Raw genomic sequence first — 57,671 nt, forward strand, 5'->3', positions numbered from 1 at the left:
GCTGCTTGGTATTTTAAGTTTTCGGAACGATGTATCCTTAATTCGGATCATCATTGGAATTTCTTCTTCAGGAAGATTAATAGAAAGACTACCTGCTCCAACACGTACCCAGATTTCACTGGCCAATTCTGGACTTTGATCAAAGTTCATGGTCAATGTTCCAAAGCCCACTTCGGCAATTACAGTTCTTGCTCTTGCCATATTTAGCCGATCAATTTCCACATCACCCAAATCTACGTTCACCATAAAGGTGTCCATTTCAATCAAGTTCTCCATTTTAGAATGGTAGCCAACTTTTACGTGTGCATTACCAGAGGTAATTTTCATTTTCTCGACAGCTATATTTGAAAGGTCTATGTAGGCCTTTCCAACTCCATAATTTAAATCGAGATTATAGGGTTTGAAATGAGTTAAATAAACATTCCAGTAGTTCTTAGGGTCTGTGGATTTTCGCCCAAAAATCTTAGAGAGTTTGCTGGTAAAGCCTTCTTTACCGCTATCATTTAAATTCAGCCAAGCGTTAAGCACATTCCCTTCCATTTGCTGACCAAATTCAGGAGTTACATACTCCTCTTCACACAAGCCCATTATATTAATTGGAGTGTCACCATTTCTGGTCCGGATTTCACAAGTGCCTGAACTGGCTTTAAGATAGAAATTGATTTTTTCGCAAGAAGCATCGTCCTGCACTGTAAAATGAGTTTTTGTTTGACCCCACACATTCATTTCTGCAATTCCAATACTTACAATTGCCAGCAATATTACCCTATACATGGACTTGAATACGAGTTGTGAAGGATAGGGTTGCAAAACGAAAAAATTCTTGATTTTTAATACAAACAAAAAAAGAGTCGATTTCCATCGACTCCTCAAATATAAACGGGTATTTTAAATCTCTCTAGAAAAACTCTTTTACCTTTTCAAAAAAGCCTTTTTCTCCTTTTTCTGGATTTGGTCTCATGTTGTCCGACTTACTTAGCTTCTCCAGCATTTCGCGTTCTTCTGAGGTTAGTTTTTTAGGTGTCCAAACATTCAAATGTATAAGCTGATCACCCTTTCCATAACCGTTAAGGTCTTTAATTCCTTTACCTCTTAAGCGAAGAATCTTCCCACTTTGAGTTCCAGCGTCTACTTTAATCCGCACTTTACCATCAATGGTTGGCACTTCTATACTGGTACCCAAGGCTGCCTCTGTAAAGCTGATGTAAAGATCGTACAACACATTGTTGCCGTCTCTTTTTAGTTCTTCGTGCTCTTTTTCTTCAATAACAATCAATAGGTCACCAGCAACTCCGCCACCGGGTGCCATATTACCTTTGCCCGACATTGAAAGTTGCATTCCTTCGGCTACGCCTGCTGGTATTTTGATTGGAATGATTTCTTCTTTCATTTCCAAACCAGTGCTATCAACTCCTGGAGGGCGTTGATCAATGATTTTTCCGCTACCATGACAAGTTGAACAAGTGCTGGCCGAAACCATTTGTCCCAACATGGTATTTACTACTTTCTTTTGTTGGCCAGAGCCACCACAAGTAGGGCAGGTTTTGAAAGTAACCCCGCTGGCATTTACCAACCGGTTTACTTTAATTTTCTTTTCAACACCTTCAGCAATTTCGTCAAGCGTGAGCTTTAGTTTTATGCGTAGGTTAGAACCTTTACGCTGACGGCTTCTGCCGCCACCTCCACCAAAGAAGCTTTCGAACGGACTACCGCCTCCACCTCCAAAGATATCTCCGAACTGTGAGAAGATGTCGTCCATGTTCATGCCGCCACCCTGACCGCCTGCACCTGCGCGCATGCCATCATGTCCGAAACGATCATATTGCGCACGCTTGTCTGCGTTGCTCAATACTTCATACGCCTCGGCAGCTTCCTTAAACTTGTCTTCTGCTTCAGGGTTATCTGGATTTTTATCGGGGTGATATTTAATGGCCATTTTACGATATGCCTTTTTCAGCTCATCGTCAGTTGCGCCTTTACTAACCCCTAATATGTCGTAGTAGTCTCTTTTTGCCATCTTATGCTCCTATCACCACCTTTGCGAAACGAACCACTTTTTCTCCTAAGAAATAGCCCTTTTCAACGGTATCTATAATCTTACCTTTTAATTCTTCTTCTTCAACAGGGAACTGCGTCACAGCTTCATGCAAATCGGCATCAAAAGCGGTTCCTTTTTCTGTATTCATGAGCTTTAGCCCTTTAGATTCTAGGGTTTTCAAAAGCTTTTTATGAATTAGTTCGAAGCCCTCTTTTACTGCTTCAATATCTTCTTGCTTTTGATTAGCCTGCTGAGCTCTTTCAAAATCGTCTATGGTTGGAATCAAATCAGCCATTAAATCTTGAGAGGCCGTTTTAATCAACTCTATTCTTTCTTTAGCATTTCTTCTTCTGAAGTTCTCGAACTCTGAATAAAGCCTTAAGTATTTATCTTTTGCCTCGGCAACTTCAATGGTTAATTTTTCTTCGGCAGTTAACTCAATTGGCTCTTCTATTTCTTCATTCTGCGCTTCAGCAGTCTCATCCTTCTCTGCCTCTTCAGTAGCAACATTTTCATTTACTACCTCTTCGTTCTCTTGCGCTTTGTTTTTCTTCTTCATCGATTCTTTATCAGTTTTTAAAAATGCCGAAAACATTTTTCTTATTCTCGCCATTTTACCTCCTTAAAAACAGACGCTCGGCTGCAATTATATTGCCAAGCGTAGTTTTGTGTCATTCTGACATAAGCCAGAAAGAATGAGGTAAATTAAATGGCAGTTTTACATCTAGGATTTAGATGGATTCAACTTGCTCCAAAGCAGGTCTTTCAGTTCTTGCAAACCTATTTGGGCTACGGAAGAAATGAAAAGTGTTGGAAGAGTTTTAGGCAGCATTGCCTTCATTTCTTCAATCATTTGTTCATCCAACATGTCGGTTTTAGAAATGGCCAAAACACGTTCCTTGTCTAAGAGTTCAGGGTTATATTTGGTAAGCTCACCTAATAGAATTTCATACTCCTTCGCTACGTCATCGGCATCGGCTGGCACCAAAAACAACAATAGGGAATTCCTTTCAATATGCCTCAAAAACCTTAAACCCAAGCCCTTTCCTTCAGCAGCGCCTTCGATAATACCGGGTATATCTGCCATCACAAACGAACGATGATCACGGTAAGGCACAACTCCTAAATTCGGAACAAGTGTGGTAAACGGGTAATCTGCAATCTCTGGTTTTGCTGCTGAAAGCACCGAGAGCAAAGTAGATTTACCAGCATTTGGAAAGCCTACCAAACCTACATCGGCCAAAAGCTTAAGCTCAAGTACAAAAATAGTATCAATACCTGCCTCGCCCGGTTGTGCATAGCGAGGTGTTTGGTTGGTTGAGGTATTAAAATGTTGATTACCTAAACCTCCACGACCACCTTTGGCAAGTATAATTTCTTCGTTATGCTCGGTAATTTCACAGACAATCTCATTGGTTTCGGCATCACGTGCTACAGTGCCCAATGGTACCTCTAGAATGATATCTTTCCCGTCAGCTCCAGTACTTCCGTGCCCAGAACCTCCTTCACCATTTTGAGCAAAAACATGTTTTTGGTAACGTAAATGGAGTAAGGTCCAAAGGTTTGAGCTTCCTCTGAGAATAATATGACCACCACGACCACCATCACCGCCATCTGGACCACCTTTTGGTACGTGTTTTTCTCTACGCATGTGTACAGCGCCTGCGCCTCCATTGCCCGATCGGCAATAAAGTCTGACGTGATCAATAAAATTGGAACTGGCCATAATGCGTATTTAATATGTGTTCAACTTAAAGAGTCTTAACAAATAGAACTCACTGTATTTATGAAAACAAAAAAGATGATCAACCCGAAAGTGACCATCTTCAAATTACTAATTTTCCTGTAAGTATTAAGCGTATTGCTTATCAATTGCCTTTTCGATCTGTCCAAAAATTGAATCAATGGAGCCTACTCCGTTTACTTTACAGATTTTATTTTGTTTAGCGTAGAACTCAGCAACAGGTACCGTTTTATTGTTGTACTCCTGAATTCTTACATTAATTTTTTCTTCGTTTTGATCGTCTGCGCGTTCTGAAGTTTTACCTCTTTCTAATAAACGCTTTTTCAACTCTTCAACTGGCACTTCAAGCATTATCATACAAGAAATGGTGGTGTTGTACTTCATCAAAAGCTCATCTAAAGCCTCGGCTTGTGCTACAGTTCTAGGAAAACCATCGAAAATAAAACCCGGAGCAGTTTTATATTCTTTTATAGTTTCGCCCACCATACCTATCACCACTTCGTCTGGAACGAGTTTACCGTTGTCCATAAAGCCTTGAGCTTTTTTGCCCAGCTCAGTACCTTCTCCTAAATGCTTTCTGAATAAATCTCCTGTGGAAATGTGCTTCAGCCCGTACTTTTTAATGATGTTTTCGCTTTGTGTACCTTTCCCCGCTCCTGGAGGGCCGAATAAAACTATATTAACCATTTACCAAATTAGATTTTGAGGCTTCAAATATAGTGAAGGAAATTTTTAGGCTCCCTTCAATTGATAAATATCTTTAAGATTTCGGCCATGGCCGTTATAATCAAGGCCATACCCTACAACGAATTTCTCGGGAATTTCAAAGCCTACGTAGTCCAGTTTGAGGTCTTTTTCAAGCTTTTCTGGCTTAAGCAAAAGTGTAGCTACTCGTATGGATTTGGGGCCTCTTTCCTGAAAAAACTTAATTACTTGATCCATTGTAAGGCCAGAATCTACAATATCCTCTATAAGAACAAGGTGCCTCCCAAATACGTTTTCTTGCAGCCCCAACACTTGCTTTACAGCCCCAGTACTTTCCATGCCTTTGTATGAAGCCATTCTAATAAAGGCAATTTCGGAAGGCACATTTACGGCCTTCATCAGATCACTAGCGAACATAAATGAGCCATTCAAAATGCCAATGAACAATGGATTTTTATTGGCATACTCCTCATTCATTTCATCGCCTATTTCTGCAATGCGTTTTTGGATTTCAGATTCGTTTAAATAAACCTCAAATTCCTTATCGCGAACTTTGATTGTATTCACAGGTAGTAAATTTTGGCGCAAGTTAATAATTACAATCGCTCCATCAGCACTTTGTACAAAGCAATCATGCAATCGATGTCGTGCTTGTGCACTTTTTCGTCTGGGCTGTGCACATGATCTTCGGGCGCACCAACAAAACACCAGTCGAAAGGGTATGGAGAAAGCTGAAGTTCACGGCCATCGCTAGAGCCAGCGCCTTCTACCTCAAGTTGAAAGTCAATACCTGATTCTACAGCAATTTTGATGATTTTCTGTATATAACTTCTGCGCGGAATATTTCTGTCGCGCATTGAAATGGCTACGCCTTGACCATGCGGAACGCCTTCGGTTACCCAAGTAATATCTGAAATTAAGGCCTGTTTTACTCCCCATTGCTCATACATGTGTTTGGCCAAATATGGTACAGCTCCTCCTCCGTGTTCTTCCCAACAGCCAAAAGCAATTACTCCATCTTCTAAAGTCTCCGCTACTTTTAATGCATTGAATACCCCCAAGCGGTTGTCCATATAACAAGACTGAATGTATTCATCATCTTCACGAAAATCACACTTAAAGACGAGCTCTGTTCCTCGTTCAATACCTCTTGGGAATTTGTAATAAAGGTGCCCATCATCTTCAAACAATTCGCATTCAATGGGCCCCATTGCATCATGCCCTACCAACTTATATCCTGTCTCTGCTTTCGGTCCGCCAATGGCCACTAACTGATCGTTGTAGCGCACTGTAAAACCAATACTGTCCATATGAGCAAAAATGGCAGTTCGAGGTGTACCAAACTTAAGCATTACGCAGTCTTGAAATTCATCCCCAAAAATCACTTCTGGTTTAGTTTTCCATTTAGAAGCATTCACCTCTACATAATTTAGGATGAACTCTTTCATTGCTACTTCGTTTCCAGAAGGTGCATGAATTTGACAAAGTGTTTTAAGCAGTTTGAAGTCCATAATTGAGAGTTTGGCCAAAATTAAGTTGGTCTTTTGTCATAGCCTAGGATTGTCATGCAAATTCACCTTTCAACCCATATTGTCGAAACGAGCAAATGTTTCCATTAAATTTGCAGCGAATTTCAAATTGAATGAGAATACTCAATACATCGAATAGCATTGCCAATAACTATTTGGCTGAACTCAGAAACATTGAGGTGCAAACCGACCGCTTACGTTTTAGAACCAACCTTCAGCGACTTGGTACTTTAATGGCTTATGAAATCTCTAAAAGTTTGGCCTACAAAACGACTGAAATTCAAACGCCACTGGCCAAGACTTCGGAACAAACCATTAGTGATTCAATTGCCTTAGTTTCTATTTTAAGAGCAGCCATACCATTTATGAATGGTTTCTTAGAAGTATTCGACAATGCCGAAGTAGGTTTTATTGGTGCTTGGCGAAAAGAGGAAACGGACAATATAGAGGTAGCACTAGAGTACACAGCAGCGCCTAACATAAATGACAAGACCTTAATTTTGATCGACCCAATGTTGGCTACAGGTAAGTCACTTGTTTCTAGTTTAAATCAAATCCTGAAACATGGCACTCCATCCACAATTCATTTAGCTTCGGTAATTGCTGCGCCAGAGGGTATTGAATACTTAAAAAATAACATCAAGGTAAAACATGAGTTATGGACATGGGCGGTTGACGAAAAACTAAACGATAAATCATATATAGTGCCCGGTTTGGGCGATGCAGGTGATCTTTCATTCGGGTCAAAACTTTAATTCATGCTTCTGAATACTATACTAATTCTTGTTTTGGGTTTAGCTACCCTTATTGTAGGAGGTGAAATTCTTGTAAAGGGATCATCTAAATTGGCCTTGCGATTTAACGTAAGTAGCTTGGTGGTTGGCCTTACTGTAGTGGCTTTTGGTACATCGGCACCAGAGCTCTTGGTTAGCTTAAACTCAGCACTAAAAGGCGCTCCGGATTTTGCTTTAGGTAACGTAATTGGCTCCAACATTTCCAACTTGGCATTAGTACTGGGTACTGCGGCTCTTTTCGGTTTTATTCCCATAAAAAAAGACAGTGCCCGAAGAGACTGGCCTGTTACTTTAGGGGCATCTATTCTCTTATATATTTTTGCCTACAACGGCATGATCACCAGTATGGAGGGCACAATTCTAGTCATCCTTTTGGTTATTTATTTGGGGTCTTTGCTTTATACTACACGTAAAGAGCAGATTAAGCTAGATGTTGAAGAACCGAAAGACAAGCTAGAAAAATGGGGTATTACTAAAGACCTTTTTCAAGTTGGTTTAGGTATTCTTTGTCTATACTTTGGGGCGGATTGGTTTATTGGTGGTGCCGAAGAAATTGCCGTGGATTTAGGTGTGTCGCAGCGGGTTATAGGGCTTACTGTATTGGCTTTGGGCACTAGCTTACCTGAGCTTTTCACCTCTGTTATTGCCGCCAGAAAAGGAGAAACGGATCTTGCTTTAGGAAATTTATTGGGCTCCAATATTTTCAATATACTTTCTATAATAGGCATTACAAGTATCATCAAGCCGCTTTCGGTAAACATGGATATTTTACACACCGACTTCCCTTGGATGATCGGCATTACAGTACTTATCCTTCCTTTAATGATTATCCGTAAAAGACTGGGAATGCCCTCAGGAATTATTCTGATTGCATCGTATCTCTTGTATGTATTTTTCTTACTGAAGTAATGCTAGAAAAAGTCTTTACCTATTTTGGTATTTATTTGTTGGCTTGTCTCAAGTCAATTCTTCCCCCTTTATTAGGGCCGAACGTAGGCATGAGTCCGTTAGAAATCATCATTATTACCATGGCCGGACTAATGACCAGTGTTGTCTTATTCTCTTTTTTAGGAGAGAAAATAAAAAAGAATGTGCTACCTATTTTCATTAGAAAGAAAGGCAAATTTTCACCCCAAAGCCGCAGAATGGTAAAAATTTGGACGAAGTATGGCATTATTGGCACCTGCTTTCTTACCCCTCTAATCCTATCTCCAGTGGGTGGTTCTCTTTTAGTTTCAACTGTAGGTGCTCCTCGCAAGCAAGTCTTTTTCTATATGTTTATTTTTGGGCTGTTTTGGTCTATTGTCTGGACATTTTCAGTGGATTGGCTAATTGATTTGGGCTTGATTAATTCGAGGTAGTATTGAATACTAGGAAGCATTCTTGAGATAACTATTCCCCTCGCTGGCGAGGTGAGGCATAAGATTGATATACAGGTCTGACCTTCGGTGCCGACCTAAAAGTAGTCCATCGAGTAATCGGTCGGTACCGAAGGTCAGACCGCCTTAAAAGAAGAAATTCCTTACTCCTCTCCCTCATCAGGTAACATTTCAATGTCCTGAATCAATACCTTTTTTGAAATGGCTTGACCAGTAATGGTTGCAGCCAAGCCTCCCAAGGCAGTTTCTTTGTAGCGTGTTTCCATACTTTGGCCTACTTCGCCCATGGCCTCCACACATTCATCTACCGGAATCACGGCATTTACGTTGGCCAATGCTATTTGTGCCGAACTATTGGCAATGGCAGCTGCACTCGCATTTCGCACCACACAAGGCACTTCCACCAAACCAGCAACAGGGTCGCATATTAAACCTAGCATACACTGAATGGTGATGGCCACTGCATTAAAAACTTGGTCGATTGAGCCGCCTAAGCAATACACAATGGCACCAGAAGCCATTGCTGCTGCGCTACCTGTTTCGGCTTGGCAACCGCCCACTGCACCAGCAATGGAAGCACGTTTTTCCATAATCAAAGCGATACCTGCACTTACCAAAAGACCTTCGTGAATCTTACGGTCTGATACATCATGTAACTCTTGGAAGGTAACTAGAACACCAGGGATAATTCCCGAAGCACCTGCGGTGGGAGCTGCTACAACGCGCCCCATGCATGAGTTCACTTCCTTAGCAGCCAGTGCACGAGAAATCAACACTTGAAATTCTTTACTCAAAACGGTAACAGGGTGGTTGTATACTTTCTTTGCTCCGTTATTGATCATGCCTGACCGAGAAGTCATATCCTCTGTGAGGCCTGTTTGTACGGCCTCTTTCATCACCGTATAGGCGTTCTCCAAACTCGCCCAAATGAATTCTTCATCACGTTGCTTTTGCTGCACCTCGTATTCAATTACGGGTTCAAAAAGCTTCATGTCGTTGGCTTCACAATAGGACTTCCAACCTTTAAAATCATCGAAAAGAAAGCTCATAACTGTATACCTTTTTTACAAAGCTAAGGGAATTTAAGCAAAGGATGGAATAAGTATTTACTAAGCTAAAACTGAACTCACTTGTGTTTGCCTAAATACTCTCTAAATGTCAATCGATAGGTTTGGCTTACAGGAAGATATTCACTGTTGACCCTTACTTTGTCGCTTGCCACTAATTCAATATGCTGGGTATTGATAATATAGGATTGATGAATTCTGACAAAGGCTTTTTTAATAAGATCTTGTTCCAAATCTTTCATGTTCATCAAGCTCATAATCTTTCGGCTTTTCGTAATAAACATCACATAGTCCTTTTGCCCTTTGATATATAAAATATTGTCCAGCTGTACTTTCACCAAGTCTCGTCCATCCTTCACAAATAGGAAGTCATCTTGGGACGAATTGTTTAATGAACTGGTAGGTTTTTCAATTAGAAAAGAAGTGAATGCCTTGTTTATCGCCTTTAAAAAACGAGGTAAATCAAAAGGTTTCAGCAAATAGTCGATGGCATCCAATTCGAAACCATCAATAGCATATTCGGCAAAAGCAGTGGTGAAAATCACTTTAGGCCGATTACCAAGCGTTTTCAGTAAATCGATTCCACTAATTCCTGGCATTTTTATATCCAAGAAAATTAAGTCCACTTTATTATGGTTGAGGAAGGAAAGCGCATCCAGACCATTGGAGAAATCGCCCAAAACAGAAAGTTGCGGAACCCTACTGCAATAGTCAAGGAGCAGTTTACGAGCAAAAGGCTCATCATCAATAATTACACAACAAATCTTCACGACAAGTCTAAGCTAAGTGAAATACTAAACTTTTCCTTTTCTGGTAGAATCTCTAAATGGTGCTGATGTGGATAGCTCAACACCAACCGCCTTTCCACATTCTTCAAACCAAAACCCGAAGGCGCATCTTTTTCTTTCTGGGCAGGGCTCACACTATTTTCAACCTTAAAAATCAGTTGCTCAAAAGTGGAAGAAAGCTTCACCTTAATCCAATTTTCGGTTTGTTGGTCGCTAATGCCGTGCTTGAAAGCGTTTTCTACAAAAGGAATGAAAATCAAGGGTGTAATTTCAATTTGTTCATCCACCTCACTTGTATCAAAACTCAGTTCAAAACGATTATTGAGCCTAATGCCTTCCAGTGTCAAGTAATCTTTGATATAGTTGATTTCCTTTGATAGCGCCACTTTAGGTTTATTAGAATGGTAAATCATGTAACGCATTATGTTGGACAGTTTTACAATCACCTCAGTGGCTTGATCACTTTTAATCTGCGTCAAATAACTCAAGTTGTGGAGCGTGTTAAATAGAAAATGGGGGTTAATTTGCGCTTTGAGGTAATTGAGTTCAGCGGTTAATTTCTGGTTTTCCAGTTCACGCTTTTTGTTCTCCAATTCAAACCAGTCTACCGCAAACTTGATCATTCCCGTGAAAATCATAAAGCTCAATTCATCCCAGAGTGTACTTACAAACCTTGCCCAGCCAAAAGTTTCATAATAATCAGAAGGTGAATATTTTATGAGCACAGCATTTTCAGCCAATACTTGAAAGAACATTACCACAGCAATGGCCAAGACCAATTTTAGCAAGTATTTCTTAATGTTCTTACTTCTGAGCAGATCGGGTAGAATGAAAAAATAGTGCGTATAACTCAGAATAATGTGAAAGAACATCGGTAAGGCAATCCTCACAAAGGCCGTTTCAGCAGGCATAAAAACCGTAAAGTCGTAGAATTTATAGCTGAAGAAAAGCAGCCAAAAGCTGAAATTCAGCCAGAAAATACGATTCTTTAAAAAGTTGGGCTTCATTAGCCCTAAAGTATCCATTTTCAGTGGTCTTGAGAAGGATAGCATCAACTCAAAGTCAAATAATCGATAGTTGGTAAGTTTTAATCTACATCTCAGTTTCCTCTACCTTAAAAGTCCATGTTGTCGATTTTTACGAGCAGAGGATATATTCATTCATCCTTTTAAAAAGAAAAATGGGTCTTTAGCATCCATGAAAAAGATAAAACACATTATAGCCCTTATTCCCATGATTTTCTCATGGCAATTAAATGCTCAAGTCGTTGATACCATTCGCGTAGGTGATCATTTTAAGATGATAGATCAGCTAGAAATGGGTACAACCAAGGATATTATTTTTACAGCAATGGCTGGAGTAGTTCGTTCGGTCAGCTTGAAAATCAAAACCACTGAAAAAGTAAACATTAACGGCATTGATTACTTGGCCATTAGGCATAGCTGGACTACAGGGAACCCTGACACTTCGGGTGATTTTTACTACCTCTGCGAACCAGAAACACTAAAGCCAGTTCAGCATATTAGAAATACCAAGCAGAATGGCAAAGAGGCTTTTAGCTTTCAAGAAATGAAGATTGTTGGGTTAGATTCAGCAACAGACAATAAACAAAAAGATTTTAATCTAGAGTTGACTGAGCCAACTTATAACTGGGAAATTGACTTAGAGACCTATTCCTTGCTCCCTATGAAAATGGGCTACGAAGCAGTTATGAATTTCTATCATCCGGGCGGATCTGCTCCAAGCTTCTATCATCTAAAGATTATTGGTTCTGAAAAGCTAATATTACCAGATGGCCTAGAAATGGATTGTTGGGTTTTATTTACCGACTATGGCGGTACACAGCCTACAAAATTTTGGTACACTAAAACGAATCAAAACTTCATAAAGATGGAAGGGAAGTACAAGCAACTGACAATTCGAAAAGAGCGGATATTTTAGAACGAACAATTCCTATCTTTGCGGCATGGAATTGAAGAACGATCTGATTTTACGTGCTGCCAGAGGCGAAAAGACTGAAAGAACTCCAGTATGGTTAATGCGCCAAGCAGGCAGAATTTTACCTGAATATCGTGCGGTTAGAAATAGCCTTAGCGGGTTTATTGAGTTGGTGAAGAATCCTGACTTAGCAGCCGAGGTAACTATTCAACCAGTGGATATTTTAGGAGTGGATGCCGCCATTATTTTCTCAGATATTCTCGTGATTCCTGAAGCCATGGGCTTGCCTTACGAAATGATCGAAAAGAAAGGGCCTTGGTTTCCTAATACGATAAAGTCTGAGGCAGACTTAAAAAACATCAGAATTGCTGATTCTTCTTCCGACTTGGGTTATGTTATTGATGCCATTAAAGTAACCAAAAGAGAACTGGCTTGGCGCGTGCCTTTGATCGGTTTTGCAGGTGCGCCTTGGACGATTTTCTGCTATATGGTAGAAGGCCACGGAAGTAAGACCTTCTCCAACGCCCGAAAAATGCTGTACACTCAACCTGCCTTGGCCGAAAAGCTGATGCAGATGATTACCGATAGCACCATTACTTACTTAAAAGCTCAAATTGAAGCCGGTGCCAATATCGTTCAAGTATTCGATTCGTGGGCAGGTATTTTACCAGCAGATCAATACGAACAGTTCTCGATGAAATACATTCGTCAAATTTGCTCAGCCATTACCGAAGTGCCAGTAACTATGTTTGCCAAAGGAGCTTACTTCGCGAGAAAATCTATGGCTACTTTAGATTGTGAAACCATAGGGCTAGATTGGAATATGGACATTAACGAAAGTCGTGAGTTAGTTGGGCCAAACAAAACCTTACAAGGGAATCTTGACCCCTGCGCACTTTACGGCTCTAATGCCGAAGTAGAAGTAGCCACTAAAAAGATGCTCGATGCTTTTGGACCCGACCGTCATATTGCCAATTTAGGACATGGTGTATATCCAGATATTGATCCTGAGAAGGTGAAGGTGTTTGTGAATACAGTGAAGGAGTATAGCACAGGTATGAGGAATTAATCTCAAAGATGTGTCTTTGACGAAAACACTCTTTCCTAAACGATTAGAGCATCACCGTCTATTAAAAGCTTAAGGCTCATCACCCACTTTCAAATATCGCTTGCATTGTGTTAATTGGTTGGTAAATCTTGAGCTATGAAAAGACCCTACCAACTCTCTCTACTGGCATTTGTGCTTTTAGCCCTGTCGGCTTTTACTTTTAAAACCGACCCAGCACCTTCTTTAAAAGAAAGAATCATTGAACTCTCTAAAAAAGTAGAGCCTAAGGTGATTGAATGGCGACATCATATTCACCAAAATCCAGAGCTTTCCAATCGCGAGTTTAAAACGGCTGCCTACATCGCAGCTCATTTGAAGGGCTTGGGTATTGAAGTACAAGAAGGCGTAGCCAAAACGGGTGTAGTGGGAATTCTTAAAGGAGGAAAACCCGGGCCTGTAATGGGCTTAAGAGCCGATATTGACGGACTTCCTGTAAAAGAAAGGGTGGATCTGCCATGGGCATCTAAAGCCATGGGCGAATACCAAGGCGCTGAAGTACCTGTGATGCATGCCTGTGGTCACGATACGCATGTAGCTATTTTAATGGGCGTGGCCGAAGTACTTTCTCAAGTGAAAGCCGATTTAAAAGGAACCATAAAATTCATTTTTCAACCTGCCGAAGAAGGGGCTCCTGCCGGTGAAGAAGGCGGTGCCGACTTAATGGTCAAAGAAGGAGTTTTAGAGGGAATGGATGCCATTTTCGGTTTACACATTAATGCCCAAACCGAAGTAGGACAAGTGAAATATCGCCCTGAAGGAATTATGGCTGCCGTAAATAGCTTCGAAATTAAAATCAAAGGAAAACAGACGCATGGTTCTACACCATGGACGGGCATCGACCCGATTGTAACGGCAGCTCAAATCATTAATAACGTTCAAACCATAGTGAGCAGAAGTATGCCTCTGACGACCCAAGCAGCCGTAGTTTCATTTGGTAAAATTGAAGCGGGGGTAAGGAGTAATATCATTCCGGAAGAAGCCACCTTGGTGGGCACCATTCGTACTTTGGATGTTGACATGAGAGAAAGGCTTTTTGAACGTCTTCGCACCATTGTAAAGAATACCGCTGAAAGTAATGAAGCAGAAGCTACCTTGTACATTGATAAAGGTTATCCTATTACCTACAACGATCCACAGCTCACGGCTAAAATGGCTGACACATTCGTAGATGTAGTTGGTCCCCAAAACGTAACTCCCAACATGAATGCCATTACGGGAGCTGAAGATTTTTCGTTCTTTCAGGAAAAAATCCCTGGGCTGTATTTCTTTATTGGAGGTGCACCAAAAGGAGTTGACGCTGAAAAACAAGCTCCTCACCATACGCCAGATTTCTATGTGGACGATGCCGGAATGATAACAGGCATCAACTTATTGAGCAGAATGGTGGTGGACTACCCTGAGGTAACGATTTCGAAAAAATAATCAGAAATAAAGAAGCTTTCCAAAAGTTTAAACTTTTGGAAAGCTTTGAATTAATTCAGAATCTTATTGTCTTCGGCTTCTTCCATCAAGTCTTCTTTATTGATGGGCACTACGCCTACATGTTCGCAGACGAGGCCACCTGCTAAATTGGCCAAGGCCGCAGCTTTTTGAGCCGACATGCCCACCGCTAATGCACAAGCCATTACACTGATTACTGTATCGCCAGCGCCAGAAACATCAGAAATATGACGAATGTGGGCAGGGATCAGGTGTGTTTCGCCATTGTCTTTAATGAAAACTCCATACTCCGAAAGGGTCACCATCACCATTTCGGCATTCAGTTTAGACTGAAGCAAAGTCACTCCATCGCGCACTGAATCTATGTTTTTAGGATCTACTTGAATGTTCAAGCCTTCTCTCAGTTCTTTCAAATTAGGCTTAAAAAGGGTCACCCCTTTATAGTCCATAAAATTGCGCTTCTTCGGATCTACCACCGTTGCTATGCCCAATCGGGACGCTTCTTTAACAGTTTCTTCAATGATGGTGGCATTAATCACGCCCTTGTCGTAATCCTCAAAAACCACTACATCGCAATTGGGCAATAAGCGTTTGATATTGGCCAATAGCTGTGCTTGTTCAGTAGCACTGAGCTCCTTGTCAGTTTCTGTATCTACCCTCAGCATTTGATGGGCTCCGGCCAAAATACGCTCCTTCACAGTGGTATCTCTTTCGGAACTGGTCAATACGCCATTGCTTGGAATTCCCTTTTCTTCCAGCCGGTTCAAGAAAAATTCACCGTCCAGATCGTTGCCCACAATGGCACATGGAATTGGTGTAGCCCCCAATGCTTGCACATTCAAGGCTACATTTGCAGCACCTCCCAAACGTTTCTCTTTTCTTTCTGTAAGCACCACAGGCACAGGAGCCTCTGGTGAAATTCTAGACACTTTGCCAAACACATAAGAATCTACCATTACATCGCCAATCACCAATACTCTAAGTTTGGAGAAGGCTTCGAAAAGTTCGTTAACGTTTGAGAATTCCATTAAGAAAGTTTAGAAACCGCTATTTTAATTCTGGTAATGGCCTCCCGTAAATCTTCTTCAGAAGCAGCATATGACAAACGAATGCAGTTGGCATCACCAAAAGCATCACCAGTTACCACAGACACCTGCGCCTGATCTAAAAGGTATAGGCTTAGGTCATCTGCATTGTTAATTGTTACATTTCCATCTGTTGTACCGAAAAGCGCGGTTACATCTGGAAAAAAGTAGAAAGCGCCTGTTGGCAAATTGGTTTTAAAGCCTGGCACTTCGTCCAATAATGCCTTTACTATATCTCTTCTTCTTAAATATTCCTTCGACATTTCTACCGTTGGAGCAATATCCGTAGTAAGCGCTGTTAAAGCCGCTCTTTGGGCAATACTACAGTTGGCAGAAGTAATTTGCCCTTGAATTTTATTGCATGCCTTGGCCAACCAAAGTGGTGCGCCTAGGTATCCAACTCTCCAGCCTGTCATGGCAAAACCTTTGGCCATACCGTTAATGGTTACGGTTCTGTCAATCATTCCTTCAATCGCTCCAATACTCGCGTGTGCACCTGTATAATTGATGTGTTCGTAGATTTCGTCTGCAATAACCACAATGTCTTTGTGCTTTTTAATTACTTCAGAAATCGCTGTTAATTCCTCTAGTGTAAATACAGAACCTGTTGGGTTACATGGCGAAGAATATATGATGGCCTTGGTTTTTGGCGTAATGGCTTGCTCCAGTTGTTCCGGAGTTACTTTAAAGTCCGATTCAATACCACCCTTTGCATACACAGGCACACCGCCCGCTAATTCTATTAGAGAAGAGTAGCTTACCCAGAATGGAGAAAAAACTACTACCTCATCACCTTCATTCAATAAAGCTAAAAATACGTTGGCAATAGATTGCTTGGCTCCATTGGAAACTACAATCTGATCTGGTGAATAATCTAAGTTATTCTCGTTTTTAAATTTAGCAGAAATGGCCTGCCTTAAATCTAAATAACCATTTACAGGAGGATACGCAAAGTATTTACCTTCATCAATCGCTGCCTTAGCGCCCTCTTGAATATGTTTTGGAGTTTTAAAGTCGGGCTCGCCCAAACTTAAACTTATCACGTTAATGCCTTTTTCTTTTAGCTCACGGGCTTTAGCTGCCATGGCTAATGTGGCCGATTCGGCCATGTTCTTTACTCTATCAGATACCATTGTAGACATGCAATTAATTCAATGTGGGGCAAAAGTAGCTATTTATAGATTGTTGTACCAAATACCAATTGGAATGTTCTTCAATTCTACAAATTGTGGAGTCAAAACGACTGAATATTTCTCGATTGTAGAAAATATTACCAATGCTTGTTTCTCTATGCCAACATAAAAAATGCCCTTGGAGCCAAAATTTAAATGATTCTTCGGTTTGGCACGATTATCACATATAGACTAGCCAAACGACATGGTTATGAAAACTTTAGAAACTAGCCCGGAAAAATTGAAAAGAGTAATTAAGAAAATTGCTGACGCAGCAAAGATTGCCCACTTCATGAACAAGCTTTCTGTATCAGAAGATTCTAAGGATTACTTCGCCATTCACGAAAACAATTTATCTAATACAAGAGCCTTGCTTTTCAAAAGTATTGGTGCTTCTACCAAAGACCTACACATTTTGTATGGTACTAATTGGGCGCCAGCTTTAGTATACGCTCAAATTCGTTTTTGGAAATACAATGATTTAGAAATGATTGATGTATTGAAAACGAAAGTAAGCAAAGCTTTGAATGAACTAGATGAAGTAGCTTCAATACCTCATGAAACAATAAAAATGAGCGACTTGAACGAAGCCTCTAACAACTTGAGCATTCTCTTGTCAGCCTTGAACACCCAGCGTTTTTATGCATCGGGTATGTTAAGCGAAATCAATTAGGCTTTAAGCCGTAGCTATAGATGACGAAGGGCGATCGAAATGATCGCCCTTCGTGTTTTTTATTAGGTTATTGAGCTCAGTTTACTTGTACTCAGAGCGAGTCATAATACTTCTACCCAAAGTAATCTCATCAGTATATTCCAGTTCTCCGCCCATCGGAATTCCACGTGCAATAGAGGTAATCTTCACTCCTAATTCTTTGAGTTTTTTTGTAATATAAAAAGCGGTAGTATCGCCTTCCATGGTCGGGCTCAATGCCAAAATTACTTCATCAATTCTAGGTTCGCTTTTTTGGATACGATCTACCAATGAATCTATGTGAATATCGCTTGGGCCAATGCCCTCAATCGGAGAAATTACTCCTCCTAACACATGGTAAAGGCCTCTGTATTGAGCCGTGTTTTCTATGGCCATTACATCAGGGGTATCGGTTACCACGCAAATTGTAGTTAAATCACGCTTAATAGTACGGCAGGTGCAATCTGTAGTGTCTGAAATAATATGACAGGTATTGCAGTATTTAATGCCTTCGCGCAACTCATTAAGCGCGGTAGTCAAATGTGCGGTGCTGATAGGGTCTTGCTTTAATAAATGCAGCACTAACCTTAAAGCAGTTTTCTTTCCTATGCCCGGAAGTTTAGAGATTTCCTCAATGGCATTCTCGACAATTTTTGGAGGGAAGTTCAAGTTGAAATGCGATGTAAATTAAAGTACGGTAGCGGTAATTCCTGCAGAAAGAATACTTTCACACATCGGTTTTAACTCAGTAAACGAGCCATTTTTAACGGTACACTTTCCTTTATAATGAATCAACATTGTACACTGTTCTGCTTGCTCTGCACTGTGTTTACAAACCTTGATTAAAATATTGATGACATGCTCAAATGTATTAAAGTCATCATTGAAAACTACCAAATCACATAATTCCTCATCTGTAGTTTTCTCGAGTACCTCGACTAACTCTTCTTCTTGATAGCTGAAATTCATGTTATTAATTTTTTACAAATGTACAAAAAAACACTTGTTGCCTAAACTGTCTGTTTGTCTAATTGGTTCGTTCTGCTTTTTGGTGTCCACAGTTTTTTCACGGATATTCAAACTTTAATTTACTAGTTCTTTGGTATGAATCCCACATTAGTCATTTCAATTATAGGCGGTTATTTTTTGCTGCTGATTCTCATTTCTCGATTTACCTCGAAAGGAGCCGATTCAGCCACTTTTTTTACAGCCAACAAGCAGTCGCCTTGGTATTTGGTGGCTTTCGGAATGATTGGAGCCTCCTTATCTGGCGTTACTTTTATTTCTGTTCCGGGTGAAGTAGGGAATAGTTTCTTCTCCTACTTTCAAGTGGTTCTAGGTTATATCGTGGGTTATGTCATTATCGCTACAGTATTGATGCCACTGTATTACCGTCTAAACTTGGTTTCAATTTACACCTACTTAGAACAGCGTTTTGGCTTTTGGTCATATAAAACAGGTTCGTTTTTCTTTATGCTTTCTCGAACCGTTGGCGCTTCGTTTCGCCTTTTTTTAGTAGCCAGTGTACTTCAAATTGCGCTTTTCGATAGCTATGGCGTTCCATTTTGGGTTTCGGTACTCGTTACTATCGCCCTCATTTGGGTGTATACTTTTAGAGGAGGAATAAAAACCATTGTGTGGACGGATACCCTGCAAACCTTTTTTATGCTCTCAGCGGTGGTTATCACCATTTATATCATTACCAAAGAAATGGGCATTGGTCTTAGTGATGCCATTATTCAAATTAGTGACAGTGAGTATTCCAAAACTTTCTTCTTCGATTGGAACGATAAAAAAGATTTCTTCAAGCAATTTATTTCTGGGGTATTTATTGCCATTGTTATGACTGGCTTAGATCAGGACATGATGCAAAAAAACCTGACTTGTAGAACCTTGAAGGACGCTCAAAAGAATATTTTCTGGTTCACCATTGCATTAGTGATTGCCAATATCCTTTTCTTGGGCATGGGAGCGCTGCTCTATTTGTATGCAGGTCAAAATGGAATTGAAATTCCAACAAGAACGGATAATTTCTACCCTTTAATCGCTTTGAATCACCTTGGTACTTTTGGCGGAATTGTATTCTTATTGGGCATTGTGGCTGCAGCTTACTCTAGTGCTGATTCTGCCCTTACCTCGCTTACAACTGCATTCTGTGTCGACTTCTTAAATTTTGAAAAGAAAGAAGAATCGGTAAAGAAACCGATTAGGCTTAAGGTGCACTTGGGCTTTTCTGTGTTGCTTTTCATCGTCATCATTATCTTCAACGCGATAAACGACAGCAGTGTAATTAGTGCGATTTTTAAAGTGGCTGGCTATACTTATGGCCCGCTATTAGGTCTTTTCAGTTTTGGATTGATGACCAAACTAAAAGTGAAAGACAATCTGGTACTGCCTGTTTGTTTGCTTTCTCCAGCCATATCTTACCTAGTAGATATGAACTCAGCTGCTTGGTTCAACGGTTTTCAGTTCGGCTTCTTTATCCTGATTTTTAATGCAGGCCTTACCTTTTTAGGGATGTTGTTGATTTCTAGGAGAGGTTAATTTTCTCAAGCTATATATTCACCATTGATCTTACACATGAACTGAATTAAGCTCTCGGTATAAGATTCAAACAGTCTATTAAATCAAAAAAGACCACAAGAAACGGCCTCTAGTAATAAAATGAGATACTTGGTCAATTCAAACATCATTTTCTCTATTCTCAAGACCTATTCTAATAAAGAGCCAACTTATTATACTTAGTAAAGTAACAACCAATAACATAACAACTAATTTTTTTAAATCCATGTTATTATTAATTATGGCCAAAACCAAGTTATACACGGTTCTCAATGCTATTAACGCAAAGCATAATCCAAATATAACAGGATAATTAATCCATGATTTTTTCATACTATTACAAGTTTAATAAGATAAGACTAATAAATATGATCATTAGATTCATCATCATCCCAACATAATTCATATTGACAATCAAGTGCCTTCGAAATCATACATGCCGGAAAGCCAGCAAAACATGCGACAGCTTCGAAAAAACCCTGACTACAAAATTTATACCCTGTGCAGCCTCCAACATTATCTGCTGTACAAACATCGCCTGAGCAACCCGTACAGCGAACCGTTTCACAAATCTCCTCTTCTAACCCTGATACTCCATATTTAAGAAAGTTTTGGGGATTCTTTGAAATGGTTAACTCCATGTCATACTTGTTTTCACTTACGTTGAAAGTCTTATAAGTGCCAATAAATCCTGTTTTGTCAACGGAGTCAAATCTAAAATCTTGATCAAACGCCTCCAAAGACCCAACAAACAGTTTATCCATCAATAATTCGTTATTTCGAATCGTAACAACTAAAACATTTTGGGAATTATAACTCTTAACTAGAGGTATACCGATAATTTGGACTCCTAGGGTTGTGTCTTGGTTACTTACCATATTATCAAAATCCGCTATTCCAAAATCTTTAACTAAATTTTCAAAATTGATAGACCGCTTTAGACTACTCTTAAAAGACAGTGCATCCACCTCAATAATTTCAGGTTCAATATCATTACATGCCAACACCAATAACAGTAATGATAAAATACAGAAACAATTCTTCATGATTAAATTTTTAATAGTAAACAGATGATTTGACAAAATTAGAAAAAAATTTAAACACATAAAATACCATGAAATAGGTATTTTATCCAGACAACTACCACTATACATCCATGAAAAGAGGCTTACCGATAGTCATGCGGATAGATTTTAATGCTCATAAAGCACACACTGCAAGTAACTCTCGGAATAAAGACTCTAAAACAAACCCTTGATAAGGACAAAGAGGATTTTCAAAATTTCAGTCTAACGGGAGACACTAACATTCTGTTGACACTTAACACAGAAGTGAATGCAAAAGGACTCTATGGTTTAAGTAAAACCTTTACCAAACTGGCCATTCATTTAGATGATAAGCTTAGGTTTAAGACGGAAATAGAAAAGAGAATTTAGTTACTCTTCCCCAACAATTCTTTTTCTGAGTTTCACTACGCGGTCTTTGCTTCGTTTTCTCATGTTGAGGGCTTCAACAGATAATGAGAAGAAAACAGCAAAATAGATATAGCCTTTTTCAATGTGTTCGCCAATACCTTCGAGCACTAGCATAAACCCAATCAAAATCAAGAATGACATGGCTAACATTTGCAGTGACGGGTGCTTATTGATAAATGAACTGATTTTTCCTGCGGAAGAAATCATAACAATCATGGCTAAAGTAACTGCAATAATCATGATCAATACATGCTCGGTAAGGCCCACAGCGGTTAAAATAGAATCAAAAGAGAAAACGATATCTAAAGCTACAATTTGAAGAATGACTTTACCCATAGTAACACCCTTTCCCTTTTTCACTTGATGCTCATCTCCTTCTAAGGTGTGATGGATTTCGGTTGTGCTCTTTCCTATTAAGAATAGACCTCCCAATATTAAAATCAAGTCTTTTATACTTACATCATGTTCTAAAACGGTAAAGAGGGGTTCGGTAAAACCAATAATCCAGCTGATTCCCAAAAGCAACCCAATACGCATGATCAAAGCCAAACCTAAACCCAGATTTCTGGTTTTCTTACGATCCGCCTCTGGCAGTCGGTTAGAAACAATTGAAATGAAAATAATATTGTCGACCCCAAGAATAATTTCTAAAAAGGTGAGGGTTAAAAGTGCTATTAGACCTTCTGATGTAAGTAATACTTCCATTTCTAAGTTCTGTGTTTATTGTAAGGGTACAGGCACATAGTTCTCTTTGGCATAATTCAGAATGGTTTTGTTAGTAAACCTCCAAACAGCTCTTTCCATGTCCTTGCTCTTTTTATCAAGTGTAATATAAAGCTTAAGGTTAACGGTGTCTTTTAAAATATGAAAAACCCTTAGGCTAAATTTTTCGAGATTGATATTCGGAAATTCCGATTTAAGCGCTTTAATAATGTAATCTTCAAGGTCATCTGGATTACCCAAAGTCTGTCTGTCCATCTCAAAATCAAAGCTTAGTTTCTTATAATTCTTTTTACTCGTGTTCACCACATTATGAGTAACAAGCAAAGTATTGGGCACATAAATAATCTCATCTTCATCGCTCAATAAAACTACGTTGAGCAAAGTGATATCAGTGATCCGACCACTCAGTTCCTCAATAACAATATAGTCGTTCAGCGAAAGCTGATTTGAAAACATCAGAATAAATCCATTGATGGTATTGGCAATGTAATCTTTAGAAATAATTGCAATGGCAGCAGCAACAATACTAATAGAAGTAAAAAACTCCTTGGCATTCAACTCAAAGAAAGCCAACAAAGCAAAAAGCAAAATAACAATGTGTAGGATTGCGGAGATTCCGTTGATCCCCAAAATGAAGTTATCCTTAAAGTCCGTTCCCTTCTTTTTTCGTTTTAGGTAGAAATAGACCATCAAAATACGACCAAGCGATACGAGAAGTATTCCTGAGATGTAAGAAATAGCCGCAGGCACAATCCTTCTACCGAAGAAGCTACTCTCATCAAAATCCGGCTTGCCCCAAAATTTCCAAACCAATATGGCCACTAGTAAAATAAGCTTCAGGAAGAAAAACAGTCGTTTTCGTCCCTCCTTTTTTGCCTGATCTATTGGCTTATTTGCTCTTACTCTCGTTTTAATCATTGCTATAAATCCGCTGCAAAATTAAAGGAATTTCGAACCAAAAAGTCTAAAGCTCTAACTCTTTAATTGGCTCCCAATATACCTCGCTAAACCCCTCAATTTTATCACCATTCACTTTTACTCCTTCGGCTTCTAAACGTTCTTGCATTAAGGTAGGTGTCTGAAAATGATGACGACCGGTTAAAACTCCAGATCGGTTTACTACCCTATGTGCAGGAACATCATTTAACCCATGTGCTGCATTCATGGCCCAGCCTACCATTCGAGCTCCACCCTTTGTGCCTAAGTATTGAGCAATGGCTCCATATGAAGTAACTCGCCCAGCGGGAATGAGTTTAACTACTTCGTAAACATTATTGAAAAAATTGGTGTGGTCTTTTGCCATAAAGCAAATTTGAACATTCTGGTTTATGGAAACAAAAAATGGCACTTGTAACAGCGCCATTTTTATTAAAGTATTCTAAGCCTCTATTAGCCGCCTCCACCAAAAATTCCGAACAAGCCCATCATGTTCAGTAATACAATTAAAATTACCACTGGACATACGTAACGTATAAAGAAGACAAAAGCATTAGAAGCAAATGTGCCGGGTTTCCAGCCTGGTGCTCCCATATCAATTTCAGAGACAATATTCTTGATTGGCATTTTCCAAGCTACATATACGCAGGTAACCAAGGCCACTACTACAATAAAGAAAGTGCCAAAGAAGAAGTCGAGAATATCTTGAAAACCCGTGTAAGTTGATCCGAAAACGGTGACATTCATTGTTGAGAAAAATTCAGAACCGCCCTGTGATAGCGCTGAAGGGATTCCTACAATGAAAAGTAAAATGCCTACTACCCAAGCAGATTTGCTTCGGCTCCATTTTTTCTCATCCATAAAGTATGAGGCAGGTACTTCTAACATTGAAATGGAAGAAGTAAGCGCAGCTACCATTAGCAACAAAAAGAAGAACGCACCAATAATGGCACCCCCCGGCATATGGTTGAAAATGTCAGGCAATACTTGGAACACCAAAGTAGGGCCAGCGGCAGGGTCTTTTCCGAAGGCAAAAACAGCAGGGAAGATCATGAAACCAGCAAGCAAAGCAACACCAGCGTCCATCAAACCTACCCAAACACCGCTGCTTACAATATTGGCCGTTTTCGGTAAATATGAGCCATAGGTGATCATAATACCCCAGCCTATACTCATAGAAAAAAATGCTTGCCCTAGAGCTACTAAGAACGTTTGACCAGAAATTTTACTGAAATCAGGGTTTAGATAAAAGTCTACCCCTTTCATTGCGCCTTCTAGCGACATGCTTCGAATAGCTACAATAAGAATGAGCAAGAAGAGTACAGGCATCAATATTTTGGCTGCTTTCTCAATTCCTCCAGAAATTCCTTTCCGTACAATAAGAATTGTAACCAGGGTAAACAGTCCCATTAAAGGAATTGTGTTCATTGGGTTGGCGGCAAATTCTTCAAAAGGAACTTCACTACCACTCAGCGATTTGAAAATATAGCCGATTGTCCAACCAGCAATATTGCCGTAATAGGAAAGCACAAAAAAGCTTACCAACAAAGCCATAATGGCACCCAAACCCATAAAAAGTGGGTTAGCGCCCGTATCTTTAAATGCACCAATGGTGCCTTTCTTTGTGTACCTGCCAAAGCCCATCTCTGTAAAGAGCAAAGGCACTCCAATAAGTATTACACAAAGCAAATAAACCAAAACAAAGGCTCCGCCTCCATTCTGACCTGTGATGTAAGGAAACCTCCAGATGTTTCCTAACCCAACAGCTGAACCGGCTGCAGCCATGATAAACCCAAACTTGGATCCCCACTGACCTCTGCCCTCATTACTAACGTTAACCGCCATATTCTTAAAAATTGAGTTGAGTATTGAAAAAAATAACGTAGAATATTGAGAATTTTCCGCCTAAAAACCAAGTGGTTAAAACACCTGTGGCTAATGAATTTTCTAGGTCAGATTTACCGCAAATCAAGTTTTACAAGAGAAAAACGATGGAAAGCTTGGGTTTGTGCCTCAAAAAACTACCTTGTCGGGCTTGAAAAAGCTTTTTCTTAAACTTTAAACAAAACTTACAGGTAATTGAGCACGCAAGAAAAACCAGAAGAATTTAGTAATCGGTGGGGAATTATTTTAGCTGCCCTCGGTATGGCCATTGGTGCGGGTAACCTTTGGCGCTTCCCTAGAATAGCAGGAGAGTATGGAGGAACATTCATTATTCTATGGATGTTTTTTCTAGTTGTATGGTCTATTCCTCTACTTATGGCCGAATTGGCGATTGGTAAGTATTATAAAAAAGGAACCATAGGCGCGCTGGGTAGTTTGGCAGGCAAAAAATTTAATTGGATGGGCGTATTTGTTACGCTTGTCACTATGGGAATTGCTTTTTACTACTCCGTTGTAACAGGCTGGTCCTTTAGGTACTTCCTCCTTAACACTCAAAACTTAATAGACTATATTTTCGGCTCAGGCGCCATGAACGAAAAGTTCGCAGACCCAAGTGTAAACTACATGGACAACTTCTGGGCGCATTTATCTAACTCTAGCTGGGAAGCAGTGTTGTGCTATATGTTTACAATCGCTATTGCCATTTGGGTTTTGGGCAAAGGAATTAAACAAGGGCTGGAGAAGGTGAATAAGATATTAATTCCTACGCTCTTCATCCTGCTTATGGTTGTGGCCGCTTTCGCCATTCAGATGCCGGGTGGAGTAAAAGGGCTTGAGTACTTATTTACAATTAATGCTGAGCTCTTTAAAGATCCCAATGTTTGGATTCAGGCCATTACCGATTCTGCTTGGAGCACAGGAGCTGGTTGGGGATTAATGATTACCATTGGATCTTTCTCAAGGAAGAAGGAAGATGTAACGCTCAACACATTCTTAGGTGCATTTGGAAATAACTCAGCAGCACTTTTGGCAGCCATGGCTATTTTACCTGCTGTGTTCGCCATGTCGGCCACATCGGGCGATGCCATTGATTTCTTACGTGGTGGCAATACGGCATTAGTGTTTACCGTACTGCCTCAGCTGTTCTCTCAAATGACAGGCGGGCCATTCCTATCATGGATTTTCTTTGGGGCATTTGCCATGGCGGCATTTAGTTCGGTGCTACCCATGATGCAGTTAATTATTCGGAACTTAACCGACTATAGTATTTCTAAAAAACGGGCAGCATTAATAACAGGTGCTGCGTGCTTTATTATTGGCTTCCCATCAGCATGGAGCCTTGCCATATTCGAAAATCAAGATTGGGTTTGGGGTGTAGGTCTATTGGTAAGTGGAATTTTCATTTCGTTTCTCATTATGCGTTATGGTCCATCTAAATTTAAGAGGGACTTCATTGATGAAAATTCAGACTTTAAAGTCTCTTCCAAGTACTTTTCTGGCATGATCTACTTCATCTTTTTTGCCGGGGTTTTCTTGGTATACTGGTGGATGAATCAAGGATATAGTGATTATCCATGGTTTGATGAAAATGGTAATTGGAACGTATTCGATACGTTTAGTAATGCTTCAATCGTAACACAGTGGGCAGTTGCCCTTGTTATTGCAATTGTATTTAATGGATGGTTCTACAAAAAATTCGTGAAAAAATGAGTCAAGAAGCTATAATAGGAATGATCATTTGTCTATCAATCACCTTTGGAGGTTTTGTTACCTTCCTTACGATTGCTCTTAAATCAGATAAAAAAAATGCAGATGCTGAAGAATAAACTTTGACCTAATTATTAGCCATTTGTTCCGATACAATGGCTATGCCTTCGTCAAAAGTATAAGGCTCGTACCCCAAAACGGTGCGGGCCTTTTCTATTAACAGCCCAGTTTTAGGTGGCCTTTTAGCGGTTTGAGTAAAGGTTGAGGCATCGGCTTTTTGCATAGTGGCAGTACTTAGCTTGAAGAACTGAGCGGTTTTAATCGCCATTTCATAAGGCGTAAGTAAATCGCTACCACAAATATTGAATATACCTTTTGCCTTTTGTTCCGAAATCAATAAACAGCCTTTGGCCAAATCTTCTGCCAAAGTAGGGCTTCGTAATTGGTCATCTACTACCTTAATTTCCTTGCCTTCTTCCAAGTTCTTCTTTACCCAAAGAATAATGTTAGAACGGCTCATATCGTGCGCAATGCCATACACCAAAACGGTACGTGCAATGGCCCAGTCAATTTTACTTTCTTCTAAAATATGTTCAGCAGCAAGCTTACTTTCTCCATAATAGCTAATCGGATTGGCTTCGGCTTCTTCATTATAAGGGCCATTTTCGCCATCGAAAATAAAGTCGGTAGAAAGATGTACTAGAAAGGCATTGTTTAACTCACAAGCCTCTACAATGTGCCTTACAGCAGTAACATTCAAATCCCAACAACCCTCTTTTTCCAATTCACATTGGTCAACGTTGGTCATGGCTGCGGTATGAATCACTACATCGGGTTTGTGTTGCGCAACCACCTCTAGCACTTGCTCACGATTGGTGATATCAAGCGATTGGAATGTGTATTTTTCTTCAGGAATAGGCAGCCGGTTTACTCCTCTGGAAGTAGCTACCAATTGGTGGTTTGCTTCATCTAAAATAAGCTTGACCAGTTTTTGACCAAGCAAACCGTTGGAACCCGTGATTAAAATTTTCATTGTTCCTTTTCAGGATATTCTATTCCGTATTTCTTTGTAATCTCCTTTTTCGACATTTCAATAACAGCAATAGTCATTCGAATGTCCTCTGTTGGCTTATCTCTTCTGTTGGTTTCAACCGCAGCAATTTTATCGATTACATCTAAGCCTTCAACCACCTGACCAAAAACCGTATACTCTCCGTCTAAATGTGGTGCGCCACCAATGGTTGTATAAGCCTCCACTTGTTGAGCTGTAAAGCCAGGGTCTACTTGCGGGCCAAATTCTTTTTCAATCAGATCCTTCGAACCAAAAACCAATTCGCGTTGCGCCTGTTGAAAATCGTAAGTAGTGTCTTCTTGATACTTATTTACATGGTAGTTATACTTCTCATTCAACTCAATGTATTTGTCCATTTTGCGCATGCGGTCAAAAAAGCCATTGAGCTTCAAATATTCTCTTCTATCTGCCCTGGTTTGTAAACCCTCTTGATCGTACACTTCACCATCGACAATATAAAATTGAGATCCGCTCGATTGTTTTTGAGGATTGACGTTATCTCCCATTCTAGCGGCAGCCAAAGCTCCCTTTACATGAATGTACTTTTCAGGAAGAAACTCTGCATCCACTCTGTAGTTGGCGTCCTTTTCTTGAGTGCCCGTAGAAAGGTCTCCCGTCTGGATCATAAAGTTTTCAATCACTCTATGGAAGATCACTGAATCGTATTTTCCTTCTTTTGCCAAACTCAAAAAATTGGCTTTGTGTAGTGGAGTGTCGTCATACAACACGGCTGTCATATCTCCATAAGGAGTTGAAATCACCACTACCTCATCCATTTCGGTATTACAAGCTGTGAAAAACAGACCGAAAGTGATCAGGAACACTAAGTTTAAAAAAGTCTTTTTCATGGCTAATTATTGATAAACTGGACCGTATTTTTTCACGATTTCCGCTTTTGGCATTTCTTCTACTGAAATATACATGTGCACATCTTCAAAAGGTCGGTTTGCCGGGTCAACCCCAACGGCAGTAATGGCATCAATCACTTCCAAGCCTTGAATCACCTGACCAAAAACTGTATAATTTTCATCCAATGGAGGGTAACCCCCAACAGTCGTATAAGCCTCTACTCTTTCTGCTGGCATCTTGATCATCAATCCCGTGGCTTCACTTAATTTATCAGCCAGTTCTATTGCCTTAATTCTAAAAGTCTCATCTCCTCCTTCGTTAAAAGAGTCTTCCAATTCCTGATTCAAAGGATTGTCGGGATCGCTCCTTCTTAAAGAAGATATTGACTGCGATAAAGCTTGCATATCGATACCTGTTTCTTGTTCAGTATACACTCTACCCTGAACAATAAAAAATTGGCTTCCGCTCGAAGCTCTCTCAGGGTTTACCTGATCTGGCTGCCTAGCGGCTGATAAAGCACCTTTTTTATGAAAGAATTCTTTTACAAACTCAGCAGGCACAGTGTAACCTGGTCCGCCAGTGCCTAAACGAGCACCTGGCTCGGCATTCTTTGAGTTCGGATCTCCTCCTTGAATCATAAAGCCAGTCATCACTCTGTGAAATAAAAGGCTATCGAAAAAGCCTTCTCTGGCTAGCTTAATAAAGTTTTCTTTGTGTTTTGGAGTTTCATCATAAAGAATGGCCTTCATTTCACCCATGTCCGTTTTGATGGTCACCAAATAATCATTGCCCTTTACTTTTTCTTCACCTGAGCCTCCGCAAGAAGCAACAACAGTAATTAGTAAGGCCATTGCGGCCAGTTGTATATACTTTTTCATTCGTTAGATAATTCAGCTTTTATAGATTTCAATATGCGATCTCCGCCCGAAGATAATACTTCTTCCGCAAGTTTTCTCCCCAACGATTTTGCATCCTTCAGCTTACCAATGAACACTTTACGGATCATTTCTTTGCCATCTAGACTCATTATTCCACCCGTCATTTGGAGACTCTCTCCTTTGATTTGCGCCAAACCGAAAACCGGAATTGAGCAACCCCCATCCATAGTTTTTAAAAATGATCGCTCAGCCAAAAGACAGATTTCGGTAGGCTCATGGTTCAGGGCTTTTCTTACCAAATCCTTCTTGGCTTTACTCAGCCCTTTGTGTACTTCAATGGCCACAGAACCTTGCCCAACTGCGGGAGTAAACTCTGTTAGGTTAAGTTTTTGAGCAATTCTACTATCATAGCCCATTCTATGCACGCCTGCATAAGCGAGTAATAAGGCATCGCAAACGCCTTCTTCCATTCTCTTTATTCTGGTTTGAAGGTTGCCCCGAACTGGAACAGTTTTGATATGAGGGTAAAAGTGTTTGAGCGTAGCAATTCTTCTATTGGAAGAAGTACCGACTATTAGGTTTTTATTGTTGAGTGAAGCTTCCTTATTATCACTAATCAATACATCATTGGCCAATTCGCGTTCTGAAAAAGAAATCAACTCAAAACCTTCTGGTAAAACCGACTGCATATCTTTAGCGCTATGCACAGCAATATCAATCGCTCCATCTGCCAATTGTTCTTCGATTTCCTCCGTAAAAACTCCTTTGCTACCAATTTTAGAAATAGAAACATCTAAGATTTTATCTCCTTTAGTTTCTATTGTAACTATTTCGGTTTTTACTCCAGCGGCTACCAACTTATCTTCTACAAAATAAGCTTGCCACAAGGCCAACTTACTTCCTCTTGTTCCAATCCTAATCTTCATCTAAGCATTCAGTTTTGCTTTCGCCCCTCTTTTCTTAGGCTGATTATTCTCAATAAATTCAACGATGGTTCCTGCAATATCTACTCCCGTTGCTTTTTCTATTCCTTCTAAGCCAGGGGAAGAATTTACTTCTAATACCAATGGCCCTCTTGATGACGGCAACATATCAACACCAGCTACGGAAAGCCCCATAGCATTAGCTGCTTTTACAGCAACCGATCTCTCTTGTCTAGAAAGCTTAATCACCTCGGCCGAACCTCCACGGTGAAGATTAGAACGAAACTCGCCCTCCATTCCTCTTCTTCGCATGGCGCCCACTACTTTTCCATTCACTACGAAAACGCGTATGTCGGTAGCTTTGGCTTCCTTAATAAATTCTTGAACTAAAATTCTTGCTTTAAGACCATGAAAAGCTTCAATTACCGACTGAGCGGCTTTTCGGGTTTCGGCCAAAACAACGCCTAAACCTTGAGTACCTTCTAATAATTTAATAATTACGGGTGCTCCGCCCACGTGCTCTATCAAAGATTTTTCTTCTTTGGAATAATTGGTAAAGGCCGTGCGTGGCATTGGCAATCCAGCTCCCGCCAAAATCTGCATCGATCGTAGTTTGTCTCTGGAGCGAACTATGGCTTGAGAATCGGTAGTGCTAAAAACACCCATCATTTCAAACTGGCGAACCGTGGCTGTTCCGTAAAAAGTAACCGAAGCTCCAATTCTTGGAATTACGGCATCAATACCTTCCACTTTTTCGCCCATATAATATACTGCAGGGCCAGCATCTTCAATAACCAAGTCACATTTTAGGTGATCGAGAATGACGGCATCATGCCCCCTAGTTTCAATCGCTTCTACCAACCGCTTTGTACTGTAAAGGGTTGAGTTTCGAGAGAGCACTGCAATCTTCATTTTTTCTGGATTTTGGTTATTCGGCACTGTCTGCCTTTATATTTTTAGATGTCAATTTTAGCGAAACATCTTTCTGGCTAACATCAACTATAAATCGATTGGTGAGCAACTTCCTTCCTAAAAGGACAGGGAATTTCATCTTGCTCCGATCTGACAATGAGAACTCCGCATTAAAGCGTTTCTTCATTAATACTACAGAAGTTTTGATAATATATCGCTCTTCTGTTACTCCGTTTGAGCTGCGAATTTTCTTTTTCTTAAATGTAGTTGTCGAAAACTTTCTAGCCTTCTTCTCATGGATTTTATTTCCAGACAAATGAAAATTCAGTGTAGGCACCCCATCTACTTTTGTAAGTTTCACTTTGGAACAATTAATAGACGATGTATAGGCACCAGTATCCACTTTAGCCTCTACGCCCTTCAATCCAAATTCTGGCAAATTGATAAAATCTTGCCTTCCTATTAAGTGCAACGGTTTAGACATTCTACTTTTTAGAACGTGCAATTTGGGCAATCGCTAGAGATAAATCAAGGAAGAGGATTTTAGGGTTGGCATTTCGTTCAATATGATAATTGGCTTCTTCTATTTTAGGAATAACTTCAGCCACTTTTTCCGCATTAAACACCTTACTAAAATTTGCCACAAAGTCTTTTTCAGCATCAGGAATTCGTTCCAATTCACTTACTCCGAACCCATGAATAAGCGCATCCCTCATCACCTTGCTACCAGTATTCAGCAAACCCTTTTGAAACTCTTTTCCTCCACTCTGAAATTCATCGGTCATTTTTACCAAAGCCTGAAAATCATAAGTGAAACACAGACGCATCCACTGCTTAAACTGCACACCCATTGCATCCTGTCCGCCTTGCACCAAATGCAATGCTTCGCGCATATTTCCTTCGGCCAAATAGGTGATTTCTTGGGCGCGTTCAGTACTCACCCCTTCTACTTTACTTACTGTGGAAAGAATATTCTCATCGGTAAAAGAAGGGATTTTCATTAACTGAACCCTAGAACGAATGGTGGTGAGCAACTTATTCTCATCGTTCGACACCATCAAGAAAATAGTTTTTTCTGGTGGCTCTTCTAATACTTTCAGAATTCCGTTGGCTGCATTGCTATTCATTAGCTCAGACAGCCAAATGAGCATTACCTTATATTTGCCCTCAAAAGCCTTGAGCGACAGGTTGGTGATAATATTTCGGCTTTCCTGACGCGGAATAAGCAATTGTTTATTTTCCCAACCAAAGTGAAAGCTCCAATCGCTTACGTTTCCGTAAGGTGATTTTAGAAGATATTCTCTCCATTCTTTCAAAAACTTCTCACTGGTAGCGTCTTCCCTTTTTATTTTAGGTGTTGCCGCAGTTGGAAACACAAAATGAACATCGGGGTGAATATGTTTTGCCTGTTTTACGCAAGAAGAGCACTCTCCACAAGCGTCATTCTCCTGCTTATTTTCGCAATTCAGATAGGCCGCAAAAGCCAGCGCCATAGGCAAATTAGCCGAGCCTTCAGCGCCTAAAAAGAGCTGTGCATGCGCCACATGATCTACCTTAACGGCCTCAATGAGCTTATTCTTAACTTCGTCTAAACCGGGTATGTCTTGAAAACGCATGTTTATTTTTTATCCCAAGTTCTGTATTGGGTGGTAATTTCAAAAATTCGGTCGATGATCTCTTTTTCGGTATCATCAAAAGTCATCCCTCTGCGCTGCATTACTGCTTCGGCTACTTCATAAAATTTTCTTGGCTGGAAGGTAATTAAACCAGAAGACCCGCCCCAAGAGAAAGAAGGAATAAAGTTTTTCGGAAAGCCAGCGCCAAATATATTCGATCCTACACCTACCACTGTACCTGTATTAAACATAGTATTAATACCGCACTTAGCATGGTCGCCCATCATTAATCCACAGAACTGTAAACCTGTTTGCACAAAACGTTCGCTGGTGTAGTTCCAAAGCTTAACAGGTGCGTAGTTATTTTTTAGGTTAGAAGTATTGGTATCGGCACCTAGGTTACACCATTCGCCAATTACTGAATTGCCCAAAAAGCCATCGTGCCCCTTGTTGCTATAGCCGAAGATGACGGAGTTGCTCACCTCACCACCAACTTTAGAATGAGGGCCTACGGTGCTATCGCCTTTAATTTTTGCACCCATATTTACATGCGCCCCTTCACACAAAGCAAAGGCTCCGCTAATAATTGCTCCTTCGTGCACATGCGCATTCTTACCGATATACACAGGGCCGTTTTCAGCATTAATAATGGCTGCGCGAATTGTAGCACCTTCTTCCAAAAACACGTTTTCCTTTCCATACACTACCGTATGCGGATCGGTGATGGGCTGAGAAGTTCGGCCTTTGGTGATTAAGGCAAAATCCGCTTCAATTTGTTCCTTATTAAATTGAAAAATCTCCCAAGGCTGGTTGATCATTCTAAATGTGCCTTCAAAATTCACTGCTTCTGAGCCATCTCCTGAAACTGCTAAAACGGTATCTCCCGACACCAATTTTGTATTTGCTGTTAAGGCTAAAATTGCTTCAGATAATTCTTTTGAAGGACACAACGCGCCATTCACTTTTACGTTTGTTGGCAAGGCCTCAAACTTCTTCTCCAAATAATCTTGGGTTTCGAAGCCAACATGAAAGCCATATTTCTCCCATTTTTCAGCAATGGTAAGAATCCCTACACGAATGCAGGCCACTGGTCTAGTAAAAGTAAAAGGAAGAAGATTCTCCCTGATTTGGGGCGGATCGAAAAGATTAATGTGCATGTAGCAAAAATATAAAAGGCTTTCGATTAAGTATCAATTCTGTGATTTTATCTCGCGAGTAGGAAGAATTTGGAAAATTAAAATATTAATCTACATTTGTAGAGTACACTCTAAAAAAGTAGAGCATGAATTTATCGAAAAGCGAAGAACAACTCATGAATTATTTATGGAAGCTAAAAAAAGCCTTCATGAAAGATTTACTCACTGAGTTTCCTGAACCGAAGCCTGCTACCACTACAGTGGCTACGCTCTTAAAAAGAATGAAAGACAAGGGTTTTGTGGATTACAAACTTTTTGGAAACTCACGAGAATACTATCCGCTGGTGCGTAAAAGCGAATATTTTTCGCAGCACCTCAAAGGATTGATTAAGGACTTCTTTAACGATTCAAGCACTCAGTTTGCCTCGTTTTTCACCAACGAAACTGATTTGAGCACAGAAGAATTGGAAGACCTTAAAAAAATGATTGACGAACAGATAAAGAAGAAACAATGATTGCGGGCTTATTCGAAATCTTCTTATGCTTATTGGTGCTCTTTGGCATTTATAAGCTGGTTTTAGAGCAAACTGCGCTTCATCGAGTAAAAAGGTTTTACCTCCTCTTCGCTTTGATTTTCTCATTGACCACCCCTTGGTTGAATCTAGAAATCAGCTCAGATAAAATCATGATTCCAACCGGAGAAATGATTTCAGAAACGCTTTACGAAGTAGTAGCCAATGAGCAAGCGATAAGTCCAGAAGCAATAAGCCCATCGGAGTATACAGAAGTAAAACCTAAAACGAGTATCAACTATGCGCCTTGGGCAATTGGTGGACTTTATTTGGTAATTGCCTTTGTTCTAGTGGTTCGTTTTGGAAGGAATATTCACAGGCTCTTTACTAAGGCTAAAAACAACACTCGAATTCCGTACAAATCGGCTAAAGTGGTGCTTCTTGGCCAACCCACAATTCCTCATAACTTCTTGAAATTCATTTTCATGTATAATGAAGACTATAAAAAGGAAGCTTTGAGGGAACAACTTTTAGCACATGAGCTTGGTCATGCTCTGCAACGACATTCATTAGATATTCTATTGGTAGAGTTGCTTCAAGTGCTCTTCTGGTTCAATCCAATGTATTATTTCTATGCCAAGGCCATTCGGCTGAACCATGAGTATTTAGCAGATGCGATGGTGCTTGGCAAGTTTAATGACATCGTCACATATCAGCGCTTGTTGCTCAAGTTTGCCAACCGCAACCAAAGCAATGAGATGAGCTTGGCCTGTCTTTCAAATTATTCATTAACCAAAAAAAGATTCAAAATGATGACACAACAAACCACTAAAATGGCTGCTCTGGTTCGTGCGGCTATTTTGCTGCCGCTTTTGGCGGTAACCACGCTTTGCTTCAGTTTAAAAACTAAGGCCGAAGCCATCATTGGCAACAATGCAAACACGCTTATTTCCACTCTTGAAAATTCCATTTTTCAAGAGAACAAACCAGAGTTACATCCATTAGGAGATTATAAATATCTACGCACTACCTCCACATATGGTATGCGTAAAGACCCAGTAACCAAAGAAGACAAAATGCACAAAGGGGTTGACTTTTCAGCCAAAACAGGAACGCCAGTAATCGCTACCGCCTCAGGAACAGTAGAAAAGGTAGAATCTCTGAAAGGTGGTTATGGCAACTACATTCAACTTAAACATGACGATCAGTACCAAACCCTGTATGCACAGCTCAGCGAAATGAACGTTCAGGTAGGTGATAAAGTAGAAAAAGGACAGCTCATAGGAAAAGTTGGCAACACAGGCCACAGCACAGGCCCTCACCTTCATTATGAGGTGATTAAAGCTGGCGAAAAGGTTGATCCGAAAGATTATTATAAAGCGACTCCTGATACACCAACTCGTCCAGCCATCTTACTCCTAGAACAAAAATCAAGAGACCCAAAAAATGTAGCAGTCTATGCTGTAGAAGAAGAGCATTACGATATAAACTTGGGCTCTGGGTTTGAATACGAAAAAGTTATCTATGATGATAATAAAGCCATATTCTTAAGAAAGAATGAGGAACCTATTATTAAAGACATGGCTAACCTATCTGTTGAACAGACAGAAGCCTTGAAGTCTCTCACTTTACCACCACGTTCATATTTAGGGAAACTTCAGCCGACACAAGAAATTGTAGAAAATTGGAGTGACCCTACTATTTACGGAATTTGGATTGATAACAAAAAAGTAGATAACTCTGTAATTAGCAATTACAAAGCTTCGGATTTTGCACACTACTTTAAAAGCTTTCTATACCCAAATGCCAAAAAAGGAAAAATCTATAGCTACCAGCTCAACCTTACCACCAACGAGAAATACGAAAAAGATAAAATAAGAGCAGCACAACAAAAAGCAGAATGGGAGAAAACAACCAAAGCATCTCTCGCCAAGCTAGATTTTTAGAAAAACCTGATAAACTCAAATGTACAACAAAAAAAGCCCCGACATGTCGGGGCTTTTTCGTATAAGCTAAATTGATGATTACTTCTTGTAACGTCTGTTGAACTTCTCAACACGTCCTGCAGTATCAACAAATAATTTCTTACCAGTGTAGAAGGGATGCGAAGCAGAAGAAACTTCCACTTTAATCAATGGATAAGTGTTTCCATCTTCCCACTCAATGGTCTCTCCTGAAGTCATTGTAGACTTCGTCATAAATTTGAACTCGCTTGAAGTATCGTAAAATACAACTGGCTTATATTCAGGGTGGATTTCTTTTTTCATAACGCTATTCTTAGTACTTCCCTCAAAAAGGACTGCAAATGTAGTGAGCCACAGTCGATTTCACAAATATAATTACTTTATTATTGATGTTTTTAAGCTTTCCCTAAAATTAAACCATCTGTACCTTAGCAGTGCTTATCTTGCGACAGCTATATACGCCTATGAAAAAGCTATTTTTACTACTCTGCATTACATTCTGCTCCGTTAGTGCCTTTGCTCAAAGCAGTCTAATTCCTTACAATCGAGATTATTACCATATCATCGATCGCTTTGTAGCCAAATTTCCTGAGCAGGCCAAAGAGTTTCAAACGACCTATAAACCCGTAAGCCGAGAAAGTTTAGCGGCATTTTTAAATTCGATTAAAGAGGAGTATCCAAATTTTTCGGAACAAGATAAATTCAATTTCGAGTTTTTAATGAACGACAACTGGGAGTTCGCCAATTCAGAATACATAGAAAACGATAAAAGTTGGTGGGATGTCTTCTACACTAAGAAGTCGGATTTACTTTATTATCAAGGAGGAAATTCTACCATACACATTAACCCGGTTTTTGATTTTACTGGCGGAAAAGACTCAGAAACTGACGGCACATTGTACACCAACACTCGTGGTGCAGAAATTCATGGTTCGATTGACAAAAAAATTGGCTTCTACACTTTTGTAAGTACCACTGAAATGCGCTTGCCCGAATATGTCAATAGATATATCACCGGCCCACAAAAGGCATTTCCCAACGAGGGCATTTGGAAAGCATTTGGCGATAACGGTTGGGATGTACTTCACGCCAGAGGGTATTTCAACTTTGGGCTTACCAAAAGCATTAAAGTACAGGCGGGTTACGACAAAAATTTTATTGGCAACGGACACCGTTCCATGATTCTTTCTGACTTCTCTAGCCCTAATTTATTTCTGAAAATAGACACTCAAGTGGGGCCTTTCCAGTATACTACCATGTTTTCTGAACTTACTGAAGACATTGCCTTTACGGGCAGGGGCGTACCTGGCGATGGCGACTACCCTAAAAAATTCTGGGCTTTCCACCGTTTGGGACTGAACATTACCCCGAAATTTAGTTTGGGCTTATTTGAGTCAGTAATGAGCGAAAAAGCCACTTTGGCTTATTTCAACCCTATTATATTTTATAGGGCTGTAGAATTACAGGAAGGCAGCCCCGATAACGTTTTGCTCGGACTGGATTTTAACTGGAAAGTGAAAAAAGGCATCTCAATTTACGGCCAAGCACTTTTAGATGAGTTTGTGATTGGCGATTTGCGTGCTGGTAATGGCAGCTGGCGAAACCGATTTGGTATTCAGTTGGGAGGCAAAAGCATTGATGCGTTTGGTGTGAGTAATCTCGATTTACTGGCAGAAGTTAACCTAGCACGTCCGTATTTGTACCAAAGCGAATTCAAAAATAGTTATTCAAACTACAGAAACCCACTGGCGCATCCGCTGGGAGCCAATTTTCAAGAATTGGTTTTAGTAGGCAGGTATCAGCCTTTGGAAAGACTTTCGGTAGTTGGCAAAATCATCTATTCCGATTTGGGCGAAGACCTTGGCGATGGCGTAAATTATGGTGGAAACGTATTGGCCGATACAGATGACCGCGTGTCTACTTCGGGTAATAAAATTGGGCAGGGCGCAAATGCTAAAAACATGTACATTGAATTAAGAGGTTCGTACATGCTTATACACAATGTGTTTTTCGATTTGGGCCTGTTACAAAGGAACTTCAATAGTGAATTGGCAGCTCGCGACTTAAACAGTACAACCATTAGCGCTTCACTTCGTTGGAATTTGGCCAAGCGCCAACACGAGTTTTGAAATCGGGCTTTCCCCATTATTTATATTTAACTTTGGCCGAAATTGAATTATGAAGACTTTTCGGAGAATTCTGGCATTTGCCAAACCCTACCATAAACACTTCCCGCAGTATTTTCTGTTTGCTACGCTGGCCATCATTTTCAGTTTGACCAATTTGGCTCTACTGGAGCCTTTGTTCAGTATCATATTTGAAAATACAAAGGAAGGACTCGACCCCGTAGCCGCAGTGGGTGACCAAGTGGGTTTTTTAGATCAGCTTAAATCTATTCTTTACGAAAAACTGATTTACCTGCGCGACACACAAGGCAAGTCGAGCAGCTTAATTTATGTGAGTATCATCATCGCTATTTCAGCCTTGCTTTCCAACCTCTTCACTTACCTTTCTAATGTGACTATGGGTGTTGTAAGAGCTAACGTGGTGCAAAAAATCAGAACCAAGGTATTTAAAAACACGACTAACCTTCACTTAAATTTCTTCTCTGGCGAAAGAAAAGGTGACATCATGTCGCGTATGACGAACGATATTCAGGAAATTGAAGTCACCTTGGTCAGCTCTATTAAAGTGCTTTTTAGAGAACCTGCCACCATCATTATTTATGTGGCTTTCCTTCTAGCCACTTCGCTTCAGCTTACATTATTCGTTTTGGTTTTCTTCCCTGTTATGGGTTTTCTGATTTCTTGGATTGTAAAGAAACTGAAGAAAAAGGCGGTACTGAGTCAAGAGTCATTGGGTAGAATTGTGAACCTGATGGACGAAGTTTTTTCAGGCATGCGCATTATCAAAGGCTTTAATGCCAAAGATTATGTAGACGATCTTTTCGAAAAGGAAACCATGACCTACCGAAAGATCAACATTTCCATGGCACGTAAGAACGAACTGGCATCGCCCGTTTCTCAATTCTTGGGTATTGTGGTAGTGGCTTCCCTTTTGGTGTATGGCGGAACACTCGTTTTAAACGAACAAGGCGGCTTACAAGCTGGTGAGCTTTTGGCTTACATTGCCGTGTTCAGCCAAATTATTAATCCAGCAAAAAGTATCTCTCAGTCGTTGAGTAACATTCAGCGCGGTATCGTTTCAGCCGATCGTATTTTTAAATTGATTGATGAGCAGCCAAAAATTGAAAACGAACCTAGTGCAACCGTACTACAGGGTTTCAATAATGAAATTGAGTTCCGAAATGTGAGCTTTGCTTACGACAAAGAAACGGTATTAAAGAACATCAACTTTACGGTTGAAAAAGGAAAGACGGTGGCTTTAGTAGGTTCTTCTGGAGGCGGAAAATCGACCATGGCAGATTTGATTCCACGCTATTTCGACCCAACAGATGGCGAAATTCTAATTGACGGACATCCGCTCACTAGCGTAACGGCCGAGTCTTTACGTGCGCTGATGGGTATCGTTACGCAAGAGTCCATCCTATTTAACGACACCGTATTTAAGAACATCGCTTTTGCCATGCCCAATGCCAAGCTGGAAGATGTAATTCAAGCGGCTAAAATTGCCAATGCCTACGACTTCATCATGGATTTGGAACATGGTTTCGAAACCAATATTGGTGAGCGAGGCGGAAAGCTTTCTGGTGGTCAGCGCCAACGATTGAGCATTGCCCGCGCAGTAATGAAAAACCCACCGGTATTAATTTTGGATGAAGCCACTTCGGCACTCGATTCTGAATCTGAAAAGCTGGTGCAGGAAGCTTTGGCCAACCTAATGAAAAACAGAACATCGATTGTGATTGCCCACCGATTGAGCACCATTCAACATGCCGATGAAATTTTGGTAATGCAAAAAGGTGAAATCGTAGAGCGGGGGAATCACCAAACTTTATTGCAACAAAACGGGGTCTATACTAAGCTTATCAACATGCAATCCATTTAGATTTATTTCAGATTGCATTGATATATTTCGTATAATTTACTTTCTTCGATTAAAACCTCTTCAACATGGACAATTACAGTCTGATTAAGCAAGAATTACAGGAAGCCGCCAAAGTGCTAGAAAACTTTCTGGACAACGAACAAAACATTGAAGCCATAGAAAAGGCTGCACAGGCCTTTGTAGATACCATAAATAATGACGGTAAAATTTTCAGCTGCGGCAATGGTGGTTCGCACTGCGATGCCATGCATTTTGCCGAGGAACTGACTGGTCGTTACCGCGAAAACCGCAGGGCATTGCCTGCCATTGCTATTTCAGACCCCAGCCATATCAGCTGCGTTTCAAACGATTTCGGTTACGAATCCATTTTCTCTCGCTATATCGAAGGTTTAGGACGCGAAGGCGATGCTGTTTTGGCGATTAGCACTAGTGGAAATTCAAAGAACATTCTTCGCGCAGCCACAGTGGCCAAGCAACGAAAAATGAAAGTAATTGCCCTTACGGGGAAAAATGGGGGGGAATTGGCAGAACTGGCCGATGTAGAAATCCGTGTGCCACACATGGGCTATGCCGACCGCGTTCAGGAAATTCACATTAAAGTCATTCACATACTTATTCAACTGATAGAAAAAGGAACCATAGATGTTGAGTAAAGGCTACGGAGCGGCTGTGCATGGTGTAGATGCAAGAATCATCACCATTGAAGTGAACATTGTGCAGGGCACTAAGTTCTGGCTCAGTGGTTTGCCCGATAGTGCTGTGAAGGAGAGTGAGCATCGCATAGAATCTGCCCTAAAGCATTTTGATTACCGCATGCCACGTCAAAAAGTGGTGGTAAATATGGCGCCAGCCGACATCAAGAAAGAAGGTTCTGCCTACGATTTGCCCATCGCCTTGGGTGTGTTGAATGCTTCTAACCAAATCAATGCACCAGAATTAGAGAAGTACCTCATTATGGGTGAAATGGCCTTGGATGGAAATCTTCGGCCGATTAAAGGTGTGCTGCCCATTGCCATTGAGGCCAGAAATAATTGTTTCAAAGGTTTTATTCTTCCGAGCGAAAATGCGAACGAAGCAGCTATCGTCAACGACCTTGATGTAATTGGTGTAGGCAACCTGATTGAGGCCATCGAATTTTTGGAAGGAAAACGGCATATTGAGCCTTTAGAATACGATACCCGCGATAAGTTCTTCACCCATTTGAATGACTATGAAGCAGATTTTTCGAATGTTCAAGGACAAGAAAATATCAAACGCGCTTTAGAAATTGCAGCAGCCGGTGGTCATAATGTCATCATGATTGGCCCGCCTGGCGCAGGAAAAACCATGTTAGCGAAAAGGCTTCCTTCAATCCTTCCTCCATTGAGTTTGTATGAAGCGTTGGAAACCACCAAAATACATTCGGTAGCGGGTAAACTGACTGCCAATGGCGATTTGGTCACGAAAAGACCCTTCCGTTCTCCGCACCATACCGTAAGCGATGTAGCCTTGGTCGGGGGCGGAGGAAATCCGCAACCCGGAGAAATTTCTTTGGCGCACAATGGCGTACTTTTTTTGGATGAATTGCCCGAGTTTAAACGCACGGTTTTAGAAGTAATGCGTCAGCCTTTGGAAGAGCGAAAAGTGACCATTTCACGCGCCAAAGTTTCGGTAGATTTCCCTTCCAATTTTATGCTGATTGCCAGCATGAACCCATGTCCTTGCGGTTATTATAATCACCCAGAAAAAGACTGCGTTTGCGGTTCGGGACAAGTACAGCGCTACCTCAATAAAATCAGCGGTCCATTGCTCGATCGCATTGATTTGCATGTAGAAGTAACACCAGTTTCCTTCGACCAAATGACGGAAAACCGAAAGGCCGAAGACAGTGCTGCCATTCGTGAAAGGGTAATCAAAGCCCGCGCGATTCAAACCGCCCGATTGAAAGACCACGGCTTACATTCCAATGCCATGATGCCTTCGCAAATGGTTAAAGACATTTGCCAGATTAATGAACCAGGAAGGGTACTTTTAAAAACCGCTATGGAGCGGCTGGGGCTTTCTGCTCGTGCTTATGACAGAATCCTAAAAGTAAGCCGCACCATTGCCGATTTAGCCAGCAGCGAAGATATCAAAATTGAGCATTTAGCCGAAGCCATTCAATACCGCAGCTTGGATAGAGACGGCTGGGCGGGGTGAGTTTGTGAAGTTTAGGGTTTATCGTTTAGAAGTTGATTAGACATTATCACTAAACGGTTAACTTTAAGAGTGAGCGAAACACAACGTTGGTGTTAATAAACACTACTTATGCAGTTTATGAGTAAAATCTATCAATACGCAGATCGGATACTTGACAAAAGATTGAATAGCAAACCAAGATGGTTTTTAGTCCTTATATCTTTTTCATCTTTTGGAGCAGTAATGGTTCCTATATTATTTAAGGACTCATTTCTTGAGCAAGGAGGAAGCATGATGACACTCTTTGTAATGTTAATCTCCTATCTCATAATATCGTTTTTATACGGATTAATTTTTGGCTTTGGGAGCACTTTCATAATGAAGCATATTCTTCGGTTTATGAATCTCGACATTAAGTACTCATTGCTTATTAAGCTCTTCCAAATTTCATTCTTACCATATATAATCCCAGGGTTTATCTACCTAATTCGAATAACTCTTGCCAATTATTTTGAAACAGAGTTCGTTCAATCTATCCTTCCATATATTGCAATAATATACCTTCCAATAGCTTTATTAACACTGATAGTCTATGCTTGGGTTTTCATCCTTCTTTTCCGTGGAATGAAAAGGTTAACGGCTCTAAAACTATATCAGAATGTCTTGATTTATATAGGCTCTGGGTTAGTCATTACTCCGTTAAACATCCTCTTATTGTATTATTAAAAATGCCAAAATGGTCCTAGCCATAGGTTCTCCGAACCTGTGACCCAATATGAGCGCTAGGACTCTGTCCGTTTTAATTGAAAAACCCCAATTCGTTTTCCAGTGAGGGATGCTGAAACCTTCCGAAGCTTCGAAGCAGCATGACTGTTGAAACAGTCAATGCCCAGAGCCGTCACTGCGAGGCACGAAGCAGTCTTAACTCGACATAAGCCATTATCACAGTTACCTCGTAGAGGTCTTTTCGCGCTCCACAAGACAAAACACTCTCCTTCTGTGTTACTGGACACCCCGAAGCTTCGGAGCTTACAGCATGACTTAGCTTGTTAGTGGTTACCCAAAAACTAGCTTTAATAGAATAGCTAACGGACTATATTCTGCAATCTTTGCGAAACTCAGCGCAGTTGTGGTTAATAACAGAAATCACTCCTGTTTCAAAGCTTTAATCGGACTGCTCATAGCGGCTTTTGTGCTTTGAAAACTCACGGTGAGGATAGAAATAACCACAGCCATAAAAGCCGTAAGTACATACACCCACCAAGGGATCTCAATCCTATAGGAGAAATCTTGCAGCCAGCGGTTCATGAAATAACCAGCCAACGGCAATGACACTATAGTGGCCAAGCCCACCAGCTTTAGAAAATCAATGGACAGTTTGTAAGTAATTTGACCTATGCTGGCGCCCAGCACTTTTCGGATACTGATCTCTTTCGCTCTTTTTTCAGCATTGAAAGCCGCCAAACCAAACAGGCCAAGGCAGGCAATAAAAATGGAAAGCGAAGTGAAAATCACAAATATTTTGCCCAAACGCTGTTCAGCATCATAAGTATTATTGAAGGAATCGTCCATAAAATAATAACTGAAAGGCTGACTTGGCGCGAACTTTTTCCATACGGTTTCCAATTCCGAAATGCCTTTCGAAAAATCTCCAGCATTCAGTTTAACGAGCATTTTCTTAGGCTTTCCGCCTAGCGTTAGGCTAAGGGCATCAATGCTGTTTCTCAGGGTTTCAAAGTGGAAGTTTTTGACCACTCCGATCACTGTAAAGTAGCGCATGTTTTCCTTATCCTCCCTATGGAAATCATCCGTGAAGCGCATTCCTATGGCTTCTTCGGGCGACAAGCCAAGCAGTACAGCGGTGGATTCGTTCAAAATCATGGCGCTAGAATCCGTGGCAAATTCCCTGTTAAAATCACGACCGGCAACCAACTCCAGTCCCAAGGTGGAGAGGTAGTCGTAATCAACATCCCAACTCCCAATGATCAAGGCATTTTCGCTTCCGAGCGATTTATCAGGAAAAAGGGTGGTGGCACTTCTTGGCGAGGGGGTTGGCAAATAGCTACTCAGCGAAGCATTTTCTACCTGAGCAATTGTCTTCACTTGGTTTTTAAAAGCTTCGATTTGCTTGCCTGTGGCATCTACATCATCAATAATCAGCACCTGATCTTTTTGATACCCTAGGTCTTTATTTTGAATGAAATTGAGTTGCTGAAAAACCACAAAAGTACCCAACATGAGAAATAGTGAAATGGCAAACTGAACAACCACAAGGCTGTTGATCACCGTTCTGCCTCCATTTCCTTTAATGTCCCCTCCTTTCATTCCCTTAATGGGTGCAAATCTCGACATGAGAAAGGCGGGGTAGCTCCCCGAACCAAAACCCAAAACAAGCGAAACCCCCAAGAGTGCCAACCAAAACAACGGATTCCCTAAAGGAATTGAAATAGCTTTTCCCGCCAATTGATTAAAGTAAGGCAAACTGATGGCTGCAATAACAATGGCCAATACCAGTGCTACAAAAGCCACCAAGGTAGATTCCGTTAGAAACTGTTTGATCAAACCTGACCTACTGCTGCCTAACGTTTTGCGCACGCCCACTTCTTTTGCTCTTTTCAGAGACCGCGCGGTAGACAGGTTCATAAAGTTGACACAGGCAAGGATGATCAAGAATAGACCAACCGCAGCGAGTATATATACATTCTGAATATCGCTATTGGTGCTTAACTCATCTTCAATATTGGGTGAATGCAGGTGAATATCAGTTAGAGCAATGGGGGTAAACCGCATAAAATCACCAGATGATTTTTCCATTTCTTTGGCACTTTCTACGGTGAGTCCTGGCATAAAAGTCATGGCCCAAGGAATTAAGTAACGATCTTTCACCGTGCTCAAATAAACCTGTAAATTTTCTTCATTTGCCGTAGGGCTAAGTTTCACAAAAGTGGGAAAGCTCCAAGTATTCCAAGCCAAGCTTTTGGCGTCTTCAAAACTGGAAAGTGAAATAAAAACCTGATGATTTCTTAAAAACGAGTTTTTAGGTAAATCGTCCATCACGCCAGTGACCACATATATCTCATCATTATTGAGCACCATGCTTTGGCCAAGTGCTTTATCTAAATCAAAATGCTTGAGGGCTGCGGTTTTGGTGAGTACAATAGAGTTTGGCTTTTGCAATGCGTTTTTTGAATTTCCATAGAGCAGTTTCAAACCAAACATTTCGAAAAAAGTAGAGTCTGCACCAGCAACGTAATCTTCTTTTACATTTTGTTCGGCATCTACCGCTTTCAATAAAATGCTGTTGCTCACCTTTAATCGGGTGATCATTTCTGCCTGCGGAAAATCACTTTGCATTACATTGGCCAAAGGACTAGAAACGGCTGCAAAGTGATTGGTTTCTCCCGCGGTTCGGTTGTCGATATTGACTCGATAAATGCGATTTGCATCGGCAAACATTTTGTCGAAGCTGAGCTCATCGTGGAGAAATAAAGTAATGATCAAGGCGCCTGCCATACCTATGGCAAGGCCCGATGTGTTAAGGAAAGTGAAAAAAGGTTGTCGAAGCGCATTGCGCCACGCCACCTTCAAGTTGTTTTTAAACATAGCTGTTGTTATTGAATAGTTGACCTTATAAAATGCTTTTGTAAACCCAGGCCTCAAAGAGCGCATTACGCCCCAAAAGAATTTTCTTCTGGCCTTTTTGGGTGATGCTTCAAAATGCTTCTCGAAGAGCTCAATTAGATCACCTTCGAATTCTTCGAGGTAATCTTCCCTGCAAAACCAGCGCAGAAATTGAAGTGCTCTTTTTGGTGGTTGGGCTTTCATTGACCAAATGAAATTTTAGGAATTTGCTGATAAATCGAAGTTCTGACTTCGTATTGCTGATCCAGTACCTTCTTCCCTAATGAAGTAATGCTATAATATTTTTTTCTGCGGCCTCCACGCTCGTTGGTGATGCCGCCATAACTAGATTCTACAAAACCCTTGTTTTCCATGCGTTTGAGGGCCACATGCACGGCACTGACATTGACCTTCTTCCCTAATTTTTCTTCAAGGTTTTCAAGGATCAGTACGCCATACGCCTCTTTGTTATTGGCGGCTACGAGCAGTAATACCAGCTCCTCAAACTCACCCAACGAATGTTCCGACATAGTTATTTGTTTACTTAACAAAAGTAAAAGTAATAATTAGTTTCATACTTGTTAAGTAAATGGAAAATAATTTTTGGAAGGAGTTTTTTACTCTCCTCTTTAAGAAAGGAGAAAATTAGATTGATCACCAGTCTAGTTTAAAGTAATAGGCAATCTTCAATAAAACTGAAAGAAGAAAAGCTTGTGCTTATCCTTCGCAAACAAGAAGAAATCTTGTAGTTTGTATCATGGTTTTAACACCCCTGTTGACTACTACGACAGGCCCCGTAACTAACATCACTATTTAAAACACAATATCATGGACACAAGCAATTCAAACACCCAAAAAACTGTAAGTATAGGCGGTACCAAATGGTCTGTTACAACACAAAATGTGAAGGGAACCTTCCACTTCAAAACCGACAATACGGGTACATACATTACAGGTATCGACCCTGAGATTAAGTTCTATTGGTGGCAAAACGATAGTTCTTTTTGGACGCAGCAAAGAGATGAGAATTCCGAATGGTTCTCCATTATGCAAGGACAACTCACGGCTGACAATATAGGAAGTGGACAAATTGTAGTTGCCCAACAAGGACAGGATACAGTTTACCTGACACAATTTAGCATGACCAAAGATCCTGCTTAACAGCAAGGTGGTTGGTGTAATTCTCCTCCACTAATTTGATGGATACTGAAACAGTCGCTTGGCTTAGCCGAGTGACTTGAAGCCAAAACGCTAATCATCACTCGGCCCAACCGAGCGATTGAGGTTCGATTTTAAAAAAAATCAAACGGCCTAAAATATTTTTTCTTCTCAATTGTCTACCTATACAAGAGAACATAATTAATGATCGAAATGAGAAAGAAAGAATTTATATATAAGTACAAATACATTTTCTTCCCTGTGTTTGGCGCAGCAGCGCTGTTTTTATTCGGCTCAGTAATTATGCTTTTGTGGAACTGGTTAATGCCTGATCTTTTCGGCCTTACTACGATCACTTTCTGGCAAGCCCTAGGTTTGTTCATTCTTTCAAGAATCCTTTTTTCAGGAATGGGGGGTAAAAAGAAACATTCTCATAAACACAAATGGGGTGACCACAAAGGTCGTGAAGAATGGATGAATATGAACCCTGAGGAACGCAAGGAATGGTTCAAAAAGAGAAAGTTCGCTCAATGGATGGAGCATAAAAATGATTGTTTTTCCTATTCGGACGTAAAAGATAATGATGGTCCTGAGCGTGAGTAAAAGCGAATATAGGGAAGACTTAGAAAGACAGATTAAGGAGCATCAGCCCCGAATTCGCTCTTTCATTAAGAACAGAGTTCCCACTACAGAAGATGCCGAAGATATTGCGCAGGATGTGTTTTATCAGTTCGTTAAAACGATGGACAAAACACACAATCCAATTGAAAATCTCTCTGGCTGGCTATTTCGTGTTGCTCGAAACCTCATTATTAATAAAAAGAAGAAAAAGAAGGAGGCTAGCTTTCTTATGGAATCCGATGGCGATGAATCCTTAGACGTTTATGCAACGCTGTTCCCTCAAACAGAGGATTCAGATAGCCCCATCAATGTCTATATCCGCTCTCTGATGTGGGAAGAATTAGAGCAAGTGCTTACCGAGTTGCCTATTGAGCAACGCGAAATCTTTGAACTTACTGAACTGGAGGGTTTGCCAGTAAAGGAAATTTCAGAGGCCACTGGCATTGCCGTAAACACTTTGCTCTCTAGAAAACATTACGCTGTAAAGTTTCTTCGCAAGCGACTCAAATCAACTTACGAAGAATTGATTAACCAATGATTTGCCAATTCACTCAAACTATACAACAACAATTACCATGGTTCATGTCTTTAAAACTTCCGTAGTCAGTAAAAAGCAAGCCCAGGTTGTGGGCTCATTTTTAAATATTCTACTTCCTAGCCAAGAATGGAATTTTGACCTAGAAGACTGCGATAAAATCTTACGTATTGAAACCGAAGAAGTAGCTCCTGAAACGGTGATCACCATATTAAATAGCCAAGGTTTCGTTTGCGATGAATTGGCTGGGTAGCCGAGTTCGGTTCAGCTACGTGCTTGTGAGAATAATGTCGGTTGAAAAAACTTAACACCAGGTCGCTTTTTGTTTTTCAACAAGCCTTACTCCTCAAAACCTACAGATACAACCATTGGTTGTTGGATAACAACGATAAATAGCCCAAATACAACTAAGAGGAGCTTTATTGTTGCCAACTGTGAAAATGAAGCCCAATATATTTGCGGTGTAGAAAGAACAAGAAACAAGACCTATGGAAACCAAGATGATAGGCAGTAAAATTGCCGAAGCACGCAAAAAACTAAACATCTCTCAAGCACAACTTGCCGAACGCCTATTTATAAGCGCACAAGCAGTTGGGAAATGGGAACGAGGAGAGTCTATTCCAGACATTATTACTTTTAACAGGTTAGCTAAAATTATAGGTGTCGATCTCAATTACTTTTCTGAAGACTTTCCATCTTCAATTTCTAAAACTGAACCTGAAGAGTTGTCTGAAAAAGAAAGGTCGTCTGCAATTAACACTGAGAAAAGACCGAGTTGGAATATGTCGCGCGGAAACTGGGTAGACGCTGATTTTTCTGGATTAAAAAATCTACACGAAAAATTCAGTTCCTCTAATATGCAGCGCTGCTTATTTGCAGGGTCAGATTTGTCAGGACTTCTTCTAAAAGGCAATCATGTGGATGGCTGTGACTTCTCAAATTCCGACCTCAGCAATAGTTATGTTCAGAAATCATTCTTGGTCAGCAATAACTTTCAAAACAGTGTACTGAAAGGGGCTGAGTTTACGGAATGCCATGTTAAAAACTGCGATTTCTCTAGTGCAGATTTTTCCGGAGCTATTATTAAATCATGCGACTTTACTAAAAACACAATTCAAAATGCTGTGTGGAAAAACACCTCATTCGTTGATACCAATTTTACCAATTTAGTCTTTGATGGTGTATTAAAGGACTGTTCTTTTGAAAACACTGCTTTTAGCAAGGTTACGTTTCAAAACGCAACGCTTTACAATACCTTCTTTAAATGCAGAAGTATGAAACGCATCAAGTTTATTGATTGTAAAGCGGACAGGATGACTTACGAATTTCTGAAAAATGGAAAGGCGGACTTGAGCGGTATCACACTAGTAACCACCTAAACCCTCAAACAATAATTGTCATGATTCATGTTTTTAAAACCTCTGTGATAAGCGAAAAACAAGTGCGACAGGTAGAGCCGTTTTTGAAAACCCTAATGTCAAACGAAGAATGGAACTTTGACCTTGAGGATTGCGATAAAATATTACGTGTAGAAACCGAAAAAGTAGCTCCTGAAACGGTCATTACATTATTAAAAAGCCAAGGTTTTGAATGCTCTGAATTGAGTGAATAAAAAGAACTGCTTAGTATTTATGATAAGTTTGCCATTATTAAAGCAAGCCTCTATCGAAACTCCTTAGCCCCTTCATGTTTTAAATAACCTACTACCCGTTGGTTATTCTTCAAGTTTTAGTCAATTTGTATAAATAGGAAAGTTAATAAACCGAGGGCCAAGTATTTATGAATTCATTTAATGATAATTTGAGGCAAACAATGATTGATATTTTGAGCACTCAAGAAAGTGAGCTTGCCATACAATCTTCTTCGAATCAAGCCGCACAATTAGCTCTTTATTATGCCCAAGGTTCACAGTTAAATGCAGAAAGTAAACGAGATTTGGCTCAGGTAAGCTACGGTTCTAAAGAAAGGCTCTTCAACGAAGCAGATTCCTTAAAAGAATTAGTCTCTAATATTCTTACTTCAGCCAATCAAGGAAAAGCATTGGTCGAAAATGCGATGTCACTTAGTGCCACTACCGCAGCAAATGTTCAGATTGCCTCCAACGCCATTATGAAATTAGCTAGTGATATTGGCAGCGTTTTTTCAATGGTCAATGCCGCAGATTTTAATTCAGAGATATACGAAATGGCAAATGAGTGTAACGCACTAATAAGCAAAACTGCTTATTTAGCAGAAAGTGCCTCTCAAATTTCAATGGAACTTACTCTCTTAGCAGCGGAGGTCGACATTCCTACTTTAAACTCAACCGCAGAAAAAACAAATGTCTCAATTAAAGATTTAGTGTCAGTATTAAACGATCAATTGGCTACAGTCAAAGAGCACCTCAACTCAACATGTGAGGCTCTGAAAAATACTAATGCTGGAGAAAGCCAAGCGAATGAGACATTCAAATTAACCAGTGCCAACCGTAAGGCATTGGAGAATAGTTTGATTTTGGCAAATGAAAAACTAAACCTGAACCTTGAAGTCAAAAACCAATCTTTTAAAAGTTTTACTGTCAGCTTCGATTACTTAAAAGAACCATTTGAAGGAGGTAAGGGCATTGCAAAGAATTATTACATACTGCTGGTTAAAAACAGTGAAAGGTTAATCTTTACTATTGCTGATGCCGAACAAGCCATACTAAATCAGAAGGTCATTGGAGAGGTAGTTCCATCAGAGACAGATCCGCAACAAAGTGCATCAATAACCATTAATGCGAAAGACCTGATTGACTCAGATGGAGACCCCATCCAATTAGGCCAAGCGTATGCTATTTTCGTGCTTGCTGCTTATACGTCCGATTATAAAAAGGCGATAAACAATTACAATGATTATCTATCAGCACCTTCCCAGCCCTTTAGTTTAAGCCACACATTACAACATGCGGAAAGTGAGAGCATAAAACTTAACAAAACTACCAATACACTCAGCTTTGGTTTAATTGAAAACACCGATTTCAAGGTAGAGTATCGATGTATGTATTTGCTTATTGATTCCAACGGAAAAGATGGTTCACTAACGTTCCCATTTAGTACATCAATAGCCGAGCAAGTAAATGCAGGGTGTTACGATGTGGCACACATTGTAAAGAAGAAAATAAATGAGGAAGAATCATCAATTGTAGGAACGACACAGATTACCGGAGCTACCACAGACAATTTTGGTAATCCGCTGATTGAGGGTAAAACATATTTACCAGTTGTACTTTCCTTCTGTACTGAAAAATTGACTGTAGTTAATCAGTTTACCAACTCTCTTTCTGCCTTGAGGCTTACAGCCCCTTTCATTTTTCAAACAACAAAATAGGTACTTATGCAAGCTGATAAAAGTGAGTCTCTTCAGATTGAAATACTCGATGCAAAAGAAAAAATAACAAGACTACAGGCGGATGTAGTTTCACTAACTCAAAAATACGAGGCCTTTAATACCCTGCTAGAGAAAGCAAAGTGTGAAAAGGAAGAAGCACAATCCAACCAAGAACTCTTTGAGCAGATAGTAAGGAACTCACATGAATTAAGAGTGCTTTCTTCAAACTGTATAAGTCAGGAAATCGCTATGCATTCAAAATCTCAAGCCTTGGCAGGGGAAACAAATGACTTACTTAATCATCTGACATACTCAGCTAATAAGATTAACCGTCTTGCCATACTAGTTACCAGAAAAAAGCATAGTAATCCATTGATCTCGTCTGAACTTGTTTCCATGTTATCTGAAAGTTCGACAGATGCCAATAACGCCATGGCCCTAAGTATTACGGCATGTAAATCTGTTTTTACTGCAGAACCTGCGTGCAGCGTGAGTAAGTCTACCTTGGGTTTGATAAATCAACAATCTAATTCCCTATCTCAGCAATTGGTGAGTTCTCAAGCAGATAACAATGATTTTGATGGGCTTTCTAAACTAATCGATAAAGCTCTTAACTCTACCACAAGCATATATGAAAAACAGGCTAAATCAACTCAAGAAGTAGAAATCAAACTAAGCGACAAAAAAACTGATTTAGAAAAAGCTGAACTGGAACTAGAGTCACTTCAAGGAGAATGGGAAGCCATTAAAGCGGCTGAAGGTATATGACAACAAATAGTGGCCTAATAGTTAAATCGTAAGCTTTAAGACTTTTTTGATTCTAAAGAAACAGACCAAGTCTTTTCCAAAACTCCGCATTCTTTACGGTTAAACCACTTTAAAGTGTTCCGAAGTCTACCAGTTTCAAACTCATTTTTACTAACTTTATTCCAAGTTAAAAACCACATTTTCATGAACCGATTTTCACTTCTCCTTCTGTCTGTTCTCTTCATTTTATCAAGCGCATGTTCGCCTAAAACTGACACTGTCGATTTTACTCTTCTACAAATGAACGATGTCTATGAGATTGCGCCATTAGAAGGTGGTAAAGTGGGTGGAATGGCCCGTGTAGCAACGGTCAGAAAAAATCTATTGAAAGAAAACCCGAATGTTTTTACCATTCTTTCAGGAGACTTCGTTAGCCCTTCGCTAATTGGAACGCTCACTTATGAGGGCGAAAAAATAGCAGGTAAACACATGGTGGAAGTGATGAATGCTGTGGGCGTGGACATTGTAGTGCCAGGCAATCATGAATTCGACATTAATGAAGATGAACTGATCAAACGAATTGCCGAATCAAAATTTCAATGGACCACCACTAATGTTTTTCATGTTGCAAATGATGATACCGTCTCTTGGACAAAGAACGGTCAACCTTTCCCTGATCATATAATAAAAACCATTGACGGGGTTGACATTGCGTTTTTTGGCAGTACCGTACCTTTTACCAAAAAAAAGTATGTGAGTTATACCGACAAATACGAGTCGATGAAGGAAGTGTATAACACTATAAAGAATGATGCAGAAGTATTTATTGGTGTCACCCATTTAGAAGAAGATATGGACGACTCATTGGCTACTTATTTTGTACCAGAACTCGACCTGATTTTGGGTGGCCACGATCACGCCAACATGAAGTATACCTTTGGTAACACACTAATGACCAAAGCCGATGCCAATGCAAAAACCGTGTATGTACATCGCGTCAGTTATAATAAAACTACAGGCAAAACCAGTATTACTTCTGAGCTATTGCCTATTAATGATGGCGTAGCAGAAGACACAGAGGTAAAGACCCTAGTTGACAAATGGGTGAACATTTCCAATGAAAGTATGGCAAACATGGGCTACACGCCCAATGAAATTGTAATGGCCACCGCTGACACTCTCGATGGACGCGAAAGTAGCATTCGCTATCGTCCTACCGATTACCCAATTATGACAGCCGAGGCATTTTTGTTTGCTGTACCCAAAGCTGATTTAGCGATTTTCAACTCCGGCTCCATTCGTTTAGATGATGAACTTACCGGCACCATTACAGAATATGATATTCTTCGCTCTTTTCCTTTTGGAGGAGGCATTTCCGTAGTGGATTTAAAGGGCGATGTAGTACAACGCATTCTAGAAGTTGGCACAGTGACCAATGTAGGCATTGGTGGTTATTTACAGTTGGCCAATGCTGAAAAGAAAGCCGATGGCTGGTACATCAAAGGTGCTAAGCTTTCTACATCCAAAACCTATAAAATAGCTCTTCCTGATTTTGTTCTCAGCGGTGGCGAAGCCAACCTTGAGTTTATCAAAGATTATCAAAGCCAGGCCATCGCCCCTCCAGATTTCAATGGCATCAAAAACGATGTCCGAGATATTGTAATGGCTTATTTTAGGGGCATGTGACATTCGTTTTTCACCCCAAATATCTTTTCTCTATCTTAATGATACATTGAAAACAAACTTGGCCAAGTGAACTACTTTATTATTGGGTATTTAGCAACCATAATCTTGATGGTATCGAGGTTGATTTTTTCAGACAAGAGAAAATCTCACGACCGAGAAAAGTACTTTGACGATCTTACGGCCAAGTTCATTATGGGAATTATGCTTTCAGTCATTGTATCATTTGCTATCTCAATGAGTGCCAACATTCCTGAAGGCGCTGGATTAGGTGGTCTTCTTTGGCTTTTCGGCCCTATATTTTCAGGAATTATCTCAGCTTGGGTTTATGTATTTGCTTTGATGATCAGTGTAAAATTAAAAACCTATGCAGGTTGGACTTGTATTATCTTTAATCTAGCTACTGGTATCTATTTATTCTTTTCAGCATAAAGAACTTCAATTAGCTAATAGTTGAAGAATTGCCCCTCCAATATCCTTGAGGGATACCGAAACAAGTTCGGCATGACTGTTCGAACAGGCTTTGCCCAGTACCGTCACTGCGAGGCACGAAGCAGTCTAACATCGACTTAAACCTACATTACAGTCACCTCGTAGATTCCGAAGTCTCGGAACTTCACGCTTTACAGGATAGCTTTCCTCCTTTTGTTACTGAAAAGGATGCTTACAGCATGACTTAGCTTGATACTGATTGCCCAAAACTAGCCTTTTAGTACACTTAACATAGGTTCCAACAGTCGCTTGGCTTTGCCGAGTGACTAATAGGAGGTTGGTTTCAAACCAAAACGCTAGACATCACTCGGTACAACCGAGCGATTGCGCTCCGATTTAATCTTTTCGAAACCTAGTTTACTTTGCGGTTAAAGAGCACTCTACTATATTCAATACCTACATTATAGCCAAGAACCTACTACTCATTTCTCAATACCCTCTACTCTTTTTTATAAAAACTGCAATTACGAATAAAATAATTTTCTATATTTACTGCAATTACGAATAATATAGCTATGAAGAAAACCAAATTGGGAGAGTTTGAAGAGTTGGTACTTATGACGGTGGTTGTACTTCAAGCCGAAGCCTACGGGGTAGAAATTAAGCGTGAACTGGAAGACCGACTGAAAGAAAAGCTAAGCGTAGGCTCAATTCAGTCCGCTTTAAAGCGTATGGAAGAAAAGGGGTTTCTGACTTCTGAGTTCGGTGAAGCCACCCAAAAAAGAGGAGGAAAGCGCAAGCGTATTTACAGCGCCACGCCTTATGCCCACAGGGTTTTGGAAGAAATGAAAGACATCCGCACCCAACTTTGGTCAGCCATGCCCAACATAGCCACCACTTAATTTGAACAACCCACAAAACGATATTCGACCGCCTCGCTGGTCACTAAAGCTTCTACGCTTCTTTCTAAAAAAAGACTTTTTGGAAGAAATAGAAGGCGATATGGAGGAAGTATTCGCTGAAAATCTCGCGCTGTACTCGGTCAAAAAATCCAGAAGGCTTTACAATCGTGAAGTCTTAAAACTGCTACGCCCTGCTTTGGTCAGAGGGCTTAGCGGAAATCATCAACTCAATTATCTCGGTATGTTACAACACAATTTATTAATCACGATCAGAGGTTTCAAGCGACACAAAGCTACTTTCCTCATCAACTTAATTGGCCTTTCCACGGGTTTAGCTGCAGCCTTGCTCATTTTCCTTTGGGTGAATGATGAACGTTCGGTAGACACTTTCAATGAGAAAAATGATCGTTTGTATTGGGTTTTCACCAACTTCACTTTACCCGAAAGCGTGCTCACTTGGGATTATACTTCGGGCAAATTGGCGCAAGCCATAAAAGAAGAATATCCTGAAGTGGAAGATGCCGTCAGGGTGGGTAATCACTTTTTCAGGCCTCAAGGCACCATTAGCCACAGCGAAAAAAACTTTGAAGTAAACGGGCTTTTTGCGAGCTCCAACTTCTTCCAAGTAATGACTTACCCGCTGATTTCGGGAACAAAAGAAAGTATTCAAGACAAAAACTCAGTTGCAATTTCAGAGTCGCTGGCCAGTACTGTTTTTGGTTCGGCTGAAAAGGCAGTGGGTAATACGATTGAATGGGAGAGTTCACTTTTCAATCAGGCTTTTGTGGTATCTGGTGTGTTTAAGGATCCGACCAAGAATGCCACCGAGCAATTCAATATTGTTGTCAATTACCAAGTATTGATCGATGCTGAAGAATGGGCCGAAGATTGGAAAGGTGGTTATGCACGCACCTACTTACTCTTAAAAGAAGGGGTAGATGCCGAGCAATTGAATCAGAAAATTGCGGACTTAATGCATGAAAAAACGGATAACAATAAGCAAAACCTCTTTATTCAGCCATATGCCAAAAACTACCTCTACGGTACTTATGAGAATGGGATCCAAGTAGGTGGTAGAATTGAGAATGTTCGGCTTTTCACGGTCATTGCCATTTTTATTCTGCTGATTGCCTGCATTAATTTCATGAACCTATCTACTGCGCAAGCTTCCAAAAAAATGAAAGAAGTAGGCGTGAAAAAGGCCATTGGAGCCAACCGCAGAGACTTGGTTTTTCAGTTTTTGGGAGAGTCTATTTTACTCTCGTTACTGGCGCTTTTGGTCGCCATTGGCTTGGTTGTTTTGCTTCTTCCTCAGTTCAATGAGATTACTTCTAAGCAGCTTGAATTTACTCTAAGCGATTTCATTTTACCTCTTTTAGCCATCGTATTGGGCACTGGAATACTAGCGGGCAGTTACCCTGCTTTCTATCTTTCGGGCTTTAAGCCTGTGGCGGTGCTTAAAGGAAAAGTAGCCAACCTAAGGGGTGAAGAATGGATTAGAAAGGGTTTGGTGGTGGTGCAGTTCACGCTGTCAATTATTTTCATTATTGGGGTAATTACAATCAACAGACAGATGGAATATACCTATAGCAAACCGCTGGGTTATGACCGTGAAAACATCATTACGTTTACCAGAAAAGGTCCAGAAAGCTTCGATCCTACTCCGTTTTTAACAGAGCTTAGGGCATTGCCTGGCGTAACCAGTGTTGGCAATATGTCCGGAGACTTTCTTTGGGGAAATGATAACAGCAGCGGCTACTCATGGGAGGAAGGTGACGCGGATGACAATCACCTGTTTAAGTCGCCAAGAATCGGTTATGATATTGTTGAAA

The 57,671-nt window shown here is 40.4% G+C and carries 59 protein-coding genes (2 of these 59 cut by a window edge); 29 read left to right on the forward strand and 30 right to left on the reverse strand.

Features of this window, described 5'->3' with window-relative positions:
* From AAC026_RS00600 to AAC026_RS00630, 7 genes are all read right to left on the reverse strand, one after another.
* On the reverse strand, window positions 1–774 hold the 5' portion of the coding sequence (locus tag AAC026_RS00600; protein WP_339606934.1) for a hypothetical protein. The gene continues 117 nt to the left of window position 1, outside the view; only the first 774 of its 891 coding nucleotides appear in the window; the start codon lies at window positions 772–774; its stop codon lies off the left edge, out of view.
* Between the two features lie 124 nt (window positions 775–898).
* Window positions 899–2,017, reverse strand: a complete 1,119-nt coding sequence (gene dnaJ, locus AAC026_RS00605) for a molecular chaperone DnaJ (protein ID WP_339606935.1) — start codon at window positions 2,015–2,017, stop codon at window positions 899–901.
* 1 nt (window position 2,018) lies between these two features.
* Window positions 2,019–2,651 (reverse strand): nucleotide exchange factor GrpE, encoded by a 633-nt coding sequence (locus AAC026_RS00610; RefSeq protein WP_339606936.1) that lies wholly within the window; start codon window positions 2,649–2,651, stop codon window positions 2,019–2,021.
* 111 nt (window positions 2,652–2,762) lie between these two features.
* Entirely contained in the window at window positions 2,763–3,764 is a 1,002-nt protein-coding gene (gene obgE, locus AAC026_RS00615) for a GTPase ObgE (protein WP_339694057.1), read from the reverse strand.
* A gap of 126 nt (window positions 3,765–3,890) precedes the next feature.
* Complete coding sequence (locus AAC026_RS00620) at window positions 3,891–4,469, reverse strand: adenylate kinase (protein ID WP_339606938.1); 579 nt, start codon at window positions 4,467–4,469, stop codon at window positions 3,891–3,893.
* A 45-nt stretch (window positions 4,470–4,514) separates the two neighbouring features.
* Entirely contained in the window at window positions 4,515–5,054 is a 540-nt protein-coding gene (gene hpt / locus AAC026_RS00625) for a hypoxanthine phosphoribosyltransferase (RefSeq protein WP_339694060.1), read from the reverse strand.
* 29 nt (window positions 5,055–5,083) lie between these two features.
* Complete coding sequence (locus AAC026_RS00630; protein ID WP_339694063.1) at window positions 5,084–5,998, reverse strand: M20/M25/M40 family metallo-hydrolase; 915 nt, start codon at window positions 5,996–5,998, stop codon at window positions 5,084–5,086.
* Window positions 5,999–6,129: 131 nt separating this feature from the next.
* Here AAC026_RS00630 and upp point away from each other — a divergent pair, with 131 nt between their 5' ends.
* Genes upp through AAC026_RS00645 form a run of 3 tightly spaced genes read left to right on the forward strand, consistent with a single transcriptional unit; the run spans window position 6,130 to window position 8,171 of the window.
* On the forward strand, window positions 6,130–6,771 hold the full coding sequence (upp, locus tag AAC026_RS00635; RefSeq protein ID WP_339694065.1) for a uracil phosphoribosyltransferase: 642 nt from the start codon (window positions 6,130–6,132) through the stop codon (window positions 6,769–6,771).
* A 3-nt stretch (window positions 6,772–6,774) separates the two neighbouring features.
* Window positions 6,775–7,719 carry a calcium/sodium antiporter gene (locus AAC026_RS00640; protein ID WP_339694067.1) on the forward strand — a complete coding sequence of 315 codons (945 nt, stop codon included), beginning with the start codon at window positions 6,775–6,777 and terminating at the stop codon, window positions 7,717–7,719.
* Window positions 7,719–8,171: a hypothetical protein gene (locus AAC026_RS00645; protein ID WP_339606943.1), complete on the forward strand. Its 453-nt coding sequence runs from the start codon at window positions 7,719–7,721 to the stop codon at window positions 8,169–8,171. The genes AAC026_RS00640 and AAC026_RS00645 overlap by 1 nt, the downstream gene beginning before the upstream one ends.
* 161 nt (window positions 8,172–8,332) lie before the next feature.
* On the opposite strand, the gene sdaAA is transcribed toward AAC026_RS00645, so the two are convergent.
* The 3 genes from sdaAA to AAC026_RS00660 form a co-directional block, all read right to left on the reverse strand.
* Window positions 8,333–9,238 (reverse strand): L-serine ammonia-lyase, iron-sulfur-dependent, subunit alpha, encoded by a 906-nt coding sequence (gene sdaAA / locus AAC026_RS00650; RefSeq protein WP_339694070.1) that lies wholly within the window; start codon window positions 9,236–9,238, stop codon window positions 8,333–8,335.
* A 77-nt stretch (window positions 9,239–9,315) separates the two neighbouring features.
* Window positions 9,316–10,026, reverse strand: coding sequence for a LytTR family DNA-binding domain-containing protein (locus tag AAC026_RS00655; protein WP_339694073.1), 711 nt, complete (start codon window positions 10,024–10,026; stop codon window positions 9,316–9,318).
* Entirely contained in the window at window positions 10,023–11,069 is a 1,047-nt protein-coding gene (locus AAC026_RS00660) for a histidine kinase (RefSeq protein ID WP_339694076.1), read from the reverse strand. Before AAC026_RS00660 ends, AAC026_RS00655 begins: the two co-directional genes overlap by 4 nt.
* Window positions 11,070–11,241: 172 nt before the next feature.
* Between AAC026_RS00660 and AAC026_RS00665 the strand changes: the two genes are divergently transcribed.
* The 3 genes from AAC026_RS00665 (at window position 11,242) to AAC026_RS00675 (ending at window position 14,512) form a co-directional block, all read left to right on the forward strand.
* The gene (locus AAC026_RS00665; RefSeq protein WP_339694079.1) at window positions 11,242–11,985 is read left to right on the forward strand and encodes a hypothetical protein; all 744 of its coding nucleotides are present in this window, start codon (window positions 11,242–11,244) and stop codon (window positions 11,983–11,985) included.
* Window positions 11,986–12,010: 25 nt separating this feature from the next.
* Window positions 12,011–13,051 (forward strand): uroporphyrinogen decarboxylase, encoded by a 1,041-nt coding sequence (hemE, locus tag AAC026_RS00670; protein WP_339694082.1) that lies wholly within the window; start codon window positions 12,011–12,013, stop codon window positions 13,049–13,051.
* A gap of 135 nt (window positions 13,052–13,186) precedes the next feature.
* Window positions 13,187–14,512 carry an amidohydrolase gene (locus AAC026_RS00675; protein WP_339694085.1) on the forward strand — a complete coding sequence of 442 codons (1,326 nt, stop codon included), beginning with the start codon at window positions 13,187–13,189 and terminating at the stop codon, window positions 14,510–14,512.
* A 50-nt stretch (window positions 14,513–14,562) separates the two neighbouring features.
* Here the strand turns inward: AAC026_RS00675 and AAC026_RS00680 are convergent, their stop codons facing one another.
* Window positions 14,563–15,558 (reverse strand): bifunctional ADP-heptose synthase, encoded by a 996-nt coding sequence (locus tag AAC026_RS00680; protein ID WP_339694088.1) that lies wholly within the window; start codon window positions 15,556–15,558, stop codon window positions 14,563–14,565.
* Window positions 15,558–16,757 (reverse strand): pyridoxal phosphate-dependent aminotransferase, encoded by a 1,200-nt coding sequence (locus AAC026_RS00685; protein WP_339606951.1) that lies wholly within the window; start codon window positions 16,755–16,757, stop codon window positions 15,558–15,560. The genes AAC026_RS00680 and AAC026_RS00685 overlap by 1 nt, the downstream gene beginning before the upstream one ends.
* Window positions 16,758–16,998: 241 nt before the next feature.
* Between AAC026_RS00685 and AAC026_RS00690 the strand changes: the two genes are divergently transcribed.
* Window positions 16,999–17,460 carry a hypothetical protein gene (locus tag AAC026_RS00690; protein ID WP_339694090.1) on the forward strand — a complete coding sequence of 154 codons (462 nt, stop codon included), beginning with the start codon at window positions 16,999–17,001 and terminating at the stop codon, window positions 17,458–17,460.
* An 81-nt stretch (window positions 17,461–17,541) separates the two neighbouring features.
* Here the strand turns inward: AAC026_RS00690 and recR are convergent, their stop codons facing one another.
* Window positions 17,542–18,147: a recombination mediator RecR gene (gene recR, locus AAC026_RS00695; RefSeq protein ID WP_339694093.1), complete on the reverse strand. Its 606-nt coding sequence runs from the start codon at window positions 18,145–18,147 to the stop codon at window positions 17,542–17,544.
* An 18-nt stretch (window positions 18,148–18,165) separates the two neighbouring features.
* Window positions 18,166–18,447 carry an ATP-dependent Clp protease adaptor ClpS gene (locus AAC026_RS00700; protein ID WP_339694095.1) on the reverse strand — a complete coding sequence of 94 codons (282 nt, stop codon included), beginning with the start codon at window positions 18,445–18,447 and terminating at the stop codon, window positions 18,166–18,168.
* Window positions 18,448–18,582: 135 nt separating this feature from the next.
* Here AAC026_RS00700 and AAC026_RS00705 point away from each other — a divergent pair, with 135 nt between their 5' ends.
* Complete coding sequence (locus AAC026_RS00705; RefSeq protein WP_339694098.1) at window positions 18,583–20,022, forward strand: sodium:solute symporter; 1,440 nt, start codon at window positions 18,583–18,585, stop codon at window positions 20,020–20,022.
* A gap of 377 nt (window positions 20,023–20,399) precedes the next feature.
* Here AAC026_RS00705 and AAC026_RS00710 read toward each other — a convergent pair whose 3' ends face one another.
* Complete coding sequence (locus tag AAC026_RS00710) at window positions 20,400–21,086, reverse strand: hypothetical protein (protein ID WP_339694101.1); 687 nt, start codon at window positions 21,084–21,086, stop codon at window positions 20,400–20,402.
* A gap of 150 nt (window positions 21,087–21,236) precedes the next feature.
* Here AAC026_RS00710 and AAC026_RS00715 point away from each other — a divergent pair, with 150 nt between their 5' ends.
* Entirely contained in the window at window positions 21,237–21,476 is a 240-nt protein-coding gene (locus AAC026_RS00715; protein ID WP_339694104.1) for a hypothetical protein, read from the forward strand.
* On the opposite strand, the gene AAC026_RS00720 is transcribed toward AAC026_RS00715, so the two are convergent.
* The 4 genes from AAC026_RS00720 to AAC026_RS00735 form a co-directional block, all read right to left on the reverse strand.
* Complete coding sequence (locus AAC026_RS00720; RefSeq protein ID WP_339694107.1) at window positions 21,477–22,220, reverse strand: TerC family protein; 744 nt, start codon at window positions 22,218–22,220, stop codon at window positions 21,477–21,479.
* Window positions 22,221–22,235: 15 nt separating this feature from the next.
* Window positions 22,236–23,156 carry a mechanosensitive ion channel domain-containing protein gene (locus tag AAC026_RS00725; protein ID WP_339694110.1) on the reverse strand — a complete coding sequence of 307 codons (921 nt, stop codon included), beginning with the start codon at window positions 23,154–23,156 and terminating at the stop codon, window positions 22,236–22,238.
* 46 nt (window positions 23,157–23,202) lie between these two features.
* Window positions 23,203–23,541, reverse strand: coding sequence for an MGMT family protein (locus tag AAC026_RS00730; RefSeq protein WP_339694112.1), 339 nt, complete (start codon window positions 23,539–23,541; stop codon window positions 23,203–23,205).
* An 86-nt stretch (window positions 23,542–23,627) separates the two neighbouring features.
* Window positions 23,628–25,019, reverse strand: coding sequence for a sodium-dependent transporter (locus tag AAC026_RS00735; RefSeq protein WP_339694115.1), 1,392 nt, complete (start codon window positions 25,017–25,019; stop codon window positions 23,628–23,630).
* Between the two features lie 234 nt (window positions 25,020–25,253).
* Here AAC026_RS00735 and AAC026_RS00740 point away from each other — a divergent pair, with 234 nt between their 5' ends.
* Together AAC026_RS00740 and AAC026_RS00745 are read left to right on the forward strand one after the other, a co-directional pair.
* Window positions 25,254–26,768 (forward strand): sodium-dependent transporter, encoded by a 1,515-nt coding sequence (locus AAC026_RS00740; protein WP_339694117.1) that lies wholly within the window; start codon window positions 25,254–25,256, stop codon window positions 26,766–26,768.
* Complete coding sequence (locus tag AAC026_RS00745; RefSeq protein WP_339694120.1) at window positions 26,765–26,884, forward strand: MetS family NSS transporter small subunit; 120 nt, start codon at window positions 26,765–26,767, stop codon at window positions 26,882–26,884. Before AAC026_RS00740 ends, AAC026_RS00745 begins: the two co-directional genes overlap by 4 nt.
* An 8-nt stretch (window positions 26,885–26,892) precedes the next feature.
* Here the strand turns inward: AAC026_RS00745 and AAC026_RS00750 are convergent, their stop codons facing one another.
* Genes AAC026_RS00750 through AAC026_RS00785 form a run of 8 tightly spaced genes read right to left on the reverse strand, consistent with a single transcriptional unit; the run spans window position 26,893 to window position 34,172 of the window.
* The gene (locus tag AAC026_RS00750; protein ID WP_339694123.1) at window positions 26,893–27,798 is read right to left on the reverse strand and encodes an NAD(P)-dependent oxidoreductase; all 906 of its coding nucleotides are present in this window, start codon (window positions 27,796–27,798) and stop codon (window positions 26,893–26,895) included.
* The gene (locus AAC026_RS00755) at window positions 27,795–28,685 is read right to left on the reverse strand and encodes a peptidylprolyl isomerase (protein WP_339694126.1); all 891 of its coding nucleotides are present in this window, start codon (window positions 28,683–28,685) and stop codon (window positions 27,795–27,797) included. Before AAC026_RS00755 ends, AAC026_RS00750 begins: the two co-directional genes overlap by 4 nt.
* Before the next feature lie 6 nt (window positions 28,686–28,691).
* The gene (locus AAC026_RS00760) at window positions 28,692–29,564 is read right to left on the reverse strand and encodes a peptidylprolyl isomerase (protein WP_339694129.1); all 873 of its coding nucleotides are present in this window, start codon (window positions 29,562–29,564) and stop codon (window positions 28,692–28,694) included.
* Window positions 29,561–30,490 (reverse strand): hydroxymethylbilane synthase, encoded by a 930-nt coding sequence (gene hemC, locus AAC026_RS00765; protein ID WP_339694132.1) that lies wholly within the window; start codon window positions 30,488–30,490, stop codon window positions 29,561–29,563. Before hemC ends, AAC026_RS00760 begins: the two co-directional genes overlap by 4 nt.
* Window positions 30,491–31,399, reverse strand: a complete 909-nt coding sequence (gene rimK, locus AAC026_RS00770) for a 30S ribosomal protein S6--L-glutamate ligase (RefSeq protein ID WP_339608230.1) — start codon at window positions 31,397–31,399, stop codon at window positions 30,491–30,493.
* Window positions 31,400–31,415: 16 nt separating this feature from the next.
* Window positions 31,416–31,883, reverse strand: a complete 468-nt coding sequence (locus tag AAC026_RS00775; RefSeq protein WP_339608229.1) for a RimK/LysX family protein — start codon at window positions 31,881–31,883, stop codon at window positions 31,416–31,418.
* Between the two features lies 1 nt (window position 31,884).
* A complete protein-coding gene (locus AAC026_RS00780) occupies window positions 31,885–33,015 on the reverse strand; it encodes a DNA polymerase III subunit delta (protein ID WP_339694135.1) in 1,131 nt (376 codons plus the stop codon).
* A gap of 2 nt (window positions 33,016–33,017) precedes the next feature.
* Entirely contained in the window at window positions 33,018–34,172 is a 1,155-nt protein-coding gene (locus AAC026_RS00785) for a GlmU family protein (protein WP_339694138.1), read from the reverse strand.
* A 125-nt stretch (window positions 34,173–34,297) separates the two neighbouring features.
* On the opposite strand from AAC026_RS00785, the gene AAC026_RS00790 reads away from it, so the two are divergent.
* Window positions 34,298–34,666 (forward strand): BlaI/MecI/CopY family transcriptional regulator, encoded by a 369-nt coding sequence (locus tag AAC026_RS00790; RefSeq protein WP_053223967.1) that lies wholly within the window; start codon window positions 34,298–34,300, stop codon window positions 34,664–34,666.
* The gene (locus tag AAC026_RS00795) at window positions 34,663–36,609 is read left to right on the forward strand and encodes a M23/M56 family metallopeptidase (protein WP_339694141.1); all 1,947 of its coding nucleotides are present in this window, start codon (window positions 34,663–34,665) and stop codon (window positions 36,607–36,609) included. The genes AAC026_RS00790 and AAC026_RS00795 overlap by 4 nt, the downstream gene beginning before the upstream one ends.
* A 78-nt stretch (window positions 36,610–36,687) precedes the next feature.
* On the opposite strand, the gene AAC026_RS00800 is transcribed toward AAC026_RS00795, so the two are convergent.
* On the reverse strand, window positions 36,688–36,930 hold the full coding sequence (locus AAC026_RS00800; protein ID WP_062588506.1) for a type B 50S ribosomal protein L31: 243 nt from the start codon (window positions 36,928–36,930) through the stop codon (window positions 36,688–36,690).
* 161 nt (window positions 36,931–37,091) lie between these two features.
* Here AAC026_RS00800 and AAC026_RS00805 point away from each other — a divergent pair, with 161 nt between their 5' ends.
* The 4 genes from AAC026_RS00805 to AAC026_RS00820 all read left to right on the forward strand — a co-directional run bounded on the left by AAC026_RS00805 (window position 37,092) and on the right by AAC026_RS00820 (window position 42,813).
* A complete protein-coding gene (locus tag AAC026_RS00805; protein WP_339694143.1) occupies window positions 37,092–38,756 on the forward strand; it encodes a hypothetical protein in 1,665 nt (554 codons plus the stop codon).
* A 49-nt stretch (window positions 38,757–38,805) separates the two neighbouring features.
* On the forward strand, window positions 38,806–40,635 hold the full coding sequence (locus tag AAC026_RS00810; RefSeq protein ID WP_339694146.1) for an ABC transporter ATP-binding protein: 1,830 nt from the start codon (window positions 38,806–38,808) through the stop codon (window positions 40,633–40,635).
* 65 nt (window positions 40,636–40,700) lie between these two features.
* On the forward strand, window positions 40,701–41,288 hold the full coding sequence (lpcA, locus tag AAC026_RS00815; RefSeq protein WP_339694148.1) for a D-sedoheptulose 7-phosphate isomerase: 588 nt from the start codon (window positions 40,701–40,703) through the stop codon (window positions 41,286–41,288).
* Window positions 41,278–42,813 carry a YifB family Mg chelatase-like AAA ATPase gene (locus AAC026_RS00820; RefSeq protein ID WP_339694151.1) on the forward strand — a complete coding sequence of 512 codons (1,536 nt, stop codon included), beginning with the start codon at window positions 41,278–41,280 and terminating at the stop codon, window positions 42,811–42,813. Before lpcA ends, AAC026_RS00820 begins: the two co-directional genes overlap by 11 nt.
* A gap of 1,125 nt (window positions 42,814–43,938) precedes the next feature.
* Here AAC026_RS00820 and AAC026_RS00825 read toward each other — a convergent pair.
* Both AAC026_RS00825 and AAC026_RS00830 read right to left on the reverse strand, forming a co-directional pair.
* Window positions 43,939–46,617 carry an ABC transporter permease gene (locus tag AAC026_RS00825; protein WP_339694154.1) on the reverse strand — a complete coding sequence of 893 codons (2,679 nt, stop codon included), beginning with the start codon at window positions 46,615–46,617 and terminating at the stop codon, window positions 43,939–43,941.
* A complete protein-coding gene (locus tag AAC026_RS00830; protein WP_339606021.1) occupies window positions 46,614–46,943 on the reverse strand; it encodes a PadR family transcriptional regulator in 330 nt (109 codons plus the stop codon). Before AAC026_RS00830 ends, AAC026_RS00825 begins: the two co-directional genes overlap by 4 nt.
* A gap of 298 nt (window positions 46,944–47,241) precedes the next feature.
* Here AAC026_RS00830 and AAC026_RS00835 point away from each other — a divergent pair, with 298 nt between their 5' ends.
* The 12 genes from AAC026_RS00835 to AAC026_RS00890 all read left to right on the forward strand — a co-directional run.
* Window positions 47,242–47,574 (forward strand): hypothetical protein, encoded by a 333-nt coding sequence (locus AAC026_RS00835; RefSeq protein ID WP_339606020.1) that lies wholly within the window; start codon window positions 47,242–47,244, stop codon window positions 47,572–47,574.
* 210 nt (window positions 47,575–47,784) lie between these two features.
* Window positions 47,785–48,174: a hypothetical protein gene (locus AAC026_RS00840; protein ID WP_339606019.1), complete on the forward strand. Its 390-nt coding sequence runs from the start codon at window positions 47,785–47,787 to the stop codon at window positions 48,172–48,174.
* Entirely contained in the window at window positions 48,152–48,730 is a 579-nt protein-coding gene (locus AAC026_RS00845; protein WP_339694157.1) for a sigma-70 family RNA polymerase sigma factor, read from the forward strand. The genes AAC026_RS00840 and AAC026_RS00845 overlap by 23 nt, the downstream gene beginning before the upstream one ends.
* A gap of 37 nt (window positions 48,731–48,767) precedes the next feature.
* On the forward strand, window positions 48,768–48,980 hold the full coding sequence (locus tag AAC026_RS00850) for a hypothetical protein (RefSeq protein ID WP_339606017.1): 213 nt from the start codon (window positions 48,768–48,770) through the stop codon (window positions 48,978–48,980).
* Between the two features lie 235 nt (window positions 48,981–49,215).
* Complete coding sequence (locus AAC026_RS00855; RefSeq protein ID WP_339694160.1) at window positions 49,216–50,106, forward strand: pentapeptide repeat-containing protein; 891 nt, start codon at window positions 49,216–49,218, stop codon at window positions 50,104–50,106.
* Window positions 50,107–50,126: 20 nt separating this feature from the next.
* Entirely contained in the window at window positions 50,127–50,339 is a 213-nt protein-coding gene (locus tag AAC026_RS00860; protein ID WP_339694162.1) for a hypothetical protein, read from the forward strand.
* 167 nt (window positions 50,340–50,506) lie between these two features.
* Window positions 50,507–52,075, forward strand: coding sequence for a hypothetical protein (locus AAC026_RS00865; RefSeq protein WP_339694164.1), 1,569 nt, complete (start codon window positions 50,507–50,509; stop codon window positions 52,073–52,075).
* A 6-nt stretch (window positions 52,076–52,081) separates the two neighbouring features.
* Window positions 52,082–52,843, forward strand: coding sequence for a hypothetical protein (locus AAC026_RS00870; protein ID WP_339694167.1), 762 nt, complete (start codon window positions 52,082–52,084; stop codon window positions 52,841–52,843).
* Between the two features lie 183 nt (window positions 52,844–53,026).
* Entirely contained in the window at window positions 53,027–54,508 is a 1,482-nt protein-coding gene (locus AAC026_RS00875) for a bifunctional metallophosphatase/5'-nucleotidase (protein ID WP_339694170.1), read from the forward strand.
* Between the two features lie 66 nt (window positions 54,509–54,574).
* Window positions 54,575–54,937 carry a hypothetical protein gene (locus tag AAC026_RS00880; protein WP_339606011.1) on the forward strand — a complete coding sequence of 121 codons (363 nt, stop codon included), beginning with the start codon at window positions 54,575–54,577 and terminating at the stop codon, window positions 54,935–54,937.
* Between the two features lie 575 nt (window positions 54,938–55,512).
* Window positions 55,513–55,839 carry a helix-turn-helix transcriptional regulator gene (locus AAC026_RS00885; RefSeq protein ID WP_339694173.1) on the forward strand — a complete coding sequence of 109 codons (327 nt, stop codon included), beginning with the start codon at window positions 55,513–55,515 and terminating at the stop codon, window positions 55,837–55,839.
* Between the two features lies 1 nt (window position 55,840).
* On the forward strand, window positions 55,841–57,671 hold the 5' portion of the coding sequence (locus AAC026_RS00890) for an ABC transporter permease (RefSeq protein ID WP_339694176.1). Its footprint extends 773 nt past the window's final position; only the first 1,831 of its 2,604 coding nucleotides appear in the window; the start codon lies at window positions 55,841–55,843; the stop codon falls past the right edge of the window.

The organism is uncultured Roseivirga sp. (assembly GCF_963973945.1).
Taxonomy (GTDB): domain Bacteria; phylum Bacteroidota; class Bacteroidia; order Cytophagales; family Cyclobacteriaceae; genus Roseivirga.

Coding starts and splice junctions, on each gene's coding strand:
- dnaJ (WP_339606935.1), bottom strand. CDS start 2,017: ATGGCAAAAAGAGACTACTACGACATATTAGGGGTTAGTAAAGGCGCA.
- AAC026_RS00610 (WP_339606936.1), bottom strand. CDS start 2,651: ATGGCGAGAATAAGAAAAATGTTTTCGGCATTTTTAAAAACTGATAAA.
- obgE (WP_339694057.1), bottom strand. CDS start 3,764: ATGGCCAGTTCCAATTTTATTGATCACGTCAGACTTTATTGCCGATCG.
- AAC026_RS00620 (WP_339606938.1), bottom strand. CDS start 4,469: ATGGTTAATATAGTTTTATTCGGCCCTCCAGGAGCGGGGAAAGGTACA.
- AAC026_RS00630 (WP_339694063.1), bottom strand. CDS start 5,998: ATGGACTTCAAACTGCTTAAAACACTTTGTCAAATTCATGCACCTTCT.
- upp (WP_339694065.1), top strand. CDS start 6,130: ATGAGAATACTCAATACATCGAATAGCATTGCCAATAACTATTTGGCT.
- AAC026_RS00640 (WP_339694067.1), top strand. CDS start 6,775: ATGCTTCTGAATACTATACTAATTCTTGTTTTGGGTTTAGCTACCCTT.
- AAC026_RS00645 (WP_339606943.1), top strand. CDS start 7,719: ATGCTAGAAAAAGTCTTTACCTATTTTGGTATTTATTTGTTGGCTTGT.
- sdaAA (WP_339694070.1), bottom strand. CDS start 9,238: ATGAGCTTTCTTTTCGATGATTTTAAAGGTTGGAAGTCCTATTGTGAA.
- AAC026_RS00660 (WP_339694076.1), bottom strand. CDS start 11,069: ATGGATACTTTAGGGCTAATGAAGCCCAACTTTTTAAAGAATCGTATT.
- AAC026_RS00665 (WP_339694079.1), top strand. CDS start 11,242: ATGAAAAAGATAAAACACATTATAGCCCTTATTCCCATGATTTTCTCA.
- hemE (WP_339694082.1), top strand. CDS start 12,011: ATGGAATTGAAGAACGATCTGATTTTACGTGCTGCCAGAGGCGAAAAG.
- AAC026_RS00675 (WP_339694085.1), top strand. CDS start 13,187: ATGAAAAGACCCTACCAACTCTCTCTACTGGCATTTGTGCTTTTAGCC.
- AAC026_RS00680 (WP_339694088.1), bottom strand. CDS start 15,558: ATGGAATTCTCAAACGTTAACGAACTTTTCGAAGCCTTCTCCAAACTT.
- AAC026_RS00685 (WP_339606951.1), bottom strand. CDS start 16,757: ATGTCTACAATGGTATCTGATAGAGTAAAGAACATGGCCGAATCGGCC.
- AAC026_RS00690 (WP_339694090.1), top strand. CDS start 16,999: ATGAAAACTTTAGAAACTAGCCCGGAAAAATTGAAAAGAGTAATTAAG.
- AAC026_RS00700 (WP_339694095.1), bottom strand. CDS start 18,447: ATGAATTTCAGCTATCAAGAAGAAGAGTTAGTCGAGGTACTCGAGAAA.
- AAC026_RS00705 (WP_339694098.1), top strand. CDS start 18,583: ATGAATCCCACATTAGTCATTTCAATTATAGGCGGTTATTTTTTGCTG.
- AAC026_RS00710 (WP_339694101.1), bottom strand. CDS start 21,086: ATGAAGAATTGTTTCTGTATTTTATCATTACTGTTATTGGTGTTGGCA.
- AAC026_RS00715 (WP_339694104.1), top strand. CDS start 21,237: ATGCTCATAAAGCACACACTGCAAGTAACTCTCGGAATAAAGACTCTA.
- AAC026_RS00720 (WP_339694107.1), bottom strand. CDS start 22,220: ATGGAAGTATTACTTACATCAGAAGGTCTAATAGCACTTTTAACCCTC.
- AAC026_RS00725 (WP_339694110.1), bottom strand. CDS start 23,156: ATGATTAAAACGAGAGTAAGAGCAAATAAGCCAATAGATCAGGCAAAA.
- AAC026_RS00730 (WP_339694112.1), bottom strand. CDS start 23,541: ATGGCAAAAGACCACACCAATTTTTTCAATAATGTTTACGAAGTAGTT.
- AAC026_RS00735 (WP_339694115.1), bottom strand. CDS start 25,019: ATGGCGGTTAACGTTAGTAATGAGGGCAGAGGTCAGTGGGGATCCAAG.
- AAC026_RS00745 (WP_339694120.1), top strand. CDS start 26,765: ATGAGTCAAGAAGCTATAATAGGAATGATCATTTGTCTATCAATCACC.
- AAC026_RS00750 (WP_339694123.1), bottom strand. CDS start 27,798: ATGAAAATTTTAATCACGGGTTCCAACGGTTTGCTTGGTCAAAAACTG.
- AAC026_RS00755 (WP_339694126.1), bottom strand. CDS start 28,685: ATGAAAAAGACTTTTTTAAACTTAGTGTTCCTGATCACTTTCGGTCTG.
- AAC026_RS00760 (WP_339694129.1), bottom strand. CDS start 29,564: ATGAAAAAGTATATACAACTGGCCGCAATGGCCTTACTAATTACTGTT.
- hemC (WP_339694132.1), bottom strand. CDS start 30,490: ATGAAGATTAGGATTGGAACAAGAGGAAGTAAGTTGGCCTTGTGGCAA.
- rimK (WP_339608230.1), bottom strand. CDS start 31,399: ATGAAGATTGCAGTGCTCTCTCGAAACTCAACCCTTTACAGTACAAAG.
- AAC026_RS00775 (WP_339608229.1), bottom strand. CDS start 31,883: ATGTCTAAACCGTTGCACTTAATAGGAAGGCAAGATTTTATCAATTTG.
- AAC026_RS00780 (WP_339694135.1), bottom strand. CDS start 33,015: ATGCGTTTTCAAGACATACCCGGTTTAGACGAAGTTAAGAATAAGCTC.
- AAC026_RS00785 (WP_339694138.1), bottom strand. CDS start 34,172: ATGCACATTAATCTTTTCGATCCGCCCCAAATCAGGGAGAATCTTCTT.
- AAC026_RS00790 (WP_053223967.1), top strand. CDS start 34,298: ATGAATTTATCGAAAAGCGAAGAACAACTCATGAATTATTTATGGAAG.
- AAC026_RS00795 (WP_339694141.1), top strand. CDS start 34,663: ATGATTGCGGGCTTATTCGAAATCTTCTTATGCTTATTGGTGCTCTTT.
- AAC026_RS00800 (WP_062588506.1), bottom strand. CDS start 36,930: ATGAAAAAAGAAATCCACCCTGAATATAAGCCAGTTGTATTTTACGAT.
- AAC026_RS00805 (WP_339694143.1), top strand. CDS start 37,092: ATGAAAAAGCTATTTTTACTACTCTGCATTACATTCTGCTCCGTTAGT.
- AAC026_RS00810 (WP_339694146.1), top strand. CDS start 38,806: ATGAAGACTTTTCGGAGAATTCTGGCATTTGCCAAACCCTACCATAAA.
- lpcA (WP_339694148.1), top strand. CDS start 40,701: ATGGACAATTACAGTCTGATTAAGCAAGAATTACAGGAAGCCGCCAAA.
- AAC026_RS00820 (WP_339694151.1), top strand. CDS start 41,278: ATGTTGAGTAAAGGCTACGGAGCGGCTGTGCATGGTGTAGATGCAAGA.
- AAC026_RS00825 (WP_339694154.1), bottom strand. CDS start 46,617: ATGAAAGCCCAACCACCAAAAAGAGCACTTCAATTTCTGCGCTGGTTT.
- AAC026_RS00830 (WP_339606021.1), bottom strand. CDS start 46,943: ATGTCGGAACATTCGTTGGGTGAGTTTGAGGAGCTGGTATTACTGCTC.
- AAC026_RS00835 (WP_339606020.1), top strand. CDS start 47,242: ATGGACACAAGCAATTCAAACACCCAAAAAACTGTAAGTATAGGCGGT.
- AAC026_RS00840 (WP_339606019.1), top strand. CDS start 47,785: ATGAGAAAGAAAGAATTTATATATAAGTACAAATACATTTTCTTCCCT.
- AAC026_RS00845 (WP_339694157.1), top strand. CDS start 48,152: ATGATGGTCCTGAGCGTGAGTAAAAGCGAATATAGGGAAGACTTAGAA.
- AAC026_RS00850 (WP_339606017.1), top strand. CDS start 48,768: ATGGTTCATGTCTTTAAAACTTCCGTAGTCAGTAAAAAGCAAGCCCAG.
- AAC026_RS00855 (WP_339694160.1), top strand. CDS start 49,216: ATGGAAACCAAGATGATAGGCAGTAAAATTGCCGAAGCACGCAAAAAA.
- AAC026_RS00860 (WP_339694162.1), top strand. CDS start 50,127: ATGATTCATGTTTTTAAAACCTCTGTGATAAGCGAAAAACAAGTGCGA.
- AAC026_RS00865 (WP_339694164.1), top strand. CDS start 50,507: ATGAATTCATTTAATGATAATTTGAGGCAAACAATGATTGATATTTTG.
- AAC026_RS00870 (WP_339694167.1), top strand. CDS start 52,082: ATGCAAGCTGATAAAAGTGAGTCTCTTCAGATTGAAATACTCGATGCA.
- AAC026_RS00875 (WP_339694170.1), top strand. CDS start 53,027: ATGAACCGATTTTCACTTCTCCTTCTGTCTGTTCTCTTCATTTTATCA.
- AAC026_RS00885 (WP_339694173.1), top strand. CDS start 55,513: ATGAAGAAAACCAAATTGGGAGAGTTTGAAGAGTTGGTACTTATGACG.